This is a genomic window from Comamonas sp. E6, from assembly GCF_001010305.1.
Lineage (GTDB): Bacteria > Pseudomonadota > Gammaproteobacteria > Burkholderiales > Burkholderiaceae_C > Comamonas > Comamonas thiooxydans.
Window position 1 is genome coordinate 172,362 of record NZ_BBXH01000005.1, and the last position, 54,989, is coordinate 227,350.

A 54,989-nucleotide genomic window follows, 5' to 3' on the forward strand; every position below is an offset into this window, starting at 1 on the left:
CCCATGCCCACGAGTTCATCCTGCGCCTGCCCCACGGCTATGACTCCCTGGTCGGCGAGCGCGGCCAGGGCCTGTCGGGTGGCGAGCGCCAGCGTATCTCCATCGCGCGTGCGCTGCTGATCGATCCGCGCATCCTGATCCTCGACGAAGCCACCTCGGCCGTGGATACCGAGACCGAAAAGGAGATCCAGAAGGCGCTGGACAATCTGGTGCAGGGGCGCACCACGATCGCCATTGCCCACCGCCTGTCCACCTTGCGCAAGGCCGACCGTCTGGTGGTCATGGATCGTGGTGAGATCGTCGAAGTCGGCCCGCACGACGAGCTGATGGATCTCAAGGGCCATTACTTCCGCCTGTACGACGCGCAGGCACGTCGTGCCGAAGAGGATGCGCAAGCGGCCGGCCTCAAGCTGCAGACCAAGGAAACACAATGATCGAAGCTCCCCAATCCAATTTGAGCGGCATGCAGCTGGAGCGCAACGCCCATGGCCGTCTGGTGCTGACCCTGGGCAACGGCCTGGTCTACGAAGCCGTCGTTCCCGTGCGCGCATTTCCGATTGCCGCGCCTGCCGAAGGGCTGTCGCTGATCGCCTCCGATGGCAAGGAAGCGCTGTGGGTGGCCCGCATGGCAGACCTGCAGCCCGAGCATCGTCAGCTGATCGAGCAGGACCTGGCAGTGCGGGAGTTCGTGCCGACCATAGAGCGCATTCTCAAGGTCTCGAGTTTCTCCACCCCCAGCACCTGGGAGCTGCAGACGGATCGCGGTCTGACGCAGATGGTGCTCAAGGCCGAGGAAGACATCCGCAAGCTGTCAGGGCGCACCCGACTGCAAATCACGGGCCAGGATGGCGTGCAATATCGGATTCCCGACAGCAGCAAGCTGGACCGGCATTCGCGCAAGCTGCTGGAGCGCTTTCTGTAAGCTGCGCAGCGCGACTATTTCAAGGGCTTCGCATAATCGCGAGGCCCTTTTTTGTATCAAATTGCGCAGTGGTGCTTGATATATATAGACTAATAGCTATTAAAATAGGATTGAAAATAATCCTACAGTTTTCTCAAGCGTGGCCGATAACAGGGCGAGATAGCTGATTTTCCGCCTGCACCTTTTTACTGCCGAGGGCCAAGCCATGCAAATTCCACCTCTAGACCGGACACAGACGCCCTGGCGTACCCAGGGTGCGGATTTGTATTCCACAGGCGCCTCTGGCGCCGCGCCGGTGCGCCCCGTGAATGCGGTGAATGCGACGGAGTCGGTGGACAAGATCGGCGAGGGCCGCACGGTGCGCGAGCCCGAGAAGCCCTCGGCTCCCGATACCGAGAACCGAGACTGGACGCTGGCCGAGGAGGTCAAGCAAAAGGAGGAGGTCGAGGAGCCACCCAAGGAGCCGATCTCCAAGCAGCTGATCGAGTTCATCCAGTCCATGTGGCGCGCCAGCGCCCAGGCGGTGGAGCAGGCGCAGGAAACCAGCAAGTCGGAAGATCTGCTGCAGAGCAAGCAGACGGCGCGCAATGAGCCGCTGACTTATTCCGAGCCCCGGATAAAGCGCAGCGGCAACGCCAAGTAAGCGATTGCTTTTATTTTGAGAGCTGATTGCGCTTGATATTCAAGCGCTTCAGCTATTTTTATATCTTATTTGCTTTCAGGATCAGCGCTGTCAGCTTCTGATTTGTGAGCATCGTCCTTGGCTGATGCAGCTGCCACGGCTTCCGCGGCCTTGGCCTTTTCACGCGCTGCACGGTATTTGACGGCAAAGGCGCGCACTTCCTCATAGGTGACGAAGCCGTCTTTGTTGGTGTCGGTTTCGTCAAAGGCGGCGGCCAGCTTGGGGATGATGGCCACTTCCTTGCGGCTGAGCTTGCCATCCTGGTTGAAGTCCAGCATCTTGAACTGCTGCTGGGCCTTGATCTCGCCCTTGGAGAGCTGGGTTCCCTGTCTTTCCGCCATCTTGTCGCCGGCAGTTTCCTCGGCGCGCACCGTGGGCAGCAGCAGCACGGCGCTGGTCAGCAGCACGCCCATGGCGGTCTTCATGACCGAGCTGCTGCGCGCGACGATGGGGTGGTTCTTGGCTTTTGACATAGCGGTACAGATGAGGGCCATGACGGCATTCTCAAGCACTGTCCCGCCGCACTTTCAAAGTTTTGCATTCGCTTGCCGGACTTTGCCAAGCTTTACGTAGGCAGCGCCGCCTTGTCATGGGCAATGCCGCTGCGCACATGGCCCGAGGGAACATGTCCGGCCGCATTGCGTACATGGCCGGTCTGGTCGTCGAAGAAGAAATCGGGCTCGAACTCGCGCAGAAACCCGCCCTTGGCCAGTCCGCCGAGGAACATGGCTTCATCGACATCGATCTTCCAGTCCATCAGCGTATTGAGCGCGCGTTCATGGGCCGGGGCGCTGCGCGCCGTGACCAGGGCCGTGCGCACGCGCATGCCGGCTACATCGGCCTGCTGCAGCCGGTGCAGGGCGGCCAGCAGGGGCTTGAAAGGGCCTTCAGGCAGCGGCTGGGCGGCTTTCTCCAGCTCATGCTGCTGGAAAGCCTCCAGGCCCTGGGCCTGGAAGATGCGCTCGGCCTCGTCGGAAAACAGCACGGCATCGCCGTCGAAAGCGATGCGCACTTCACGCGGATGGCTGCTGCTGGCGCGCATGGAGTCGGTGAACACATGGGCGGCCGGGTAGCCCAGCTGCAGTGCCTGGGTCACGTCATCGGCATTCGCCGAGAGAAACAGCTGGGCTCCCAGCGGGCGCAGATAGCCGAAGGGGTCGCGCCCCTGGGTGAATACGCCGCGCTGTATGGAGTGCAGGCCGTGGGCCTGGGCCGAGCGGAAGACGCGCATGCCGCTGACGGGGTCGTTGCGCGAGAGCAGCACCACTTCCACATGCTGCTGTGCCTCGGTGTTGAAGGCCAGCAGCTTCTTGACCAGCGAGAAGGCCACGCCGGGCGCGGCAGGCACGTTCAGCCGCTCGCGCTGCAAGCGCAGATAGGTCGCCGGGTCGCTGTCCTCGAAGAGGCGGTTTTCCTCCTCGAAATCGAACAGGGCTCGCGAGGAGATGGCGACGACGAGCTTGTCGTTCAGGGTCATGGCCATGGCGGTACGGCTTTGAGCGGATGTGCAGACAAGCTCCGATGATACGCAGGCCGCCGCGCCCTCACCAGTTGGCTTCGCGCTCTGGCGTGGCACTGATATGGTGTATGGACAGATCGGCGCCGTCGAATTCCTGTTCCTGGCTCAGGCGCAGCCCCATGGTTTTCTTGAGCAGACCGTAGACCAGCAGGCCGCCGAGCGCTGCCCAGGCCACGCCCATCAGCGTGCCTATGAGCTGGGCCAGCGGATGTACGCCGCCAAGCCCGCCCAGTGCCTGCGTGCCGAAGATGCCGGCTGCAATGCCGCCCCAGGCGCCGCACAGACCGTGCAGCGGCCACACGCCCAGCACATCGTCGATCTTCCATTTGTTCTGCGTCAGCGTGAACATGAAGACAAAGATGGCGCCGGCGGCAGCCCCCACGACCAGTGCCCCCAGAGGGTGCATCAGATCCGAGCCCGCGCAGACGGCAACCAGACCGGCCAGCGGGCCGTTGTGCACAAAGCCCGGGTCGTTTTTGCCCACGGCCAGGGCAGCCAGCGTGCCGCCCACCATGGCCATCAGCGAATTCACGGCGACCAGACCGGAGATCTTGTCCAGGCTCTGGGCACTCATCACATTGAAGCCGAACCAGCCCACGATCAGAATCCAGGCTCCCAGCGCCAGGAAGGGAATGCTGGAGGGGGGCGTGGCGGCGATCGCTCCGCCCTGGCGGTAGCGATTGCTGCGCGGACCCAGCAGCAGCACGGCGCCAAGAGCGATCCAGCCGCCCACGGCGTGGACCACCACGCTGCCGGCAAAGTCGTGGAACTCGGCGCCGGTCAGCGCCTTGATCCAGGCCTGCACGCCGAAATGCTGGTTCCAGGCAATGCCCTCGAAGAAGGGGTAGATCAGGCCCACGATCATGGCCGTGGCGATCAGCTGGGGCCAGAACTTGGCGCGTTCGGCAATGCCGCCCGAGATGATGGCGGGAATGGCGGCCGCGAAGGTCAGCAGAAAGAAGAACTTGACCAGGCCGTAGCCGTTGAGTGCCGTCAGCTGCTCGGCACCCACGAAAAAGTGCGTGCCGTAGGCCACGCCATAGCCGAGCGCGAAATAGACCACGGTGGAGACCGAGAAGTCGACCAGGATCTTGACCAGGGCATTGACCTGGTTCTTGCGGCGCACGGTGCCCAGCTCCAGGAAGGCGAAACCGGCGTGCATGGCAAGAACCATGACGGCGCCCATCAGAATGAACAGGGCATCCGCGCCCTGTTTTAGTGCTTGCATGAAAACGCTCCAGCTGAAATTTGCTATTTATTGGTGCGAAATTGCGGAAAAAACCCGCAATGCACTAAAAGAAAGCAAGAATTGCGCCAGGCTGGAGTGGGCGCTTCCGCACCGTTGCGGGCGCGGCCGGCCTATTTGACGAACTGGTTGAGCTGGATGATGGGCATGAGCACGGCCAGCACGATGAGCATGACCACCAGCCCCATGACGACGATGAGCAGCGGCTCGAGGATCGTGGCCAGGTGCATGGCACGGCGCTGGACCTCGGTGGACAGCTGGGTGGCGGCACGCTGCAGCATCAGCGGCAGCTGGCCCGTCTGCTCGCCCAGCCGGGCGAACATGGCGACCAGGCCCGGAAAGCGCTTCTTCTGAGCCAGGGCCGAGGCCAGTGGCGCGCCTTCGCGCACCAGCACCAGCGCATCCATGGCATCGGCGCGCAGCGCGCGGTTGTTGAGCGTCTCGGCCGCAGCCTGCAAGGCCTTGAGAATGGGCACGCCCGCTCCGGCCAGCATGGCCAGCGTGCCGGCAAAGCGCGCCGCGTTATAGCTGCGCGAGAGTCGGCCTATGAGCGGCAGGCGCAGCCACTGGGCATCGAAGCGCTCGCGAAACGCCTCGTTCCTGAGCGCCAGCCGAAAGCCCACGGCAGCCAGCAGCAGCACGGCCAGCATGAGCCAGCCGTAGTGGCGCACAAAGTCGCTGATGCCGAGCATGACCACGGTGAGAAACGGCAGCGCACGCTTGGTGCCGGCAAACACGCCGGCCACCTGCGGCACCACATAGCTGACCAGAAAGATCACGATGACGATGGCCACCAGCGTCACGATGGCTGGATACAGCGAGGCGCCGATGAGCTTGGACTGCAAGGCCTGGCGCGCCTCCAGGTCGTCGGCCAGGTTTTCCAGCACCGGACCCAGGCTGCCGCTGGATTCGCCGGCGCCGATCACGGCGCAAAAGATATCGGAAAACTCGCGTGGATGCTGTTCCAGCGCCCTGGCAAAGCTGGAGCCGGCATTGACCTCGGCCCTCAGCGCTGCGACCAGCTGATGCTGGCGTTCGTCCTCGGCTTCCTCGGACAGCGCAGCCAGTGCGCGTTCTATGGGCAGGCCGGAGCTGACCAGGCCCGATAGCTGGCGGGTCCATACCGCGAGGCTGGTGGAGTTGAAGACCGGGCGCGTGAACCATCCGGAAGCGCCGGTGCGGCCCTGACCCTTGCCTGCGGCGACGGGCTCGACCTGCAGCGGCACCAGGGCCTGGCTGCGCAGCTGGCTGCGCGCGGCACGGGCGTTGTCGGCTTCCAGGGTGCCCTTGCGGGTCTGGCCCTGGGCATCCAGGGCTTCAAAGGTAAAGGCGGGCATGCGCGAATCGATCTGACGGGTGAGGAGTTAGTGCAGATAGTAGCGACTAATGATGTCAGCACTTCGGCGTTTGAGAGAGCGAACCCGGCTTGACGCAGGTCAGGACTGCCGCGGCTGAGGTCGGCACAATGGTCTGCCGATTCAAGAATGCGAGGTTTCGATGCTCAAGGACAAGGTTGCATTGGTGACGGGGGCTGCATCCGGCATAGGCCGTTGTGTGGCGCTGACATGGGCCAGGGAAGGCGCGCGGGTGGTGCTGGCCGACCTCAACGAGGAGCAGGGCCAGGAGAGCGCGGCCCTGGTGCGCGAGCTGGGTGCAGAGGCACTGTATCTGCGCGCCGACGCCGGCAGCCCGGCGGATCATGAAGCGCTGGTGGCCCTGACCATGCGCCACTTCGGCAGGCTGGACGTGGCCTGCAACAACGCCGGCATCGGCGGAGCCAGCGCGCCAACCGCCGACTATCCACTCGATGCCTGGGAGCAGGTGCTGCGCGTCAATCTCTCGGGTGTCTTCTATGCCTGCAAATACCAGATTGCCGCCATGCTGCAAGGCGGTGGCGGCTCCATCATCAATATGGCGTCCATACTCGGCGCCGTGGGCTTTGCCAACTCTGCGGCCTATACGGCGGCCAAGCATGGCGTGCTGGGCCTGACCAAGGCGGCAGCGCTCGAATATTCGGCCCGGGGCGTGCGAATCAATGCCGTGGGGCCGGGCTTTGTCCAGACCCCCATGATCAGCGGTCTGGAGCAGGACCCGGCCACGCATGCGGCGCTGGTGGCGGCCCACCCCATGGGACGGCTGGGCCAGCCCGAGGAGATCGCCGAGCTGGTGGCCTGGCTGGCCAGTGACCGCGCGTCGTTTGTGACGGGCGCTTATTACCCGGTCGACGGCGGTTACTTGGCGCGCTGAGTGGTCTGCAGCGGTTTGCTATAGGTTTTGATGGCCCTGCGCTTGACTGGCAAGCGCTGCGGGCCAAAACCTTAAACGACTGGCGCCATGGCGGCGGCTTGCATATCGCCGTCGATCTCGTCGGCGCGCACCGAGGCTGCACGCTGCAGCAGCGGCGTGGCATAGGCCTCGAATTCGGGCCGCCTGGGCAAGCTGCCGTCCATCATGCTCCAGCCGATATAGCTGGCCAGATACAGATCGGCGGCCGTGAAGTGGTCGCCGCAGACATAGCGTTTGCCGGCCACCGCATGCAGCAATGTGTTCAGCACATCGTCAAAGCGACCAAAGCCCGCGCTTATGGCCTGCTGATGAGTTTGCGATTGCAGCCAGCCTTCGTTGCGGGCGGTTGTGACGGCCTCCACCGGCCCGGCGACAAAGAACAGCCAGCGAAAGTAGCTGGCCCGTTCCGGGCTGCCCATTGCCGGGGCCAGTCGTTTCTCGGGAAAAAGCTCGGCCAGATAGGCGAGGATGGCTCCGGTCTCGGTGACCACGGCATCGCCATGCTGCAGCGCCGGGACCTTGCCCATGGGGTTGATGGACAGGTACTCGGGCGACTTCATCTCGGGTCCGAATTCCAGGTCAACGGTTTCATAGTCGGCGCCGCATTCCTCCAGCATCCAGCGCACCATGCGGGCGCGTGATCTGGGGTTGCTGAAAAAGCGCAGCTTGGGTTGCTGAGGTGTGGACATTGCGGCTCTCCTTGGCGGGCTGTTGTGACATGGCAAAAACGCCATGCAGCCAATGTAGGAGCGGGGGCTGACAGTTTCTGTCAGCAGCGCCGCTCAATCCAGCGTGTAGCCGGTTTCGTCCAGCCAGCGCTGTATCAGTGCCTGACGTCGCTGCGGATAGCGTTCTCCGAGATCCTCCAGCGCGTCCACGCGGTCGGCGCGAAAGTGACGAAAGGCCTGGCGCAACTCGCACCATGCCGAGACCACGCGGCTGCGCTCGAAGTAGGCCATGGCAAACGGCCAGACCCGGCGCTGGCTCGGCACGCCATGCTGGTCCCGGTAATGCAGCACGACCTTGTGTTCGGCGCGGATGGCGCGGCGCAGCGCGGCCTGCCAGGGCTCGGCCGGCGGATCTGTCTGCATATTGGGAACCAGCAGGCCGCTGGTATCGACGGCGATGCGCAGCTCCAGCGGCAGTGCTGTGCGTATGCGGTCCATGGCGGCGGTGGCAGCCTGGGCCAGTTGCGGATCGGCCTGCAGGCTGGCCCAGCGAGCGCCCAGCAGCAGGGCCTCCAGCTCGTCGGCGTTGAACATCAGCGGCGGCAGCAGAAAGCCGGGCCGCATCTCGAAGCCTATGCCGGGGTCGCCCAGGATGTCGGCGCCCTGGGTGCGCAAGGTGGCAATATCGCGATACAGCGTGCGCAGGCTGATGCCCAGCGCCTGGGCCAGCTCGGGCCCGGTCTGCGGCTGACGGGCGCGGCGCAGCGTATCCAGCAATTGCAGCAGACGGGCGGAACGGCTCATGGGCGAAATCTGAGAGGTGAACGACGCAGGAGTTTGGCATGCTCTCATGCCGGGACGCTGGTTTGTCGTTCTCTCTGCACTCCCTCCTACCGCGCAGCGTGAGAGGAGGGAGCTGCCAGGTCCGCTCAGGAGGCAGTGTTCATTGCGCCAGCCGTGATCTCCAGGCTGCGCAGGCGCAGCTCGGCGTCATAGACATCGCTGACGATCATGAATTCATCGGCCTGGGTCTCGTCGGCCAGCTTTTGCAGCCCCTGGCGCACGGTATCGGGGCCGCCGATGACGCCCACTGCCAGGAAATCGGCAATCGCCGCCTGGGCGCGCCCATCCAGCTGCTCCCAGAAGTCCGGTACCGGGGGCATGAGGCGGGTGCGGTTGCCGGTCAGAATGCCGAGCACGCGCTGATAGGTGCTGCTGGCCAGAAACCGCGCCTCTTCATCGCTGGGGGCTGCAATCACGGGCACGCCGACAATCGCGTAAGGCTTGGCCAGCGTGGCACTGGGCTTGAACATCTGGCGATACAGGGCCAGGGCCTGGTGCAGCATGCGCGGCGCAAAGTGCGAGGCAAAGGCGTAGGGCAGGCCCATGTGTGCAGCCAGCTGGGCCGAGAACAGACTGGAGCCCAGCAGCCAGATCGGGACATGCGTGCCCGCGCCCGGCATGGCGATGATGCGGGCGCCGTCCTGGTGATCGCCCAGCAGACGCTGCAGCTCCTGTACGTCGCGCGGGAAGTCCTCCTCGGTCTCCACGCGGTCGCGGCGCAGGGCGCGCATGGTCGCACCGTCGGTGCCCGGCGCGCGGCCCAGGCCCAGGTCGATGCGGCCCGGGTAGAGCTCGGCCAGTGTGCCGAAGGCCTCGGCCACCACCAGCGGTGCATGGTTGGGCAGCATGATGCCCCCCGAGCCCACACGAATCCTCTGCGTGGCGCCTGCGATGTGGCCGATCAGCACGGCCGTGGCCGAACTAGCAATGCCCGGCATATTGTGGTGCTCGGCCAGCCAGTAGCGGGTGAAGCCCAGCTTTTCAGCCTGCTGCGCGGTGCGCACGGCAATCTGCAGAGCATCGGCCACCGTTCCGCCTTCGCGCACGGCGACCAGGTCCAGCATGGACAGCTTGACGTTGTTCAGGGATTTCATGGCGATTGATCTATATGGTTTTGATAGCTTGCAGCGTTTTCTGGGTCAGCGTTTGCGGCCGATCTCACGTCCAAGCACAATGCCGACCAGCACACCCCAGGCCAGCAGCACGGCGGCCATGGCGTAATAGCTGCTGCCGGCCTGCATGGCGAATACCGAGCCCAGCAAGGCCACCAGCGCCGCCATGCGGATTACGCGGCGCAACTGGTCCACGGGAAGACGGCCCTTGATGTTGAACAGCACGGCGAGGCTGATGACAGCCAGGGCGATCAGCAGCAGAAACAGATCGCCGCCATAGGGCTGGACGGAAGTGCGAAGGTTTTCAAGCATGGCAACGATTCTGGCAAAGCTCAATGACCGCTGCTGGCTGAGGCCATGCATGAAAAAGCCCACCGAGAGGTGGGCTGTGCTGCGCTAGGGCGGGGAGTCAGTTCAGGCCGAGGGCGCCAAGCAGCGCATCGGCGGCAGTGCCATTGAGCCGCTGCTGATTGCTGACCATCTGCTTGTCCCGATAGCCGACATAGGTGATGCCGCCCCGTTCGACGAACAGGCGATAGTTCTGGAAGTTGCTGACATTGAGCTGGGTGGGCTCCTGTGCGAAGCGCAGCACCTTGGCATCTGCCTGGGTGGCGATGCTGTAATTGCTGACCAGAATCGTCTTGCAGGTGGACACGCCGTTGATGAACAGGGTCCGGTTGTTGGGCAAGGTGCTCATATCGCCCTCGCATTCATAAAAGCGTGCGCGCTGTTCGCCGCCGTTCTCGAAACCCACCATATAGCGCTTGTAGGCGGCGCTGCCATCGGGCTTGAGATAGTCGCGGCGGCTGACCAGCACGCGCGAGTTGTTGCCATGCACATCGGCGGCCGAGACATTGGGCGCAAAGTCGCCGGCATTCCAGGCGATGAATTCCGCAAGCGTGGCGCTGCGCCAGGTGCTGGTGTCAGGGTTGTTCGGTGCGTCGGCACGGGCAATGGTGGCGCGGTTGGCGTTGTTGCTCAGGTAGTAGTCGCTGCCGCCCAGGTCGGTGACGGTGCGATAGCTGAGCGTGGAGCCGCTGGGGAAGGTCGTTTCGGCCGGAAGCTGATCGGGTCTCGGGCCCCAGTTGGCAAAGCTGCCGTCGGCAGAGTCCTGCCACGGGGCGGAGCGGATCTCGGTGACGATGTCACGCATCTTCAGGCCTGCGATATTGCGCACACTCTGCTTGGCTCTGCTGACCAGGCTCTTGCAGTACAGGGATTCGCTCTCTCCGCTCGCGAGGCTGGTGACCTGCTGCACGAAGTCCGTGGGGCAGGCAAACCATTCGCTGCCGGTCCAATAGATCTGAGGCCTTGCCCAGGGCTGCTCCTGGCCGCTGACCACGCGCTCGCGGAACTCCGTGAAATAGCGTTTGCCGTTCGCATCGGGAGTGTTCTGCTCGGCCGTGGCTTCGAAGGCCCGGATGTAGTAGTTGCTGGTGTCGGTAAAGCTGAGCCAGCGCAGCTGCGTGCTCGCCGTGGGGCCGCCGGCCTCGGGGATGCTGGTTTGCGACTGCATGGCTGCGATCAGGCCCACATTGCCGGCCGTGACGCCCGAAGCGCTGGCCACCTGCTGGGCGGCGGTTTCCATGGCGGATTGCTTGTCCTTCATGGAGCTGCTGGTGTCGCTGAGGGCGGGATTGTCCAGCACGGCCGTGGCCAGGGTTTGCAGCTGCTGCAGCAGCACGCTGTTGACGGCGGCGTTGAGCTGTACCGAAGTCAGCGGCGCGCCGTCGACGCCTGTGGCGCCTGCCGTGTTGCTGAGCTGGGTCTGGGTGGTCACCACGATCAGGCGCGCTATGGTGGCGGCCAGCTTGCCGGCGTTGCTGTCGTCCTGGGTGAAATCCGCCAGCACCGAAGTGCCCAGGCCCAGCTGGCTCTGGATGGCTGCTGCCGCATCGGCGGTGCTGCTGCCCGTGGCCTGGCTGTGCGCCTGGACCAGGGTGCTCAGCGGGCTGACGACACCAGGCTGATCGGCGGGTGCTCGCAATATGAAAGCCACGGGAACGGCGCCGGTGTCGGCATCGACAGAGTCCTTGGTGACCAGGGCCAGAATCGGGAATTTGCCCACATCGGCCTCTGGCACTTCCAGGCTGGCCTGACCGGCGGCATTGGTGACGGCACTGGGCTCCCCTGCGTCGCAGCTGCCGTTGTCGTTTCTGTCCATGCAGACCCTGACGTTTTGCAAGGCGCCGTCGATCACGGTGGTGGAGATCGATTTTGTGGCCGGAGCCGGGGCGGGCGACGGAGCAGGAGAAGCGCTGTCGCTGCCGCCGCCGCAGCCGGCAATGGAGGCAATCAGGACCAGGGTGCCCAGGGACACCGAGCGGCGGATGAATGGAGTTGTGGTGAGTGCTTGTGACATGGCAGCCTTTGGTTGATAGAGTGGCTGCCGTTGTTTGTAAGCACTTGTTGTCGCGAAAACATCACCAAATTGGGTGAAGGGTTTGCAGCTATTTCAAAGTGTGAGTAAATGAAATGAATCCCCAGCGAAGCTCCATGAGGTGCTTGCTGTGGCGAGCCTTGGAAGGAGGCTCTATGGCGGTAGCGCATCTGCCTTTGATGTTGCAGGAACGGTTGCCCGCATTGATTGCGGCCATCTACGAGTCGGCACTGGAGCCGGCGCGCTGGCAGGGCTTTCTGGCCTTGTTCGGCGCGGCCCTGCGTTCACCGGCCAGCGTCATCTGGGCCAACGACTTTGCGCAGCGGACGGTGGATCTGGACGGGGGTTTTGGCACTTTCGGCGCCAGTCAGGGCTTTGCCGCCGCCGAACTGGAAAGCTTTGCCACGCACTACTGTCAGTGCAATGTCTGGCTGCAGGACCAGAGTCTGCATAGACCGGGCACGGTGGTGAATTCCTCCACACTGTTTCCCGACCGGAACCTGCCGGGTACCGAGTGGTATGGCGACTGGCTGCGACCTCAGGACCTGTTCTATTCCTGCGCGGCCGTGGTCGACAATCAGCATGACCGATCGTTCAACATCACCGTTGTCAGGCCGCATGCCGTGGGTGCCTACAGCGCCGAAGAGCTGGGCCTTGTGCAGCAGCTCATGCCGCACCTGCAGAGCGCATTTGCAATTCACCGACGCCTGTACCGTACCCAGGCATTGCTGAATGCATCGCTGGCCGTACTGGAGGATCTGCCGGTAGGCGTGGTTCTTCTGGACGAACGTGCGGCCGTGATGCATGCCAGCAGCCGAGCCTTGCGCCTGATGGAGCAAAGCCAGCTGATGTATCGCGCGGCCGACGAGAGCCTGCAGGCCACCAATGCCGCAGACCAGCGCTGGCTGCAGAAAGCCATGCGGGACTGTGTTGCCACGGGGCTGGGCAAGGCGTTGCACCACGGGCGGGCCAGCCGCTTCACAGGGCTGGCCGGACAGCAGTTGCAGGTCATGGTGTCGCCCTTGCCCATACATAGCAGCCCTTATGGCGAGCGCAGTGCTGCCATGCTGCTGATCAGCGATCCGGCGCTGCGCATTCCTTGGCTGCAGGATTTGCTGCGCAATCTCTATCGGCTCACGCTGGCAGAGGCTCAACTGGCCCAGGCGCTGATCAATGGCTGGACCCTGCAGGAGTTCGCCGAGAGACAGGGCCTGTCCATCCATACCGCGCGTTCGCAATTCAAATCGGCGGCGCTCAAGGTCGGTGTGGGGCGGCAGGCCGATTTCGTGCGCGTGCTGCTCACGGGGCCTGCCATGCTGCGCTGGCGCGAGTGAGTCTCGGGTCCTCAGTCGCGCGTGACGCGCATCACCTCGGCTTGCGTGGTGATGCCTTCGCGAACCAGGCGTTCGCCATCCTCGCGCATGAGCTGCATGCCTGCAGCCATGGCAGTCTCGCGGATCTCGGCCTCGCTGGCACCGCGATGGATCTGGGCGCGAATCGCATCGTCCACGGCCAGCAGCTCGAAGATGCCGGTGCGGCCACGGTAGCCACTGGGCTCGCTCAGGTCGACCTTGCGTACCAGGCGCTGTGCCAGCACTCCCAGCAGCGATGAGGACAGCAAAAAGGGCTCGACCCCCATGTCGATCAGGCGGGTGACGGCGCTGGGTGCGTCGTTGGTGTGCAGCGTGGCCAGTACCAGGTGGCCGGTGAGCGAAGCCTGGATGGCGATCTGCGCGGTTTCGAAGTCGCGGATTTCGCCGATCATGATCACGTCAGGGTCCTGGCGCAGCAGGGCGCGCAAGGCCTTGGCAAAGGTAAGCTCGATTTTGGCGTTGACCTGGGTCTGGCCCACGCCGGCCAGCTCATATTCGATGGGGTCTTCCACCGTCATGATGTTGCTGTGGCTGGCATCCATGCGCTGCAGCGCGGCGTAGAGCGTGGTGGTCTTGCCCGAGCCCGTGGGGCCGGTGACCAGCACGATGCCGTGCGGCTGCGCCGTGAGATGGGTAAAGCGCCTGAGCGTCTCGCCGCCCATGCCCACGGCTTCCAGGCTGAGCTTGCTCTCGCTCTTGTCCAGCAGGCGCAGCACGGCACGCTCGCCGTGGGCGCTGGGCAGGGTGGAGACGCGCACGTCAATGGCTCGCGTGCCCAGGCGCAGGCTGATGCGCCCGTCCTGGGGCAGACGTTTCTCGGCAATGTCCAGATCGGCCATGATCTTCAGGCGGCTGATCAGAGCGGCGTGCAGGGCGCGATTGGGCTGAACCACCTCGCGCAGATCGCCGTCCACGCGAAAGCGCACGCTGGAATGGCGTTCGTAGGGCTCGATGTGGATGTCCGAAGCACCGTCGCGCGCAGCCTGCGTGAGCAGGGCGTTGAGCATGCGGATAATGGGGGCGTCGTCGGCGGTTTCCAGCAAGTCCTCCACGGCTGGCAGGTCCTGCATCATGCGCGTCAGATCGGCGTCGGACTCGACCTCGCTGACCACCATGGCGGCGCTGGAGTCGCTTTGCGCATAGGCCGCGCTGATGCGATGGGCCAGCGCGCCGCTGTCCAGCAACTGCCAGCGTTGCACCGCGTGCTTGCGCTGCACTTCGGAGATGGCCGACCAGTCGGGTTGCGGACCATGCCAGAGCACGGGCTCCTGGCCGTCATCCTCGATCAGCAGCTGGCTGCTGCGGGCAAAGCCATAGGGCAGGGGGTAGCGCATGCGTGGCCTTCGCTTACAGGGTGCCCGGGGGCAGGGTGGCGGGCGTCACAGGCGTCACGGTCACAGGCTGGCCGTTCACCGTGGGCTGACCCGGGCGCGTGAAGTCCACGATCTCGGGCTTGGCCCCGGGAACGATGGCCACATTGGGCACGCTCGCCGGTGCAGCACCGCTGGATGCGGGCAGCAAGGGCGCGGCATTGACATTGCGCATCAGCAGATTGGGGTCGGGCTGCACGGTTTGCTGCATGCCGCGAATGGACTCATAGCGGTCCTGCGAGAGCTGGCTGGTGGAGTTGGCGTCACGCAGCACGGTGGGGCGCAGAAACACCATCAGATTGGTTTTCTTGCGCTCGCGGCTGGTGTTGCGAAACAGATTGCCCAGCAAGGGAATGTCGCCCAGCAGCGGCACGCGCTCCTGGCTCTGGCTGTATTCGTCGGCAATCAGGCCGCCCAGCACCACGATGGCGCCGTCCTCGACCAGTACATTCGACTCGATGGAGCGCTTGGTGGTGGTGGCACCGGACTGTGCATTCGCCGTCCCCTGCTTGACCGCCGAGTTCTCCTGGTAGACGGCCATCTTGATGGTGCCGTTCTCGTTGATCTGCGGACGAATCTTGAGCAGCGTACCCACGTCCTTGCGCTCATAGGTGGTGAAGGGATTGACCGAGCCCGAGGTGCCGGCGGTGTTGGTATAGGAGCCTGTGGGGAAGGGCACGTTCTCGCCCACCATGATGCTGGCCTCCTCGTTGTCCAGCGTCATCAGATTGGGCGTGGAGAGAATGTTGGTGTCGCCGTCGCCCTGCATCAGGTTGACCAGAGCGCCCAGGCTGGTGTTGCCGTTGACGTTCTGGGTGAAGCCCAGGTTCATGCCCTTCATGCCGCCGATCGCCGAGGCCTGGCTGTCGGTGAGAGGCGTGCCGTTGACCAGATTGCCCACGGCCCCTGACAGGCCGAAGATGTTCGAGATACCGCTGATGGAAGTGCCGTTGCCGAGCACGCCCAGCACGCGGCCGTTGTTGCGGATCACCGAGCTCCATTGCACGCCGAGCTGGGCCGCTTTGTCGGCGGAGACTTCGACAATCAGGGCTTCGATCAGTACCTGGGCGCGGCGGCCGTCGAGCTTGTCGATGACGGTGCGCAATTGACGGTACAGCGGGCCGGGGGCGGTGATGATCAGCGAGTTGGTCGTGGGGTCGGCCTGGATCATGCCGCCCGTGGAGGGTTGCTGAGCCGTGCCGAAGCGCGAGCTGGGGCCGCTGTTGCCGCCGCCCAGGCCTACGGTGGCGCTGCCGTCCGTGCCGCGCGAGATCACGGGCTGGGAGCTTGCTGCATTCGTGGTCGAGCCGGCGGCTGCCGTCATGCCCGGCTGGCCACCCAGGGCGGTGCTGGCGCTGGTCTGGGCGTTGATGGCGGCACGCAGCGTGGCGGCCAGGGACACCGCGTCGGCGTTCTTGAGATACACCACATGGATGTTGCCGTCGTCACCGTTGCCCGTCATGGCCGGCTGGTCCAGACGCGCGATCAGCGAGCGGATCTGCGACAGCTTGGCCGGGTTGGCCGCACGGATCAGCACCGAGTTGCTGCGCGGCTCGGCCAGTATGGAGGTGCGGAAGCTGGTGTCCGCCTGGCCTGCTGCCGCGCCGGCTCCGGCCTGGACCACGCCGCCTGCGGTGGCAGAGCCGCCTTCCATCAGACGGTTGACCAGGGCCACCATATCGGCGGCCACGGCATGGCGCAGCGCGATGACTTCCACATCGGTGGCGTTGGATACATCGGTGCTGGTGATGATGCGCGAGATGCGCTGCAGATTGTCCGCGTAGTCGGTGATGATCAGCGAGTTGTTGCCGGGGTTGACGTTGATGGTGTTGTTGGGGCTGATCAGCGGCCGCAGCACGGGCACCAGATTGTTGGCGTTCTCGTAGTTGAGCTTGAAGATCTGCGTGACGATCTGTCCGCCGCCAGCCTGACTGCCGCGTCCGCCCTGGCCGACGGAGACCTCGCTGGACTGCAGCTTGGCATCGGCTTCGGGAATCACCTTGAACAGACCTGCCGACTCCGTCACCGTGAAGCCCTGCATGCGCAGTGCCGCCAGGTATTGCTGATAGGCAGTGGCAGGCGAGACGGCCTTGTCGGTCAGCAGCGTGATCTGGCCCTTGACGCGCGGATCCACCACCACATTGCGATTGGTGATGGCTGCCATGGCGCGCGACACGGCCTCGATATCGGCATTGGTGAAGTTCAGCGTGACCGGCTCGCCAGGTCGCAAACTGGGAGTGGCATTCGCTTGTCCGCTCTGGGTTTGAGCATGAATAGGTGCTGAAATGCAGACGGCAAGCGAGGCAACAGCTATCGAATGCAGTGTGTTTTGCCAGGCGGTGCGTGAATGCTGAGTCATGTGTCAACCAAAGGTGATGATGGAGCGCGCACCCTGGCGGCGCCCCAAGATATTGAGCAAATTCGACAGAGCGGCTTCGCGCTCGGGGCTGGCAGAGGCTTCGCCACTGAAATGCAGGCGCGAGCCCACCCATTGGCCCTGGCCGCTGAGCTGCAGGTCGCCGCCCAGCGTGGTCAGATTCAGCTGGGCATTGTCTCCGCCCTGTATATCGAGGCGGTAGCTGCCCAGGGGCTTGAGCGACGATAGCCTGGACGATACGGCCAGCGCTTCCAGCCGCGTCAGGCCCTGGCTGGTAGCCCGGCCGGCGCGATATTGCATCGTCAGCCCGACGGTGGACAGGCGCAACTGGCCCTGCAGGGCCACGGTGTTCCAGGGCGTGCCCAGGCCGGCCAGCATGTCGGCGGGCAGTTGCAGCACGCTGTCCTTGAAGCGCACCGTCATGGCGTTCCAGCCCGGCTGCAGCTGCGCCAGCATCGGGGTGCTGGTGCAGCAATCGCTTTGCAGGCTGATGCTGGCGCCGCTCAGGCCGGGTCGCAGTGTCCAGTTCAGGCGCGTGGGCAGGCTGCTCTGGTCCTGGCTGTCCTTGCCGCCCGTGAGCACCAGCCTGGCCGAGCCGCGCCAGAGCGTGCCGCGCGGCTCCTGCAGCTGTACCTGGTCGGCTGTGATCGATTGCACGCCTGCGGCCAGCCAGGCCGCCGGAGCCTGGACCAGCACCGTCAGCAGAGCACCCAGCAAGGTACCGCCCACTGCCCAGCGGCGCGGCGAACGCGGATCGCCCGGCTCACGCGGTCTGCGCGAGGCTTTGCTGGTGGTGCGTGAGGTGCTCAGGCTCATGGTCGCGGCTAATTCTGTACACCTGCGTTGTCGGGCAAATCGAGCAGCAGATTGCCGCTCCAACGTGTGACGGCAGCGCCGTCGACGCTTTCGCCGAGATTGCGGTTGAGCTTCATCTCGGCCACCGAGGCATGGTTGTTGTCACGCACCTGTGCCAGCCAGCGGGCCAGGGCGGGAGCGGCGGCATTGCTCAGGCTGACCTGGGCACGGTTGCCCAGCCACTGCAACTGTGCGCTGCTGCCGAGTTCGGTCTTGAGCGACTGCTCCAGCTGCGTGCGCGCATCAGCGCTATTGCCCTGCGGCTGCTGGCGCAGCAGCTCGGCCTGGGCCTGCATCTGCAGCATGTTCTGCAGCTCGCGCTCCGCTGCCGCATGGCGTGCGGGGGCCGTGCGCAGGCTGTGCAGGGCCGGTGCCAGCGCCACCCACCAGAGCAGGGCCAGCAGCACGACGCTGGCGGCGATCAGCAACAGATTCTGTTCGCGCTGGGCCAGGATGCTCCAGCGCTGGCGCAGCGGAGCCAATGCGGTTTTCAAGGCGTTCTTCTGCTTCATGGCCTAGCCTTTGCACTGAGCACCAGATCTGTTCCTTCGCGTTGCAGCATATAGCCATTGGCCTGCAGGCTTTGCTGTGCGTCGCCCACTGCTTCGGGACTCAGGTCCAGACCCGAGATACGCAGCTGCTTGTCCTGGTATTGCAGGCTCTTGGCATTCTGCACGCCCTGAATGCCGGCGCTAGCGGCCAGCAGGGCTTCAAGGTCGCTGGCGGACAGTGCGCCGGAGCTGCTGCGCAGCAGATCCAGTTCGCGTTGCATCTGTACCGGAGCATCGATGATGACGGGCACGTGAGGGAAGGTGGTCTGAAGTACCTGCTTGGCCTGCTGCTGGCGCAGTTCGATGGCACGGTTTTCCCTGAAGGCCCAGGCGTTGAGTCCGACCAGCTGGGCGACGACGGCAATGCCTGCAGCCCAGCGCGCAGCACGCCATTGCGGAGCCTTGGCAAAACCATGCCAGGCATCGAGCAGGCGGCGCTTGGCGCGGGTGCTGCCGCCCAGGTCCAGATCGAACTGGGCCAGGTCGCCCGCGTAGCCATGGCTTTGCAGCAGCCGCTGGGCGGCGGTGAAGATGCTGACCGGGCGCTGCAGTGTCTCAGCGCTGCGTGCCAGATGGGGTTCGGCCAGCACCGGCAGATCCTCGGGCAGGCGAGCCAGCAGTGGCTGCAACAGGCCGGCATCGGCATGCTGGGGCAGGACGACGAGGCAGGCCTGTGCATCCAGTCCGGTGGCACTCAGCTGGGGCTGGGTGCTGTCGCCCGACAGAAGCAGCTGGGCCTTGCTGCTTGGCCATTGTTCGGGCACCAGACGGCTGGCGGCATGACCATGCTGTTCCAGGGCCTGCAAATGGGATTGCAGCCAGCCCTTGTCGCAGGCAGCCACCCAGCAGGTCTGACCCGCCGCCGAGCCAGCGTCCAGTGCCAGGTGCATGGCGGACGGCTCATCGAGCAGCTTTTCTTCCAGCAAACCCTCAAGCACGGCGCGCAGACGCTGCTGGCGCCGGCTTTGCACATTCAGTCCCGGAGGCAGGGTGACGGCATGCCAGGACAGCTGAGCGACCGGGATGACGGCGGTGATCTGGGCCGCGCGGCCCGTGGCCGGCAGCAGGGACGCCGCAGCCTGGCCGCTGCGCTGAATGCTTTGGCCATCGTCGCTGAGGACGTAGAGATATTCCGTGGCGGAGTTGGCGTGCTTCGCCGACAGCTGTATTAGCAATGTGCTCATGAGGGAAGATGCAGCATTCTATGGGGGCAGTGTGACATCAGGGTGTCAGGGTCTGGCAACTGCGGGCATACCCCAGTCGGCGTGCTCCTGCCACAGGGTAGTCACGTTCATGTCCTTGCGCTGAATCAGTGAACGCTGGCTCAAGACGTTGTCCCCGAGGCGCAGGCGACCGCGGGCTTCGAAATAGCTGGTGGTCACGGAGTGCATGGCACTGTTGAAGACGCCGGTCAGCCCTATGGCCGCAGCCGCTGCATTCAGGGACTTGAAAGGCGAGGCGTCGCGCAACTGCACCAGCTGGTTGGCGCGGGCCCAGTCCAGGTCCTCGGTGCTGGCCCAGATGACCTCGGCGCTGGCCGTATTGAGATTGACCATGGTGCGCTCGGGCAACAGCGAGACATGGGGCTCGATGCGCGCGATGATGCGCGGATCGACGCCCAGCCAGCCCAGTTGCCCGACGGTGCGCGGCATCAGCGCCGCAGTCTGGCTCTTGCCGCGCATGGCTTGCTGCAAGGCCGTGGCGATCTGCATGACGGAGCTGCCGGGCAGACCCAGGCGCTCGAACAGGCGCAGAAAAGGCTTGAGGTTCTCCTCTTTCACGCTCGAGTCGGCCCCGCTGAGCAGATTGCGCAGATTCAGGCGCGACTGCAGATCCACGATCTCGCCCGAGAGAAAAGCGTCCTGCATGTCGGCAAGACCGTCATCGACCTGGCTGACATTGTTCTTGGCTGCCAGAAATGTGGACAGGCGAGCCTCCTTCAGCGGCACCGCCCAGGGCTCGCCCAGATGATCGACCGGGTTGCTGCGGTTGGCGCGCGAGTCCTCCTGCAGCACCACGCGCGACCAGTCCAGCGCGCCCAGCAGCAACCAGTTGGCCTGCACACGATTGCGTTCGGCGGTCTCGATTTCCACATCGCGCCATTGCTGCCAGAGCGCGGCCGAGGCCAGGGTGGCAACCAGCACCACCGTCAGCATGGCTGCCAGCAGTGCTGCACCGCGCTGGCGCGCGTGTCTGAAACTGGCGCGCCCCAAGCCGGAAACACCGAGCATGGGCCGCCCCGCAGCGATGGCGTTGTCCCTCTGGAGGGAAGGCGCGAAGCGACTCAGGGGGGATTTCATGATCTGGAGTTCGAGCGCAGCGGGTTGACCCAGTCCACCGTCATCACTCCATTGAGCGCGCGGCCTGGGGGCAGTGTCAGTTCTATGCGTATGCCGTCGGGCACGACGGGCAGCACGGGGTTGCCGTCGCTGCCGACGCTGCTGCCGTCATCGCTGCCCTGATCGCTGGACTGCGGGTTGGTCCAGGCGTTGCTGCGGTAGTAGTAGACGCGCCACAGATCAAGCGGGATCAGCACGGTCTCGCGGCGCATCTGGTCGCTGGAAGGATTGCGGCCCCATTGGGCCGCCTGGTTCCAGGCATCGTTCCATTCGCTGACCGTGCGCGCGGGCAGCGATTGCCAGCGCACCCATTGGAAGCGGCCATCGACATTGCGACGGCTCCAGGCCACGATGAGCGCCCCGTTGTCGACGGCTGCACTGGTCTTGCGCGTCAGGCGCAACACCTGGCCGTCCCAGTCCAGCACCTGGCGACCCTGCAGCGGCATCAGCGCGTTGAGGTCGGCATTCCACTGGGCCAGCACGGTCTGCATGACGGCGTGTTGCTCACCTTGCTCGCGTGTCACTTCCTGCGCCCTCAGCATGCCGTCGATGCCGCGCCAGCTCATGATGGACAGCAGGGCCATGGCAGCCAGGGCGACCAGCAGCTCGATCAGCGTGAAACCTTGGTTTCTGTTGCGCATGCTGCTCATGATTCAGTAGCGACCGACGATGGTGGAGACGCGCAGCACCGCAGCAGCCTCGGAAAACACCTGGGCATCCACGCGTCTGAAGCTGGGGTTGGGCGTAGGGCGCACGCTGAGCTGTACCTGCATCTGTCTGCCGGCCTGCTGGCACTGGATGGTGGTGTCGCCGACGGCAGGCATCTGATTGAACAGGCGCAGTCGCACCAGTTCGTTCTGTGCGCAGAGCTGGGCCAGGATGACGTCGGACTGGCGCTGGGCATTGCGCGTCAGGGCGCTGCTGGCCTGAAGTCCAGCCAGCAGGGTGACGCCGACGATACCGACCGCGACCAGTACCTCGATCAGCGTGAAGCCGCGCTGCAGCAGGGCGGGCTTCATGGCGTCACCTGCAGATTTTGAATGCTGAACGGGCGCAGCCCGTCGGTGGCCAGCCGCAGTGGCGCCGAGTTGCTGCCGGGCAGCGACAAGGTAATGCTCTGTCTTGGAATCAGCGGCTCCGGTCCCAGCACCACGGGTGTATTGGGCTGCACCAGCACAGGAGTCTGCAGCCATTGAGTGGGCATCTTGACGTTGGGTGGCAGGCCTTCAAACCGGAAGCCCTGCGGCATCGGGCGCCAGACCACCAGGGCGCCATTGGTACGGGCCTGGGCGCGTGCCGATTCGAGCAAGGTGGCCAGACGCTGGGCCTCGCGTTCGAGCTGCTGCTCGCCGCTGTCGCGTATGGCCAGGCTCACACCCGCCGTCGCCAGCGCCATGATGGAAATCACCACCAGCAACTCCAAGAGTGTGAATCCCCCCTGAAGCGCTGCGCGCCTTCCCCCCCGGGGGACGACAGCCTGTGCTGCGGGGCGGCCCTTGCTGGCTGTCCCTGTGGCTGAGCGCGCCGGCTTTACAGGCATTTGATGCATGCGGGGTTGCCGCCGGGCCGCCCCAAGGCAAACCCCGGCACCAGCCGGTCAGGGCCCCCTCTGGGGGCAGCGACCACACGCTGTGAGGGAGCGTGGGGGCTCATTGCTATTGCCAGGAGCCAATATCCGCATCCTTGCCTTCGCCGCCGGCCTTGCCGTCAGCGCCAAAGGACATGATGTCGATGGGGCCCTTCACGCCTGGATTCAGGTATTGATAAGGATTGCCCCAGGGGTCATTGGGCAACTTTTCCAGGTAGGGCTTCCAGTTCTGCGGAGCGGGGCCGGTGGTTGGTTTGGTTACCAGCGCCTGCAGGCCCTGTTCGGCCGTTGGATAGCGCTGGTTGTCGAGGCGGTAGAGCTTGAGCGCCTGGTTGATATTAGCGATATCGGTCTTGGCTGCGGTCACGCGCGCATCGTCGGCGCGGTCCAGCACATTGGGCACGATAAGCGCTGCCAGCACGCCAATGATGACCAGCACCACCATCAATTCGATCAGGGTAAAGCCGCGCGATGCGGCGTGGCGAATAGCAGACATCGGATGACGGCAGTTGGTGCTCATTGGAAACTGTAGGAAAAATGCAGTATTGCACCATCATAATCGTCGAATGCGACTGCAATCTTTCAATACCGGTCAGGGCCTTTCCATGCCGGTCAAACTCACGACCCTGCTGCTGTGGGCGATTGCCGCTGCGGTGGTGGTGTTCTGGACACTCCGGTTCGTCGGCAGTGGCAGTGAGCAGTTACATGTCGTCCCGCCTGCGCAGCCGGTACAGGCCAATGTCCAGGCCATGGCCAAGGCTTTGGGGGCGGTCGCCGCGCCTGTTGCCGCCGTGGCCGCGCCAGTGGCCAGCCGCTATGCGCTGCTGGGGGTGCTGGCAGGGCACGAAACAGGTGGCGGTGCCGCGGTGATCGCCGTGGAAGGCAAGGGCAGCAAGGCCGTGCGTGTAGGTGAAGCCGTGGAGGATGGCGTGATTCTGCAATCTCTGGCGGCGCGCGAAGCGCGACTGGGCCCTGCCAACGGGCCGGCCAGCACGGTGCTGCAATTGCCCAGGCCGCCCATGGCCAGCTTCAACTGAGTTCGAGCTGCAGCCACTGTCCATAGGCGGGCGCCGGCAAGGTCCATTCATGGCTTTGCGGCAGCCGGCGGCTATGTTGCAGCAGCCACTGCGCACAGCGTGCCACACCGGCATGGCAGATCCACACCATATGCTCGCTGTCGCTGCTGAGCGCGTCCTGCAGCGCCTCGTGGACGCGCTGCAGCATCTGTGCCAGTGATTCGCCCTCGCCGGGTGCGTGCCGCGCCAGATCCTGCGCCCAGGCACCGATGGCAGCTTCGCCGATGTCATTCCAGCGCAAGCCTTCCCAATGGCCGAAGTCCATCTCCAGCAGTCTGCCGTCGGGGGTGGAGACGAAATCCGGCTCCAGTACCTGCAGATCCAACGCCAACTGCCTGCATCTTTGTAGCGGCGAGTGCCGGATCTGCAGCTTGCCATGCAGGTGCTGCAGAGATTGCTGCAGGGTCTGAGCAGCTTGCCGGGTGGCTTGTGCATCGGCGGCGATATCGAGGCGGCCATAACAGCGCTCGGTATCGATCAAGGGACGTGCGTGGCGCACCAGCCATAGTGTCTTCATGGCCGTTCTATAGCAGCTGGCGCAGATAGATGCAGCTGGCCAGCAGCAGCGCCAGCTCATTGAGCTGCTGGCAGGCGCCCAGACAGTCGCCCGTCATGCCGCCAAGGCGCTGCAGCAACCAGCGCTTCATCAGCCAGGTGGTGACCAGCATGGCAGCCAGCAGGCTGGGCACAAAGCTCCAGACGCCGAGCCAGCCCAACAGACCCAGTGCCGGCAGACACCAGAGGCCGCCGGTCAGCATGCCTTGCCAGCCCAGTTGCCTGCCCGCGATATGCAGGGTCTTGCTGCTCGCGGCCAGGCCGACGTGGGGCAGGCCGCGCATCAGCACCAGCGGCGCAAAGCGCGACAGCACATGAATGCAGCACACGAGGATGAGTACCGGCGCCGGTCCCCAGAACGGCTGCATGACGGACAGCAGCAGGGCGATCAGCACGACCTTGGTGAGCAGTGCCATAAGCAGAGCCATCACGCCATAGGCGCCTATGCGCGAGTCCTTCATGATCTCCAGCGCGCGCTCGGGCGGGACCAGGCCGCCCAGCCCGTCGGCGACGTCGGCCAGGCCGTCCTCATGAAAACCGCCGGTCAGCCACAAGGTGCCGGCGGTGCTGATGAGCGCCGCCGCCAGCGGCGACCAGGGGCTTGCCGGCAGCAGCCAGAGCAGGGCTGCCAGCAGCAGCGCGGCCCACAGGCCCACCAGCCAGCCCACGCCCGGCAGATGTGCGGCGCTGGCACGCTGCATCTCGGGGCTCCAGCCCACCCAGGCCGCCAGACGTCCGGCCACGGGGATGCGGCTGAAGAACTGGACGGCCAGCAGATAGTGGCGCAGGGCTTGCATGGTGTTGTGAATAAAAAAGGAGCTGGTTTCGCTTGATATTCCTATGTTTCAGATTCTTTTCTATCTGAAATCATTGTGGGTAATGCGGTGGCAGCTTCTTTTTTTGTTTTACTTCAGGAACAACTGGTACGCAGGATTGCTGGTTTCCTCCACCCAGGGATAGCCGAGGTTTTTGAGGAAACTGTCGAACTTCTTGTGGTCCTTGGCAGGCACCTGCATGCCGACCAGGATGCGGCCGTAGTCGGCGCCCTGGTTGCGGTAGTGGAACAGGGAGATATTCCAGGTCGGCGCCATCAGGCTCAGGAACTTGAACAGCGCGCCGGGGCGCTCGGGGAAGACAAAGCGCAGCAGGCGCTCGTCCTGTGCCAGCGGCGAGTGGCCGCCCACCATATGGCGCAGATGTTCCTTGGCCATCTCGTCAAAGGTCAGGTCGAGTGCCTCAAAGCCGTTCTTCTGGAAGTTCTTGCAGATCTTCTCGGACTCGCCCTTTGTCGGCGTGGTCAGACCCACGAACACATGGGCCTTGCTGTCGTGGCTGATGCGGTAGTTGAACTCGGTCACGTTGCGCGGGCCGCCGGGCAGCTTGCCCACCACCTCGCAAAAGTGCTTGAAGCTGCCGCGCTCTTCGGGGATGGTGACGGCGAACAGGGCTTCGCGCTCCTCGCCGACTTCGGCGCGCTCGGCCACAAAGCGCAGGCGGTCGAAGTTCATATTGGCGCCGCTCAGTATGGCGGCGTAGGTTTCGCCCTTGGTCTTGTGCTTGGCCACATACTGCTTGATGGCCGCCACGCCCAGGGCGCCCGAGGGCTCGACGATGGAGCGGGTGTCGGTGAAGATGTCCTTGATGGCGGCGCAGACGGCATCGGTGTCCACGGTCACATAGTCATCCACCAGGCCCTGGGTGACACGGAAGGTTTCCGCTCCCACCAGCTTCACGGCGGTGCCGTCGGCGAACAGGCCCACATCGGCCAGTTCCACGCGCTCGCCCGCCTGCACGGACTGCATCATGGCGTTCGAGTCCTTGGTGTGCACGCCGATCACCTTCACCTCGGGGCGCACGGCCTTGATGTAGTTGGCAACGCCGGCAATCAGGCCGCCGCCGCCGATGGGCACGAAGATGGCATCCAGACGCTGGCTGCCCAGCTTTTGCAGCTGGCGCAGCAGCTCCATGGCGATGGTGCCCTGGCCGGCAATCACATCGGGGTCGTCAAAGGGGTGGACAAAGGTCAGGCCCTCGGACTTCTGCAGCTTGACGGCGTGTTTGTAGGCGTCCGAGTAACTTTCCCCGGCCAGCACCGCCTCGCCGCCCAGGGCGATCACGGCATCGATCTTCACCTGGGGCGTGGTGGTGGGCATCACGATCACGGCGCGGCAACCCAGCTTCTTGGCGCTCATGGCCGTACCCTGGGCATGGTTGCCCGCGCTCGCGCAGATCACGCCCTTTTGCAGCTGCTCGGCCGTCAGATTGGCCATCTTGTTATAGGCGCCGCGCAACTTGAAGCTGAACACGGGCTGCTGGTCCTCGCGCTTCAGAAGCACTTTGTTGTGCAGGCGGCGGCTGAGGTTCTTGGCAATGTCCAGATCCGACTCCACGGCCACGTCATAGACGCGTGCATTGAGGATGCGAGTCAGATAATCGGCAGGGGTCAGGGCTTGAGTCATGGTGCAAATCGAAAGCAGAGCACCAGAGCCAGGGTAATCAGCCTGCCGGGTGCATGGAAGCCGACCATGATAGGCGCTTGCTTGCTGCGCTGCAGTACTCGCTCAAGAGGTGCATGCTGCTGCTCTGAGAAGCAGGATGAGTAGGCACGAAAAAAAGCCCCTAGCTCAGGAGCTAGGGGCTGAATCCACCATTAGAGGAGGTGGAGGAGACAAATGGTGCGATACAGATTGGTGTTAACCAGTAATCTGCAGTCTGCCTGCGGGTTTGACCTCACAGGTAACGCTTGGGTTGTATTGTATGAGGCTTGTGTTTTCTGTGCATCAAAAGATTCGGGTTTTTATGTATTTGATGCAAAATTGCAACAGTTTTGAGAGGAAAAACAATGGAATGCACGGTTAGTTGGACAGGCGCGGCCACCGGAACGCGCTCGGGCATGGGCTTTGTGGCAGAGACCGGCAGCGGCCATGTGGTCAATATGGACGGCGCACCGGACGAGAAGAACCCGGCCAATGGCGGTCGCAATCAGGCTCCTCGCCCCATGGAGATGCTGCTGGCCGGCGCCGGCGGCTGCACGGCCTACGACGTGGTGCTCATCCTCAAGCGTGGCCGTCACGATGTGAAGGGCTGCAGCGTGCAGCTGACTTCCGAGCGCGCCGAGACCGACCCCAAGGTGTTCACCAAGATCCACATGCAGTTCACGGTCAGCGGCAAGAACCTGCCTGCCGGAGCCGTCGAACGCGCCATCGCCATGAGCCACGACAAATACTGCTCGGCCACCATCATGCTGGGCAAGACGGCCGAAATCACGACGGGTTTTGACATCGTCGAAGCCTGAACTGGACGTTCGATCGAAAAAACGGGCCTCAACGGCCCGTTTTTGTTGAACAGGCGCTAATCAGATGCGATGCGCTGTAATCGTCATGACTTTGGCCGCCACACGCATCAGCCCCTGGGCAATCGGGGGCAGTTGCATTGCACCTTCGTCGATCGCTGCTGCGGCATGACGCTCTTCGTCATCCTTCATGCGCTCGACTACGGCACGCGAAGCCTCGTCCTCCTCGGGCAGGCGACCCAGATGGCTTGCCAGGTGGGCAGAAACCTGATTTTCTGTCTCGACCACAAAGCCCAGACTGGCGGCATCGCTGAATTTGGCGGCAATCGTGCCAATGGCAAAAGCGCCAGCAAACCACAGCGGGTTCAGCAACGAGGGTCTGTCACCCAGGGCATGCAGGCGTTCGCGGGTCCAGGCCAGATGGTCCATTTCCTCGCGAGCGGCATGCAGCAGATGCTCGCGCAACTCCATGTCCTTGGTCACCATGGCCTGAGCGTTGTATAGCGCCTGAGCGCAGACCTCGCCCACATGATTGACGCGCATCAAGGCTGCGGAGAGCTTGCGCTGTTCATCGCTCAGATCGGCTTCGGCGATCCCTGCGGCAGGCGAGCGCTCTGCGGCCACCGGGTCGGCAAACAGAGTGCGAAGAGCTGCGTCGGCAGCGGTCAGTAACTTGTCCATGGCTAAAAAGAACTCAGTGCGGCGCCTGTCTGGCGTCAATGCACATAAGGTACACCAGAGTGGCTCATCCGCAACTTGCGCTGGGGCAATCCTAGGCAGGAACCCCTAAGGGTGTGCCCGCTAGTGCGGCTTGGTGTTTGTTGCGGTAGTGCAACGAAAACGCGCCGAATCGAGCAGTTTTGGGTGAATTCCTTTGCGCTGGGCTCGGTGGTCTGGTGCAATAGACCCAACTTCCCCACCAGGAGGTTGGCGCGGGAAACCGGTGGAGCTCGAGGCTCAAGTCTCTCTCCCATAGAACCGGCGCCCTTCTAAACCTTGGAGTAACTCGTAATGAAAAAATCTCTGATCGCCCTGGCAGTGCTGGCCGCTTCCGGCGCCGCAATGGCTCAATCTTCCGTGACCCTGTTTGGTATCGTTGACACTGGCGTTTCCTATGTGGACAACGCTGACGGCAAGGATGCAAAGTACGGTGTTGGTACAAGCGGTAACGCTACCAGCCGTCTGGGCCTGCGCGGCACTGAAGACCTGGGTGGCGGTCTGAAGGCTGGCTTCTGGCTGGAAGGCGAAATCTTCGGCGACACTGGCAATGCTTCGGGCTTCGACTTCAAGCGCGAATCCACCGTGCGTCTGTCGGGCAACTTCGGTGAAGTTCGCCTGGGTCGTGAAACCACCCCCACTTTCCGTGCTGGTCTGAAGTATGACCTGTTCGGCGCTACCGGTATCGGCCAAAACATGGGCTACAGCCGTTGGTCTACCGTTGGTGGTTTCGCCGCTTCTGGCGACACAAACACCATCCGTGCTAACAACATGGTGTCCTACTCTCTGCCTAACTTCAGCGGCTTCACAGCTAATGTGAGCTACGCTTTCGACGAGAAGGCTGTTGCTGGTACTAAGTCTGGCCGCTACGCTGGTGGTAACGTTGGCTACGACAACGGCCCCCTGAGCGTGACTGCTGCATACGGCAACCTGAAGGGTTCTGCTGGCGACCGTGATGAAATGTCCATCGGCGCTTCTTACAACTTCGGCGTGGCCAAGGTGACAGGTCTGGCACAGCAGATCAAGTACAAGCCCGATGCTGGTTCCAGCGCCAAGTTCCGTAACTACCTGCTGGGCGTGTCCGCTCCCGTGGGTGGCGTGGGCGAAGTGAAGGCTCAGTACGCTTACTACGACCAACAAGGTCCTGCCAAGGCTCACCAACTGTCGCTGGGCTATGTGCACAACCTGTCCAAGCGCACTGCTCTGTACGGTACTGTTGCTTACCTGAAGAACCAAGACGGTTCCTCCATGGCTCTGGCTGCCAAGGGTGTGAGCGACACCGTTGGCATGAAGGCTAATGGCACTGGCATGAACCAAGCTGGTGTGCAAGTTGGTATCCGCCACGCTTTCTAATCAATTGCTGGCGTAAGCCAGTAACTGCTTAAAAGCCAAAAGGCCTGTCGAAAGACAGGCCTTTTTTATTTCTGGGGTTAAACCTGAAAGGGTGTTTGCTGAGAGGTTTGCCCCCAGAGGGAAAGGCCTGTGTTGCGCTTGTGCCAATGCTCGCGCGGTTGAGGAAAGCATTTCTAGAATGAATTTTCCACCAACTGTTTGCGAATTGAATTAAGAGAGAGGCAACACAATGACATCTTCATTTGTGAAAAAAACATTGGCTTTGGCTGTGCTGGGTTCGCTGGGGACGATTGCTTATGCACAAAGCAGCGTGCAACTGTATGGCATTGTGGATGCAGCGATTCGTCACACGACTAATGAGGGTCCGAATAAAAGTGGTCTGACCAAAATGATCGGTGGCGGCATGTCGGAGAGCCGCTGGGGTATCAATATCAAGGAAGATCTGGGTGGAGGCTTGTCGGCTATTGCCAATCTGGAAAATCGTTTCTGGACGGATTCGGGCACGCCCAGCACCGCTCAACCTTACTTTGCGCAGTCCTGGGTGGGCTTGCGCAGCACCAGTTTTGGTCAGGTGACCATGGGGCGCCAATACAACGTGCTGTTTGATCTGGTGACTTCTACCTATGCATCGTTCCCATATTCGCCTTATATGGATGCCTACAAGCCTGAAATCGGCATGTCTCTCGGCGCGCGTGCAAACAATATGCTGAAGTACGTTGCCGAGTTCGGGCCGGTTCGTGCAGGGCTGCAGTATTCTTTTGACGAAGGAAATACCTTTGCCAAGAAGGGTGGCAGTATTGATATGACGCCAGGTGGTCTGGCATTGAAAACCGCAGGCGGCTATCTGCGCTATTCTGCCAATGGCATTTCTGTGGGTGGTGCTTTCCAGCGCTCCACCTTGCCGGCCGGCACCGATGTGGATGCCTGGACACTGGGCGGCTCCTATCGCACCGGGCCTCTGTATCTGATGGCTGGTTACGGCCAGAACAAGGTCAAGGATAGTCTCGGTGCTGCGGGGGCTGGTGCCATTTTTGACGCCGGCCTGCTCAATGCATATTGGACAGGCTCTTCCAATGGTGGCTTTATCGCAGGTAATGCGCCCGGAAATTTTGCCAACAAGCGTGAGATGTTCAAGGTCGGTTTTGGCTACCAGGTCACGCCGCAGCTCAATGCAGGTCTGCATTACTACCATGCCAAGCAATCGGGATCGGCGACTGGCGCCTTCAATGGCAAGGCCGACTTTATCGTTGCCGTGGCTGACTATGCCTTCTCCAAGCGCACGGATGCCTATTTCGCGGTGGATCACACCAAGACCAAAGGCGGTGCGGGCGTGATGCTTGATGCCAATGGCGCGAAAAAGCGTACCGGTATCACCATCGGTCTGCGTCATCGTTTCTAAGGCGAATCTCTGGATAAAAAAGCCAGCCCGGTATCGGCTGGCTTTTTTATGCTCGGAGCAGCTCGTGAAGCTCGGTGCAAAAGAAAAAGGCCGCAAATGCGGCCTTTTTGTTGTGGGCAAACCAGGTGGAGCAAACCACCAGGTCAGCAGCAGAGCAATTACATGCCCATGCCGCCCATGCCGCCCATGCCGCCCATATCGGGCATGGCAGGAGCTGCGTCAGCCTTGGGGGCTTCGGCGATCATGCACTCGGTGGTCAGCAGCAGGGAAGCCACGGAAGCGGCGTTCTGCAGAGCAGTGCGAGTCACCTTGGTGGGATCCAGGATACCCATTTCCAGCATGTCGCCGTAGGTGTCGTTGGCAGCGTTGAAGCCGTAGTTGCCGGAACCGTTCAGCACGGCGTTCACGACCACCGAGGGCTCGCCACCGGCGTTGGCCACGATTTCGCGCAGAGGTGCTTCGATAGCCTTGAGCACCAGCTTGATGCCGGCGTCTTGTTCGGCATTGCCGGTAGCCAGGGCGCCAACGGCTTGCTTGGCGCGCAGCAGGGCCACGCCACCGCCGGCCACGATGCCTTCTTCCACAGCAGCGCGGGTAGCGTGCAGGGCGTCTTCCACGCGGGCCTTCTTTTCCTTCATTTCGACTTCGGTGGCAGCGCCAACCTTGATCACGGCAACACCGCCGGCCAGCTTGGCCACGCGCTCTTGCAGCTTTTCACGGTCGTAGTCGGAAGTGGCTTCTTCGATCTGGATGCGGATTTGCTTCACGCGGGCTTCGATTTCGTCAGCAGCGCCAGCACCGTCGATGATGGTGGTGTTTTCCTTGCCGATTTCGACGCGAGCAGCCTGGCCCAGATCTTCCAGAGTCACCTTGTCCAGCGACAGGCCCACTTCTTCAGCGATGACCTTGCCGCCAGTCAGGATGGCGATGTCTTCCAGCATGGCCTTGCGACGGTCGCCGAAGCCGGGAGCCTTCACAGCCACAACCTTCAGGATGCCGCGGATGGTGTTCACCACCAGAGTCGCCAGGGCTTCGCCTTCGACGTCTTCGGCAATGATCAGCAGGGGACGGCCGGCCTTGGCCACAGCTTCCAGCGTGGGCAGCAGGTCGCGGATGTTGCTGATCTTCTTGTCGAACAGCAGCACGAAGGGGTTGTCCAGAATCGCGGCTTGCTTTTCGGGGTTGTTGATGAAGTAGGGCGACAGGTAGCCGCGGTCGAATTGCATGCCTTCGACGACATCCAGTTCGTTGGCCAGGCTCTTGCCTTCTTCAACGGTGATCACGCCTTCCTTGCCGACCTTGTCCATGGCTTGAGCGATGATTTCGCCCACGTCGGAGTCGGAGTTGGCGGAGATCGTGCCCACTTGAGCGATTTCCTTGGAAGTGGTGGTGGCCTTGGATTGCTTCTTCAGCTCTTCCACCAGGGCGGCGACAGCCTTGTCGATGCCGCGCTTCAGGTCCATGGGGTTCAGACCGGCGGCCACGTACTTGGAGCCTTCGCGCACGATGGCTTGGGCCAGCACGGTAGCGGTGGTCGTGCCGTCACCAGCGATGTCGTTGGTCTTGGAGGCCACTTCCTTCACGAGCTGGGCGCCCATGTTCTGCAGCTTGTCCTTGAGTTCGATTTCCTTGGCCACGGACACGCCGTCCTTGGTCACGGTGGGGGCGCCGAAGGAGCGCTCCAGCACCACATTGCGACCCTTGGGGCCCAGGGTAACCTTGACTGCGTTAGCCAGGATGTTCACGCCTTCAACCATGCGTGCACGTGCTTCACCGCCGAAAACTACGTCTTTTGCTGCCATTTTTGGCTCCTAAAGAATGAGGTTCAATTGGGCTGCCAGCACTTGTCAATCAGTCGCCGACAGCCATGAAGAGGGGGAGGTGTTCGGGAAGGATTACTTCTCGACGACTGCGAACAGGTCGTCTTCCTTCATGACCAGCAGCTCGTCGCCGTGGATCTTCACGGTTTGGCCAGAGTACTTGCCGAACAGAACGCGGTCGCCGACCTTCACGTTCAGAGCGATCAGCTCGCCCTTGTCATTGCGCTTGCCGGGACCCACAGCCAGCACTTCGCCCTGGTCAGGCTTCTCGGTGGCAGCATCAGGGAGCACGATGCCCGAGGCTGTCTTGGTTTCGTTTTCGAGGCGCTTGACGATCACGCGATCGTGCAGGGGACGCAGGTTCATACCAACTCCTAAATACATCAACAAAGTTGAAACAAGACTTGCCAGCCATCCTGGCCGACATTCGGAATATCTAGGGTCAAGCTGTTAGCACTCAACCCCATTGAGTGCTAATAATAAGGCAATTTCTCGCGCTTTCAAGACCTCTCCCCAGCCGTTCGCAGGACAAATCTGCGAGGAAACAGGGTTTGTTCTTAGTCATGTGTAACGTGTTTTTACAAATAGGCCTGGCTTTTGCTCTGGCAGAACATGCCTCTAGAAACCATGACTGCCCCGGCGCAGCGCGCCCAGGATCTGCTGCAGACAGACGTCTTCATTCCTCATATGCGCCAGGTCGGGCGCTGCGAGAGTTCGCTCAGGGAGCTGAATCTGATGTGGCGGCTCATAGAGTCCTCAGCCAAGATGAATTGCCCTCAGGAAGCGCAGGCCTTGTTGCCCATGATGGCCGCCACGCGTGGCGGCTTCGAGCGGCTGGAGCAGGAGCTGGTGCAGTCCATGGTGATGCAGGCGGTGACGGGGGTGACAGCGGGGCTGGCCAGTCAGGCACAGCATCTGATCGATACCCTGGTGCGCAATCTCTACGAGCGCACGGCCGACGTGGGGTTTCTGGCGACCGACGCCATGCTGTGCCAGTTCATGGCCGCAGCGGATGGCGACGAGGCGGCCATCACCCAGCGTCTGCGTGCCTACCGAAGCAAGTACACGGTCTACGCGGACATTCTGCTGCTGGATGCCGAAGGTCGGGTGCGAGCGAGTGCGCGCGAGAGGAGTCAGGCCGCAGATCAGCCATGCCGGGATACATTGATTGCCCGCGCTCTGCAAAGCCCGGGCTTTGTGCAGAGTTTCGGTGCCACCGACCTGCTGCCAGGGCACGGCAGCGCGTTGATCTATGCGCATCGCATGCTGCACGCCGGCAACCGCCAGCCTATTGGCGTGCTGTGCCTGTGTTTTGACTTTGATGGCGAGATGCAAGGCATCTGGAGCGGCCGAGACCGGACAGACGGTAGCGGCGCGCCCGAAGCTCAGACCAGCATCGCCCTGTTGCTCGATGATCGGGGACTGGTGCTGGCCAGCAGCGATCCGCACTGGATTGGTGTGGGTGCGAACGTGCGGCCTCACCGTGATGGTGCGGATTCGCTGTATGTACATGGAGGACGCACCTATCTGGTGCAATCGGCGGCCTCGGCAGGCTATCAAGGCTATATGGGCCCCCAGGGCTGGCGGGCGCAGATCATGACGCCGCTGGAGCTGGCCTTCGGTCTTCAATCGCAAGCAGGTCTGGATGGGCTGGATGCCGCGGTGGCCCAGGGCCTGCTGGCACATGCACATCGCTTCTGCCCACCCCTGCATGCCATACGCAGCGCAGCGGACACCATACGTCGTGTGGTCTGGAACGGCCGCGTCATGACAGCAGGCAAGCAGATGGACAACACGCGGCTGCAGGCCGTGCTGGAGCAGATTGGCGAGACGGGGGCGCGGACCAACGAGGTCTTCTCCCAGTCCATCGATGCGCTCTACGGCACGGTGCTCAACACCGCACTGAGAGACAACAGCCTGTTGACCAGTCTGCTGGTGGATCTGCTCGATCGCAATCTCTATGAGCGTGCCAACGACTGCCGCTGGTGGGCCTTGACGCCGCAGCTGTCCGAATTGCTCGAGGACCTGGCCTTGGGCGAGACGGCCCCGGATCAGGTGAGCGAGGCCTGTGCGCTGCTCACCGCCATTCACGACCTGTATACGGTCTACCAGCAAATCATGGTCTATGACGTTCGCGGCAGGGTCGTGGCCGTCAGTCAGCGAGGCCGCCCCGATGCCGAGATCCGTGGGCTGCTGGGCACCTATATAGAGACGGACAGCCTGCACCAGGTTCTGGCGCTGGGCGGGACCCAGGCCTATCACGTCTCGCCATGGCGCCCTTGTGTTCAGCACGAGGAGGACGGCCCGACCTATGTCTATCACGCGGCCATACGCAATGCCGATGGCGTGGTGCTGGGCGGAATCGGCCTGGTGTTCCATGCACAGCGTGAATTCAAGGCCATGCTTGAGGGCGTGACCGGTGTTCAGGCGGCAGGCGGCAGGCGGGTGGCCTATCTGAACCGCTCGGGCCTGGTCATGTCTTCCTCGGATGTGCAGCTGCAGCCGGGCATGCAGCTGGATCTGCCGCCGCAGATGCTGGCCCTGGCATCTGGACAGAGCATGGCCCGCGCCATGGTGTATCAGGGCCAGTATTGCGTGGTGGCGATCACGGCGGGCAGCGGTTACCGGGAGTTCAAGCGCAGCGACGGCTATAGCGAAGAGGTGCTGGCCTTGTCCGTGCAGGCGTTTGGTGCCGTGCAGGACGATGCGCTGGCGGCCGTCTCTCGCCGCAACACCAGGGTGCAAAGCCTGGCGGCGGCCAGCCAGGGCAGTGCCGCGGGCATGGAGATGGCGACCTTTTTTGTGGGGTGCAGCGTGCTCGCCGTGGATGCTGCCTGCGTGCTCGAGGCTCAGAGTGCCTCGGCCATCGCCCCCGTTTCAGCCGGTCGCTTGCCGCATTGCGTGGGCACGCTGGCGCGGCGCAGCCAAGGGGTTGTGGCTGGCTATGTCTGGGTATTCGATCTGGGGGAGCTGCTTTTTGGCAAGCCCGTGACCAGGACGGCGCAAAGCCAGGTGATCGTGCTGGAGCACAGGGGGCTCAAGCTGGGTGTGCTGGTCAGCGATCTCGAAGGGGTGGCGCGATTCGAGAGCGGGCAGCTGCGACTGGCCCCTGCAATGGCGGGTGCGGCGGATCAGCTGGTTGACCGCTTGATCCGGGCCAATGACGGCGATTTGCTCATCCAGTGCCTGAACGTGGCGGCCCTGGTGCGCATGCTCAAGGCACCGCAGCCGGCGGAGCAGGCTGCTGGCGGCTGAACGGCCGGGCTGCTTATTGAACCGGGAACGGGTTTTTTTCGTCGCGCGGCGCGCTGAAGTCCACGCTGGGCGTGGTCTTGATCTCGTACTGGCCGCGATCCTTGCCTTCGATCCACTTTGGGGGCTTGCCGCGGCCGGTCCAGGTCGCACCACTTTCGGGGTCGTAGTACCTGGCCTCGACCTTTTTCTTTTCTTCAGGCTTCCAGGGGAAAACCTGCTGAGAGGTAAAGCCGAAGGTGGCGATCAGTTGCTTGACGGTGGCCAGGGCTTCCTTGGCTTCGGTGCTGCGCGCTTCTTCGATGCGCTTGTCCAGCGCATTTTTCTGAGCGATGAGTTCTTGATAGCTTGGCATTCTGGATTCCAGAGATAGTGTGAAAGGTCAGCACTGATTGCCGCCTTTGTTATTGTTTTGCAAAACCATTCATTTTGGCGCAAGCGCGAACGCGCCGCATTGTTGATGTTGCGTACACTCAATCTGCAAAGGGGCGCGCATCACTTCGAAGGGCTGCACACATCACTCTGGATGATCCGGCCTGGGGCTCAAGCCTGTTTGTCACCCGTGGCCATGGCCTGCAGGGCCGAGCCCGTCATGCGATAGCGGATCCACTCGGTCTGTGGCAGGGCGCCCAGGCTGTCATAGAACTTGATGGAGGGCGTGTTCCAGTCCAGGCAACTCCATTCAAAGCGGCCGCAGTCCTTTTCCATGGCGATCCGGGCCAGATGCTGGAGCAGGGCCTTGCCGGCGCCGTGGCCGCGGGCGTCAGGCGTGATGTACAGATCTTCCAGATACAGGCCATGCAGGCCCTGCCAGGTGGAATAGTTGAAGAAATACACGGCAAAGCCCACGGCCTGGCCGTCAATCTCGCAGATCAGGCCGAAGACAGCCGGGTTGGCGCAGAACAGCGTGCGACGCACATGGTCGGGCGTGGCCTTGACTTCGTGCTCGGCCTTTTCATAGATGGCGAGTTCGCGTACGAAGTGCAGGATCAGGTCGATGTCTTGCTCGGTGGCGGGGCGGATATGGAGCTGGCTCATTAAATATTAGGAAAAAGTGGCTCAAGCGCTTGATGGTAAAGCGCTCGCAGCTATGGTTTTGTTGTATCAGGCGACCTGGCGCTCGGGCTCGCTCTGAGCCAGAGTCACGGGCAGGAACTGGCACAAGATCTGGAAATGGTCCTCGAAGAACTCGGCCTCCATGCGGGGCAGATCGGCAATCGGCACCCAGCGGGCCAGGGCGGCGTCGTCCGCACCCTGTACCGGAGGCAGGCTGGGCTGCACGCCCAGATCCAGATAGTGCACATGGGTAATGGTACGCCCGCGCAGGCTGCGGTCCGGGTGATCGAAGACCTGCACGGCCTGCAGGGCCGCCAGCAAATCGGCCTCGCTGATGGAGGAGCAGGTTTCTTCACGCAGCTCGCGCATGCAGGATTGCCAGAGGCTGTCGCGCTGCTCGAGAAAGCCGCCGGGCAGCGCCCAGAGGCCCTGGCCCGGCGCATGGCCGCGCTGGATCAGCAACACCTGGTCCTGGCCCTTGGCACGGCAGCGCAGCAGCGCATCCACGGTGACGAACACCGGTGCATAAGGCGCCTTGGCCCAGGCCCGCTTGTAGTCCTGCAGCATATGCCATTCCTTTTGCAGGCGCAGATACAGCGGTGTCTGGGCCCAGCGGCGCAGAAAGTCCAGCGTGCTCTCGGGCATCTGGGAGGAAAGCCTGGCCAGGGCGGCATCCATGGTTTCGGGCGAGGCGCCGCCTTCACCGAAGAAGATTTCGCGAAGCGGAGTGGCGTCGAACTGGCCCAGGCGCGGCAGGCTGATCAGCTCCCAGCCCGGAAAGCGGGCCAGATAGCTGCTGCTGGAGTCCTTGAAATGCCCGACCAGGGCCACGCTCGCGCCCTCGGGCACATGGGCTTGCACGGCTTCGCGTACGGCATGCACCCACAGCGGCTCGTTGTAATAGTCGCGCACGGGCACGCAGCGCACGCGCTCGGCATCCTCTTTCGATAACGCATTGCGCAACATCTGCGCGCGCTCCTGCCAGCTGAACGGGTTTTTGGGATTGGGGGCCTGCCAGGCGCTGCCCAGTACCACCACGACCTGGCGAGCTCGCTCCAGTGCGGCATGCAGCAAGGCCATATGGCCGTTGTGCAGTGGCTGAAAGCGGCCGATCAGCACGGCAGTATGCAGGGGCACGGAGGTGGGCAGGGTCTCGGGTGCGGCGGCGATGACACGCTTGCTGGAGGTGTTGGGACTGGCTTGAGGCATGAGAGCGAAACCCGTACAGAAATCGGCGCCCACAAGGGCAAATATGGATAAAAACGCGCTAAACGTTTACTGGGTAAGCGAAATTAGCTCACTTTTTAATGTTTAACCAGGCCCGGTACGGCCAAAGTCGGCATTCGAGACAGGCTGCCAGGTGCTCGGCCGCACCTAAGGTGCTGCAAGGCTTTGCCAGCTAGTCTCAAGCAGGTGCCGGGCATTGCTACTCGTAGTGTGCCGCAATCGGCATCTGCCGGCCCGTGCCAAAGGCCCGTGGGCGTACTCTGAGCATGGGCGGAGCCTGGCGGCGCTTGTATTCGCTGCGAAACACCAGCTTTTGCACCCGGGCAATGGTCTCGGGCCCGCCGGCCTGGGTGTGCAGCCTGGCCACAAAGGCAGCGGCATGCGCATATTCCTTGCTGGACAGATGCTGGCCCTCGATATGCCATTTGAGAATCTCGTCGAGCACGGCATAGGGCGGCAGGCTGTCCTCGTCCTTCTGGCCGGGAGCCAGCTCGGCCGAGGGCGGCTTGTCGATGATGGTCTGCGGGATCAGCTCGCGGCCAGCATGGCGGTTGATATGGCGCGACAGCTCGAAGACCTCGGTCTTGTACAGATCTCCGAGCAGGCCCAGACCGCCGTTGGTGTCGCCATACAGGGTGCAGTAGCCCACCGAGACTTCGGACTTGTTGCCCGTGGTCAGCAGCAGATGGCCGAAGGCATTGGAAAACTCCATCAGCGTGGTGCCGCGTGCGCGGGCCTGCAGATTCTCCAGCGCCAGGCCCTTGAGCGGCTCGCCAAAGCTGGCCTCGAACTGGCGTGCATAGGTGGTGACCAGCTCCTTGATTGGATGCTCGTAGAGTCTGATGCCCAGATTGCGGCACAGCAGCACGGAGTCGTCGACCGAGCCCGCCGAGGAGTAGCTCGACGGCATGGTGATGCCGACCACGTTGTCCGCTCCCAGGGCATCGACGGCCAGAGCCAGCGTCAAGGCCGAATCGATGCCGCCCGAGCTGCCCACCACCACCTGCTTGAAGCCGCAGCGGCGCGCATAGTCGCGCAGGCCCAGCACGATCTGCTGACGGTAGAACTCCATGGTGGCCAGGCCTTGCGTCGGCACGGCAAGCAAGGCAGTGCCGTCGCAGGCCTGAAACCGGCCCTGCGCATTCAGCTCCAGCGTGCAGACATCTTCCTCGAAGCGCCTGGCTTCAAAAACCAGTCCTGCCTCGGGCTCGACGGCAAACGATGCGCCGTCGAACACGATCTGGTCCTGGCCGCCGATCTGGTTGATGTAGAGGATGGCCAGCTTGTGGCGTGCCGCCGCCTGGGTGAAGATCTCGTGACGCTGCTCGCGCTTGCCCAGGTGGCTGGGGCTGGCGTTGATGCTGATGACCAGGTCGGGGGCCGCATCGCCCATGCGCACGAACGGGTTGGTGGCGTAGTCGGCGCCCTGGTCGTTCCAGCCGTCCTCGCAGACCAGAAAGCCCACCTGGCAGTTGCCCACGCGCAGCACCTTGGCCGTGTCGGCTCCGGGCTCGAAGTGGCGGCGCTCGTCAAAGATGTTGTAGGTGGGCAGCAGTTGCTTGTCGTACTGCAGGCGGATCTGTCCGTTCTTGAGCACCAGCAGGCTGTTGTGCAGCGGTTTGCCGGGGCCATCGTGTCGAGTCGGCGCGCCCACGACCCAGTGCAGATCGGGGAACTGGCACGTGGCCTGCAGCAACTCCTGCAGACCTGCATCCAGTCTTTGCAGAAAGCTGGGCTCGTCCAGCAGGTCGCCGGGGTAGTAGCCGCACAGCGACAGCTCGGAAAACACCACCAGGTCGGCCTGTTCGGCCGCGGCCCTGGTTGCGGCTTCTCTCATGCGGCGGATATTGCCGCTGATGTCGCCCACCATGTAGTTGAGCTGGGCGAGGGTGACTTTCAGCATGGTTTTCTCCAGGGAATCAGGCGGCCTTGGCAGCAGGCTCAGGGATGTTGAAGACCTGGCGCAGATAGGCCAGATAGGTCTCGTCGTTGCACAGCGTCTTGCCGGGCGAGTCCGAAATCTTGGCTACGGGCTGGCCATTGGCATGGGTCAGCTTCATCACGATATTGATCGTGGTCAGTCCCATGTCATTGGTCAATCGCGTGCCTATGCCGAAGCCGCACTGGATGCGATCTGCAAAGCGGTGGTAGAGCGCCAGGGCCGTGTCCAGGTCCAGTCCGTCCGAGAACACCAGGCGCTTGCTCTGCGGCGCAATGCGCAGCTTTTCATAGTGGGCAATGGCCTTCTCGCCCCACTCGAAGGGATCGCCGGAGTCATGGCGCAGGCCGTCGAAGAGCTTGGCAAAGTACATGTCGAAGTCGGCCAGAAAGGCGTCCATGCCCACGGTATCGGTCAGGGCGATACCCAGGTCGCCGCGGTATTCCTGCACCCAGTCCTCGAGGGCGGCCACCTGGAAGTCGCGCAGGCGCACGCCCAGGGCCTGATAGGTCTGCAGATACTCATGGGCCATGGTGCCAATGGGCACCAGGTTCAGGTCGCGAGCCAGCAGCACGTTGGACGTGCCCTTGAACCACTGCGCGGTCTCCTGGGCAAAGGCCTGTACCACCTCGCGCTGCCAGGCTCCCGAGAAGCGGCGGCGCACGCCGAAGTCAAACAGCTCGAAGGGGTTGTGCAGCCTGGCCTCGACAGCCAGATGCTTGAGCTGGGCCAGCTTGACCTGCAGGCGCTTGCGGCCTTCGATCAGGGCGGCCTCGGCATCGAAGCGGCGGAAGTACAGCTCGTTGACGATGGCCAGCACATAGATCTCGAAGCCCATCACATGAACTTGCGGGCCCTTGGCGACGATATGGAGCCGGTCGCCCTCGGCCCAGGCGCGGATGAAGGCACGCTGGAACTGGAAGATGCGCAGAAAGTCGATGAAGTCGCTCTTCATGAAGCGCAGGCCGGCCAGATAGTCCAGCTCGCCCTGGTCAAAGCGCAGACTGCACAGGGCGTCCAGCTCGCGCTCCACCTCGGGCAGCAGCTCGGCCAGAGGGAAGGCGGTGGGCGTGCGGCAGACAAATTCGTACTCGGCCTCGGTCTGGGGGTGGCGGTGCAGCATGGCCTGCCACATCGTGAATTTGTAGAGGTCGGTGTCCAGCAGGCTGGTGATGATGGGCTTCATGCCGTTCTTCTTTTCAAAAATATGAGCTGCTAGCGCTTTATCCATGGGCACTAGAGGCTGATTTGTCTCATAAGCCAAAGCTAGCGCTGGTTTCGCAGCGTACACCGGTTGCACGCATGCGTTGCAGGAAGTCGAGGTGTGCGCCCTCGAATCCGGCGACCGGGCTCATGCAGTCCGTCAGCAGCACGATGCGCGAGTAGTCGTTGCTTTCCCAGTGCTCCACGATGTGCTCGGTGGTGGCGCGCACGCAGTGGCTGCTGGCTTCGCCCGCGATCACCAGGGTGCTGCTCTGGCGCAACTGGGCCAGCAGGGCAGTGTTGAGTCCGGTTTCGCCATCCTGCGGATCGGGAACCTCGGCGCGAATGGCGCTGTAATGCTCGGTCCAGGGGTTCATGCCCTTGAAGACATGGCGGGTGGCTCGGTGCTGCAACTGCTGCCACTGGCGGCAGGCCGCGAGCACGCTGGCATGCATGCCATGGCCCCAGCTGCCGATCTCGCAGTGCAGCGGCCAGACCATCAGGGTGTAGCTGCCCTGGGCCTCCAGCTGATCCAGGTATTGCAGAGTGCGTTCGCGTTCGGCAGCGTTGCGCGGTGCATAGTCGCCAGCACGGACCTGCGCTGCCGTGATCGAGGTGAATGGCAGGACGGCATGCCCATCGCGCTGCTGCCAGAAGGCGGGGTGGGCAATGTCATAAGCCTGATGCGAGTCCAGAGTGATGGTGATCTGGCCCAGCTTGTCTCCCTGGGCTGCCATCCAGCTGCTCAGGCGCTGCATATCGGCATGAGCGCCCGTCACCGGAAGGCTGGGTGCTATCAGCTGATGAGTGTCTGGTGAGCGGGGGCACCAGTCTGCAGGCAGATCGCAGAAGTCGTTTTGCGGGTCAATGATGAGCAGCTGGGTTTGTGGATGACTCATGGTGTTCAGCTTTCATGCGAGATGCAATGTCTGCAGTCTAAAACACTTAAAATATTTTTGCAACTAAGTATTTTTGGATTGATATGAAATAATCAGGCAAGAAAAACGAAGTTGGTAAAAAAATGAATCAAAGCGATGAGCGCAGGGAAGCGGTGCAGGTGAGTGTGGATGTGGTGCTGCTGACCCTGGTGGAGCAGCAGCTGCATGCCGTGCTGCTGCGTCGTCAGGCTGCGCCTTTTGCCGGGGTGTGGGCCTTGCCCGGCGGCTTCATTCATACCGATGAGGATGCGGACGCCAAGGCCAGTGCGGCGCGCGTGCTCAGAACCAAGGTGGGCATAGAAGGTGCGTATCTGGAGCAGTTGGCCACTTTCAGCGGCCCGGCGCGTGATCCGCGCGGCTGGTCGGTGGCAATCGCCTATTGCGCTCTGCTGCCCGTGCAGAACCTGCCCCCCGATCGCTCCGATATCAGCGTGGTGCCGCTCTCGGCTCTGCCGCAACTGCCGTTCGATCACCGTGCCATCCTGGACGCCGCCCTGGAGCGCGTGCGCAGCAAAAGCCTGTATTCCTCCTTGCCCGTGCATCTGTGCGGCGAAACCTTCACGCTGCCGCAGCTGCAGCAGGTCTATGAAAACATTCTGGGCGAGCCGCTGAACAAGGTCAGCTTCAGGCGCAAGATGGACGAGATGGACTGGCTGGAGGTTGTGCCTGGGGCCATGCTGGGTGGCGGGGCGCACCGGCCCGCCCAGCTTTACCGGGCCAAGCCCGGCTTCAGCCAGACGCTGGCGCTGACTGCCCGAGGGCTTTGAGGCCGGTCTGCATGAAAAATGCCTGCACAAGGCAGGCATTTGGGCGGGTGTGCAGCGGAGGGCGGTTAGCTGACTGCGCCAATGCCCAGTAGGGCCAGAATGACGAAGATCACGGCAACGGCAATGAAAATAAAGAACAGGATCTTGGCTATGCCGGCTGCGCCCGCGGCTACGCCGGTAAAGCCGAAAACACCGGCCACCAGGGAGATGATGGCAAAAATAATGGCCCACTTGAGCATCGGAACTCCTTTGTCTGAAGCGATGTTTCAAGCCTAAGTCGCCGGGCGCAGGCTTGCGGTGCTCATTCGGGGGAAATCCTTGTCGGTTTGATCCGACAACAAAAAAGCCACCGCAATGGTTCGCGATGGCTTCTTGATGAGGCTTGAAGGCTCAAGCCCTTGGATTCTCAGGCCCAGTGGGTGTCCGAGTCACTTCAGACCTGCGGCGGCGCGCAGCAGGGCTGCCTTGTCGGTGCGTTCCCAGGTGAACTCGGGCTCTTCGCGGCCGAAGTGACCGTAAGCTGCAGTCTTGCTGTAGATGGGGCGCAGCAGATCCAGCATCTGGATGATGCCCTTGGGGCGCAGGTCGAAATGCGCAGCCACCAGCTTGGCGATTTCCGCATCGGGAATCACGCCCGTGCCTTCGGTGTACACGGTGATGTTCATGGGGCGGGCCACGCCGATGGCGTAAGCGACCTGGACCTGGCACTGGCGCGCCAGACCGGCGGCTACCACGTTCTTGGCCACATAGCGGGCGGCGTAGGCGGCCGAGCGGTCCACCTTGGTTGGATCCTTGCCGGAGAAGGCACCGCCGCCATGGGGGCAGGCACCGCCGTAGGTGTCCACGATGATCTTGCGGCCGGTCAGGCCGCAGTCACCCTGAGGGCCACCCACGACGAAGCGGCCCGTGGGGTTGATCAGGTACTTGGTCTCTTGCAGCCAGGCCGAAGGCAGCACGGGCTTGATGATTTCCTCAATGATGGCTTCGGTGAAAGATGCCTTCATCTTGGTTGCCGTTTCCGACTGATCGGGGCTGTGCTGGGTGGACAGCACCACGGTGTCGATGCTGTGGGGCTTGCCATCCACATAGCGCAGGGTCACCTGGCTCTTGGCGTCGGGGCGCAGGAAAGGCAGACGGCCATCCTTGCGCAGCTGGGCCTGGCGTTCCATCAGGCGGTGCGCGTAATAGATGGGCGCCGGCATCAGCTCGGGTGTTTCGTCGCAGGCGTAGCCGAACATCAGGCCCTGGTCGCCAGCGCCGGTATTCAGCTCGTCATCGCTGGCCTTGTCCACGCCCTGGGCGATGTCCTGGCTTTGCTTGTCGTAGGCGACGAGTACCGAGCAACCCTTGTAGTCGATGCCGTATTCGGTGTTGTCGTAGCCGATGCGCTTGATGGTGTCGCGTGCGACCTGGATGTAGTCCACATTCGCACCGGTGGTGATTTCACCGGCCAATACCACCAGACCGGTGTTGGTCAGTGTCTCGGCAGCCACGCGGCTGTGCGGGTCTTGGGTGAAAATAGCGTCCAGAATCGCGTCAGAGATCTGGTCGGCAACCTTGTCGGGGTGGCCTTCAGAAACCGATTCCGAGGTAAACAGAAAATCGCTGTTCGCCATTGATATAACTCCTTGTAGCTTGGGCAATTGCGTTGCCCGAGCTTCGAAGTCTGGCGAACGCTTTAGCAGTTTTGTTTTTACGTCGCCCTGCAAGTTGCTCTTTAACTCAGCGACCCCGCTATTCTAATGCCTTCCCTGTTTCGACTGTTTGCTGCACTGCCTTTATGGCTATTGCATGGCCTTGGCGCTGCCATGGGGTGGGTGACCTGGGCGCTATCTCCCACCTATCGGCGCCGATTTGCGGCCAACGCCGCCCAGGCTGGCTATGCATTTGCCCAGGTCAGGGCTGCGGTGGGACATGCGGGTCGCATGGTGTTCGAGATGCCGCGTATCTGGCTGGGCCAGTTGCCGGATTGCGATATCGTCAATGGAGCCGTGGCCGAGCAGGCCTATGCGCGTGGCAAGGGCATTGTGTTTCTTACGCCACATCTGGGTTGCTTCGAGATGTCCGTGCAGGCCGCGGCGCGGCGCTGGTCGGATCGGCATGGCGCAATCACCGTGCTTTACCGCCCCGCACGCCAGGGCTGGCTGGCCGAAATTCTGGAAACCGCGCGCAATCGTCCTGGCGTTCAGGCCGTTCCCACCACCCTCGCGGGTGTGCGTCAGATGATCAAGGCGCTGCGCCAGGGGGCGGCTGTGGGGCTGCTGCCTGATCAGGTGCCGCCCAACGGTCTGGGCATCTGGTCGCCTTTTTTCGGCCGTGATGCGTATACGATGACATTGGCGGCACGTCTGGTGCTGCAAACCGGGGCCACGGTCATCGTGGCGCGGTGCGAGCGCAAGTCCTGGGGGCGGGGCTACACGCTGTATCTAGAGGAATTGCCTGTGCCCGAATCTCAATCGCTGGAAGCCACCGTGGCGCTGATCAATCACGCCATGGAAACCACCATTCGTCAGTCTCCGCAGCAATACCTGTGGGGCTATGGCCGCTACAAGCAGCCGCGTGAAGACAAGCAACTCTCGGGGGAGAAGGCATGAGCGCCAGCAAGATCGCCATCGGCTTCATGCATGTGCTGGCCAAGCTGCCCCTACCCGTGCTACGTGGCCTGGGCAAGTTTGTGGGGCGTGTGCTGTTTGTGGTGGCGGGCCAGCGCCGGCGCATCGCGCTGCGCAATTTCGAGCTGTGCTTTCCCGATGTGCCTGAGGCGCAGCGCAAAGCCTGGGCGAAAGAGTCTTTTGAGGTCTTTTGCCAGACTTTTCTCGACAGAAGCTGGTTGTGGTTCGGCTCCGAGGAGCTGGTGCGCAGCCGCGTCAAGCTGGTCGGGGCCACGCATGAACTGGAGGGCGATACGCCCACCATCGTCTTCGCACCGCATTTCTACAGCATGGATGCCGGTGGCCTGGCCCTGCCGCTCAATACCGAGCGCGAGTTCACCTCCATCTTTGCCACCAATCCCGATCCGGACCTGGATGCCTGGTTCATGAATGGCCGTCAGCGCTTCGGCAATGTGAAGATGCTCAATCGTGCCGATGGCGTCAAGCCCATCATCCAGTGCCTGCGCAAGGGCGGGCTGCTGTATCTGCTGCCCGATATGGACTATGGCAAGAACGATTCGGTGTTCGTGCCCTTTTTTGCGGTGGAAAACACGGCCACGATTCCCTCGCTTTCGCGCTTTGCGCGTCTGGGCAAGGCCAAGGTGGTGGCGCTCTACAACCGCATGACGCCTGAAGGCTATGTGGCCGAGCTGACGCCGGCCTGGGAGAACTTCCCGACTGACGACCATGTGGCCGACACCGCCCGCATGAACCGCGAGCTGCAGGCCGCCATCATGACCATGGTGCCGCAGTATTACTGGGTGCACAAACGCTTCAAGACGCGCCCCGATGGCGAGCCATCGCTGTACTCCGGGAAATAGACGTTAAATCGTTTCCATGCCTGATGGCATGGGCGCCAGAGGCTTCCTTTTCAGGAGCGAGCTGGCGCTGTAAGAAACTCCGCCAGAGCGCGCTGCACGGCCTCCGGCCTCTCGTGGACCACCCAGTGGCTGCAGCCCCGGAGATGCTCTATCTCCAGCTGAGGCACCCATCGCTCCAGCCCATGCAGCAGGGCGGGCTGCAGTGCCAGGTCGCTATCGCCCCAGAGAATGCGCACCGGCACAGGGATGTGCAGCATTTCATCGGGCAGGCTGAGCTCGCGAATGTCCTGCAGCTCATCGGCGCTGCCGCCGGGTCGGGGCGGCACCAGCGGGCTGGCCGCGTAGAACATGCAGGCGCCGTGCACGCCCAGATCCCAATGCTCGCGGTATTGCTGCTGACGCTCGGGCGTCAGCCATGCGGGCATGCTGCCGTCGGGGTTCTGAAAGAATCCCAGCATGCGCTGCCAGCCGTTTTCGGCCAGCAGCTCGGGGGCGTCGGGCCGGCGCAGAAAATGCATGTACTGGCTGGCGGACTGCTGCACGGGATTGGACTGCAGCTCCCGCAAGAAGCTGCCGGGATGCGGGGAGTTGAGTATGAGCAGCCGCTCAAGCTGCTGGGGATAGCGGTTGGCCAGGCCCCAGGCCACGGCACCGCCCCAATCATGGGCAATCACGCAGGCAGCGCGCTTGTCACGACTCTCCAGCGCAATCAGGGCGGCAAGGTCCTCCACCAGGTATTTGGCACGGTAGTCGCTGATGGACGTGGGTTGGCTGGAGCGGCCATAGCCGCGCAGATTGGGTGCCACGCAGCGGTAGCGGCTGCCGAATTGCTCAAGCAGCCCATCCCAGATGAAAGCGCCTTCGGGGAAACCGTGCAGAAACAGCAACAGGGGCTGACCCGGCTCGCCGCTGGTGCGGCATTCCAGTTCAACCCCTGTGGACAGGGTATGCATGCAAGTCGTGACCATGAAGCTCTCCTTTTTGTAGCTTCTGGCGCTTGCAAGATAAGCGCCTATGGCTGATTTTGCGCAGGTGTCTCGTCTGCGGGCGTCGCTTGGGTGACGGGAGCCGCCTGGGGCAACCCCTCGGGGTGGCACCAGTGCCACAGCAACTGGGCCACATCGTCCACGCCCTGCTTTTTGAGGGCAGAGAACAGACGCACCTCGCCACCGCCCGCATTGAGCTTGGTGATGGACAGGATCTTGGCCTGCTCGGCGCGGGTCAGCTTGTCGGCCTTGGTCAGCACGATGAGGAACTTCAGGCCTTGCTCCACGCGTGGGCGGATGGCATCCAGCAGGGCTTCGTCGAGTTCGGTCAGGCCCAGGCGCGGGTCGCACAGCAGCACCACGGCGGAGAGGCTTTCGCGGCTCATCAGATAGTTGAGCATGACGCGCTGCCAGCGCTCCTTGTCGGTGCGGGAGACGGCAGCGTAGCCATAGCCGGGCAGGTCGGCCAGCACGGCGTCGGTCACGCCCTGCTTGCCCAGCGCAAACAGGTTGATGTGCTGGGTACGGCCGGGCTTCTTGGAAGCGAAAGCCAGCTGCTTTTGCTGGGTCAGCGTATTGATGGCGGTGGACTTGCCGGCGTTGGAGCGGCCAACGAAGGCAATCTCGGGAACGTCGACCTTGGGCAGCTGGTTGAGCTGGGCCGCGGTCGTGAAAAAGCGCGCGGTGTGCATCCAGCCCATCGCAAGCTTGCTGTCGATCAAAGAAAGTGTTTTTCCGGCAGTGGTATCCGGGGAAGCATGGGTCATGACGGTAACTATTTCAGGGAGGCCCATTGTAGAATTTGACGGATTCGCGCTCTCAACAATAGACCCAGCCCCTTGATATGAAGTTGCTTGCCTCTTTGCTGACTGCTGCCATTTTCGCAGCACCTGCCTTCCCCGCATTTTCGGCGGGAGAAACACCTGTGAAGGCGGATGCTGCCAAAGGGCAAGCCAGTTATGGGGCGGTTTGCGCCGCCTGTCACGCCGCAGACGGCAATTCCACCATTCCCCTGCAGCCCAAGCTGGCCGGCCAGCACCCCGAGTATCTGGTCAAGCAGCTGCGCGAGTTCAAGGATGGCAAGCGCAACGACCCGGTGATGAAGGGCTTCGCTGCCACGCTCAGCGATGGCGATATGCAGAACATTGCGGCCTGGCTGCATACCCAGGCACCCAAGAACGGTTTCTCCAAGGACAAGGACTCCATCGCCCTGGGTGAACGCATTTACCGCGGTGGCATTCAGGAGCGCCAGATTGCCGCCTGTGCGAGCTGCCACAGCCCCAACGGCTCCGGCATTCCGGCCCAGTACCCGCGTCTGTCGGGTCAGCATGCGGAATACACCGTGAAGTCGTTGACGGACTTCCGCGACGGCAAGCGCAGCAATAGCATTCCCATGGCCCAGGTTGCTGCCAAGCTTAATGATCGCGAAATCAAGGCCGTGGCAGACTATATAGCTGGCTTGCGTTAAAAATCCTTTTCATCAGATGCGCGGGTGACTCCGGGAACTTTCAGGCATCTGGCACCCCCCAAGTCAGGCGGGCCCATCGGCTAGTTCAGCAGATGGCCCGCCTTTTTGCGTTCGGCTCTATCTCATCCTCATGTCAGACCTTCCACTTCGCGATCGTGACTCCTCTCGCTCACAGGCAGTGCGCGCGACTCTGGAGTTGCTGGCCTCCATGCGCTTTGCGATTTCACTGCTCACAGTGATCTGCATCGCATCGGTCATCGGCACGGTGCTCAAGCAACATGAACCGCTGGTCAACTATGTCAACCAGTTCGGTCCCTTCTGGGCGCAGCTGTTTCTGGCGCTGAAGCTCAATGCGGTCTACAGCGCCTGGTGGTTTCTGCTGATTCTGGCCTTCCTGGTCATCAGCACCTCGCTGTGCGTGAGCCGCCATGCTCCCAAATATCTGGCCGACATCCGCAACTACAAGGAGAACCTCCGCGAGCAAAGCCTCAAGGCCTTCCACCATCGCGCCGAGGCGGATGTGGCTGGCAGCACCGAAGAGGCGGCCAAGCGCATCGGCCAGCAACTGGTGTCTGGCGGCTGGAAGGTCAAGATGCAGCAGCGCGACACGGCGGCCGGGCCCGGTACCGGCTGGATGCTGGCAGCCAAGGCAGGTGCGGCCAACAAGCTGGGCTATATCGCCGCGCATTGCGCCATCGTGCTGATCTGCATTGGCGGGCTGTTTGACGGCGATCTCATCGTGCGGGCCCAGATGCTGCTGGGCGGCAAAACGCCTTATACCGGCGGCGGCATGATCTCGGACGTGGCGCCCGAGCATCGTCTGTCGATCAAGAATCCGACCTTCCGCGGCAACCTCATGGTGTCCGAAGGCACGCAGTCCGGTACTGCGATCCTGAATCAATCGGATGGCATCTTGCTGCAAGATCTGCCATTTTCGGTGGAACTCAAGAAATTCATCGTGGAGTACTACTCCACCGGCATGCCCAAGCTGTTCGCCAGCGATATCGTCATCCACGACCGAGCCACCGGCGAGAAGCTGGAAAAGCGCGTGGAAGTGAACCATCCGGCCAGCTACAAAGGCATAGAGATCTACCAGAGCAGCTTCGATGACGGCGGCTCCAGCGTCAAGCTGCATGCCGTGCCCATGGACGGCGTCTCCCAGCCTTTCGACGTGGAGGGCGTGATCGGCAACTCCACCGAGTTCGTGCGCAAGCTGGCCGATGGCCAGCAGGACAAGGTGACGCTGGAGTACACGGCGCTGCGCACCATCAATGTGGAGAACTTCGGCGGCCAGGACAAGGGCGGTGCCGGCACCGATGTGCGCAAGGTCGATCTGAAGCAGGCCATCGACGAGCGTCTGGGCGCTGCCCACAAGACCACGGACAAAAAGGATTTGCGCAATATCGGCCCCAGCGTGGGCTACAAGCTGCGCGATGCCTCGGGTCAGGCGCGCGAGTTCCAGAACTATATGCTGCCCGTTGACACGGGCGAGGGCCAGCCCGTCTTCCTGCTTGGCGTGCGTGAGAATCAGGCCGACCAGATGCGCTATCTGCGCGTGCCTGCCGATCCTGAAGGCACGATGAACACCTTCATGCAGCTGCGTCAGGCCATGCAGAACAAGGCCCAGGCCGAGAAGGCGGCGCGCGCCTATGTGCAGCGGGCGGTCGATGTCTCCAAACCCGAGCTGGCCGAGCCGCTGACGCAGTCCGCTCTCAAGGCGCTGGAGCTGTTTGCCGGTCAGGACGTCAAGCTCAAGGCTCCCGATGGCCGTCAGCTCGGTGGCCTGCAGGCGATATCGGACTTCATGGACAGCAATGTGCCCGAGGCCGAGCGCGAGCGCGCCGGCGAGGTGCTGGTGCGGATTCTCAACGGCGTGCTGTTCGAGCTGGCCCAGCAGGTGCGCCAGCAGGCAGGGCTCAAGCCTTTCGAGAACGACGAGAAGACCCAGGCCTTCATGACGCAATCGGTGTTCTCGCTCAGCGACGCGCAGTTCTACCCGGCGCCCGTGGTCTTCATGCTGCAGGACTTCAAGCAGGTCCAGGCCAGCGTGTTTCAGGTGGCGCGTGCCCCTGGTAAAAACATTGTTTACCTGGGTTGCCTCTTCCTGATCATCGGCGTTTTTGCCATGCTGTACGTGCGTGACCGCCGCATCTGGATCTGGCTGACCCCTGCGAATGATGGCAGCCATGCGAACATGGCCTTGTCCACCAACCGCAAGACCATGGATGGCGACCGCGAGTTCGTCATGCTGGCCGACAAGCTGATCGGGGCCAAGCCCTTACAAAAGAAGACTCCCGGAGGTTCTGTATGAACACCGCAACCACGACATTGACTCTGAACGAAGGCTATTTCGCCCGCCGCAACTGGTTTGACTGGTTGTTCGCGGTCGTGGTGGCCGTGGGCCTGGGCTATGCGCTGCAGCGCTACGCCGCCTATATGGATGTGTATGAGAAGGGCATTTTGCTGGCGACCATCCCGGCCATGATCTGGATGGGCTGGTTCTGGCGCCCGCTGGCGGTGCTGATGCTGACCGTGGCCGGCTTCTCGCTGATGGCCATCGGTCTGTACCAGGGAGGAGATGGCGGCGAACTGGCACGGTCGGAGACCGTCTTCGGCCTGAAGTACTTCCTCTCCAGCCAGTCCGCCATCCTGTGGATGAGCATGGTGTTCTTCATCAGCACGGCGTTCTACTGGATAGGCGTGTTTGCCAAGGGCGAGCGCTCGGTCATGTCGCTGCTGGGCTCGCGCCTGGCCTGGCTGGCTGTCGCCATGGCACTGATCGGCACCATGGTGCGCTGGTACGAGAGCTATCTGCTGGGCCCGGACATCGGTCATATCCCCGTCAGCAATCTCTATGAAGTGTTCGTCATGTTCTGCTGGATGACGGCCATCTTCTATCTGTACTACGAGCAGCATTACGACACGCGTGCCCTGGGCGGCTTTGTGATGCTGGTGGTCAGCGCGGCCGTGGGCTTTCTGCTCTGGTACACGCTGGTGCGCCAGGCCCATGAGATTCAGCCCCTGGTGCCGGCTCTCAAGAGCTGGTGGATGAAGCTGCATGTGCCCGCCAACTTCATAGGCTACGGCACGTTTGCGCTGTCTGCCATGGTGGCGTTTGCCTATCTGATCAAGCAGCAGGCCACCGAGACCAAGTGGTACAAGCTTGCGCCGCTGTGGCTGCTGGGCGTGGTGCTGTGCTTCGAGCCCATCGTCTTTCGCAAGGGTGCGACCGAGAACGGCGGCAGCTACTGGATGGTGTACTTCGGCATCTCGGCCCTGATCGTGGCCGGCATCCTGCTCTCGCGCAAGCGCATTGCGGCCCGTCTGCCCTCGTTCGAGATTCTGGACGACGTGATGTACAAGGCCATCGCCGTGGGCTTTGCCTTCTTCACCATCGCCACCGTGCTCGGCGCTCTGTGGGCGGCCGAGGCCTGGGGCGGCTACTGGAGCTGGGACCCCAAGGAAACCTGGGCGCTGATCGTCTGGCTCAACTATGCAGCCTGGCTGCATATGCGCCTGATGAAGGGCCTGCGCGGCACGGTGTCTGCCTGGTGGGCACTGGCGGGTCTGGCCGTCACCACCTTTGCCTTCCTGGGCGTGAACATGTTTCTGTCGGGCCTGCACAGCTACGGCGAGCTGTAGGCCGCGTAACAAGCACTCCAAAAAACAGGAGCTGCTTGCGCTGATTGAATAAGGATTTCAGGTTGAAAGCAATCTGAAACCATTGATCATCAAGCGCAAGAAGCTCCTTTTTTATTAAGCACTTCGGGGGAACTTTGCTGACGCTGAGGGCTTCCAAATCGCACTACTCTTGATTGTCGTTTGGGAGCATTCCTATGCTGATTCGTCACAGCAACCAAGGCTTCGAGCATCCACTAGGCAGCGAGATCACGCCTCGGATCCAATACCTGCAGCGCCGGGACTTTCTGCAGACCCTGGCCATGGGGGCGGCGGGCGCCACCTTGGCCGGCTGGGCCGGCCGCAATGCATGGGCGGCGACCGAGCGAAGCAGCCTGCCGCCTCTCAAGGGCCAGCCCAGCAAGCTTGCCGGGGCCATGACGGTAGAGGCCGCCACGGCCTACAAGGACGCCACGGGCTACAACAATTTCTACGAGTTCGGGCTCGACAAGGACGACCCGGCGCGTCATGCCGGCACGCTCAAGACCCGGCCCTGGACGGTGCGCATCGAAGGCCTGGTGCAGAAGCCGCAGACCCTGGACATCGACAGCCTGCTCAAGCTCGCGCCCATGGAAGAGCGCATCTACCGCCTGCGCTGCGTGGAGGGCTGGTCCATGGTCATCCCCTGGGTGGGCTACTCGCTGTCCGAACTGCTCAGGAAAGTGCAGCCGCTCTCCAGTGCCAAGTATGTGGAATTCGTCACCCTGGCCGACAAGGCCCAGATGCCCGGGCTCAGAAGCGGCGTGCTGGACTGGCCCTATACCGAAGGCTTGCGGCTGGATGAGGCCATGCACCCGCTGACGCTGCTGGCCTTCGGCATGTACGGCGAGGTCCTGCCCAACCAGAATGGTGCGCCGTTGCGCCTGGTCGTGCCCTGGAAATATGGATTCAAGAGCGCCAAGTCGCTGGTGGCAATCCGCCTGACCGACAAGGAGCCCGGCACAGCCTGGAACAAGGCGGCACGCAACGAGTACGGCTTTTATTCGAATGTGAATCCCGAGGTCGATCATCCGCGCTGGAGCCAGGCCACCGAGCGGCGCATCGGTGAGGGCGGGCTGTTCGCCAAGCGCCGCAAGACTCTGCTGTTCAACGGCTATGGCGATCAGGTGGCGTCGCTGTATGCGGGCATGGACCTGAAGAAGTTCTACTGATGCAGGCCTGGTTGCTCAAGCCCTGGGCCAAGCCACTGGTCTTCATGCTGTGCCTGCTGCCTTGTGCATGGCTGTTATATGCGGCGTTCACCGACGGGCTGGGGGCCAATCCGGCCGAAGCCCTGCTGCGCAGCACGGGCGACTGGACCCTGCGTTTTCTCTGCATAGTGCTGGCGGTGACGCCGCTGCGCCAGATCAGCGGCTGGAATCTGCTGGTGCGTTACCGGCGCATGCTGGGCCTGTATGTGTTCTTCTACGCCTGTCTGCACCTGCTTTGCTATGCCTGGTTCGACATGGGGCTGGACTGGGGCGATATCGTGGCCGATATTCCCAAGCGCCCGTTCATCTTGGTGGGTTTCAGCACCTGGCTGCTGCTGCTGGTGCTGGCCGTCACCTCGCCAAAGTTCATGCTCAGGGCTCTGGGCGGCAAGCGCTGGCAATGGCTGCACCGAGCAGTCTATGTGGCGGTGCCGCTGGCCTTGCTGCATTTTTTCTGGATGCGCGCTGGCAAGAACAATTTTGGCGAGGTGGCCGTCTATGCAGCCATTCTCGGTAGCTTGCTTGGCTGGCGAGTGCTGCGTGCACTCAGAAGCAATCAACCTGCCACGGCGCGCAGCGGCGGACGTACCTGACGCGAGATCGGGTCGATCTCTGCCGAAGGAAGCTGGTAAGCGCGCTGGTCGAACAGGTCGATGCCGCATTGCAGGCCTTCGAGCCAGTTGAACAGGTCGCCAATCGCCTGTTTGCCCATGATGGGAGCGCCATGCTGGGGAACAATCATGTCTATGGGCAACTGCCGTGCCATCTGCACCCATAGTCTCAAAATCTTGTTGGAGACCATGTAGCGGCGGTGAAAGCCTTCCATGCGTGCAATATGCGGGGCGAGGTCGGTGACGGGCTTCTGCGCTTCTGCGCCGGTGGTCAGAGAGACGCCCAGGTCGCCCGTGAACAGAATCTTGCTGATCGGGTCGTAGAAGTGGAAGTTGCCCTCGGCATGGAGAAAATGCGCGGGCAGCAGCACCAGCTCGCTGTGGCCCAGAGGCAGGCGTCCGCCCGAGTCAGGTACGCCAATGACGCGGTTTTCCGTTTTGCCCACCTTGGTGAAGTGCGGTGCAAAGCGCTCCCAGATGCGCGAGATAACCAGTTGTGCGCGCGTGCTGCTCATCCAGCGATCCAGCGAGGCGATGATGTCCGGGTCGGCATGTGAGGCAATCAGATAGGCGAGCTTTTGCGGCGGGAAATGTCGCGACATGCCCATGAACAGCTCGTTGAAAGCCAGGTTGCCACCGGGATCAATGATGGCGCCCGTGCCGTTGTCCACGATCAGGAACTGGTTGGCCTGAATCGCCTGACCGTCCTCCTCGATGAGGTCGGTGAACATCAGACAGACGTGGTTTTTGTCGCGATAGAGCTCAATGGACATGGCAGTTTGTCAAAGGACAAGATGCCATCACTCTAGAGAGTAAGTCCGGGCGCCATGTTGATGTGCATCAAGCCTCAGGGCTTGGCATCGGTCTGGGGAATCTCGT

The 54,989-nt window shown here is 62.7% G+C and carries 55 protein-coding genes (2 of these 55 cut by a window edge); 18 read left to right on the forward strand and 37 right to left on the reverse strand.

Annotation, left to right across the window (positions count from 1 at the left end; all coding sequences use genetic code 11):
* From CSE6_RS01795 to CSE6_RS01805, 3 genes are all read left to right on the forward strand, one after another.
* Positions 1-434, forward strand: partial view of an ABC transporter ATP-binding protein gene (locus CSE6_RS01795; protein WP_034381451.1) — the 3' portion only. The gene continues 1,864 nt to the left of window position 1, outside the view; the window shows 434 of its 2,298 coding nt (coding positions 1,865-2,298); its start codon lies beyond the left edge, outside the window; the stop codon is at positions 432-434.
* Complete coding sequence (locus CSE6_RS01800) at positions 431-922, forward strand: DUF1854 domain-containing protein (RefSeq protein ID WP_034381453.1); 492 nt, start codon at positions 431-433, stop codon at positions 920-922. Before CSE6_RS01795 ends, CSE6_RS01800 begins: the two co-directional genes overlap by 4 nt.
* Before the next feature lie 205 nt (positions 923-1,127).
* Positions 1,128-1,565, forward strand: coding sequence for a hypothetical protein (locus CSE6_RS01805; protein WP_034357327.1), 438 nt, complete (start codon positions 1,128-1,130; stop codon positions 1,563-1,565).
* Between the two features lie 65 nt (positions 1,566-1,630).
* Here CSE6_RS01805 and CSE6_RS01810 read toward each other — a convergent pair whose 3' ends face one another.
* From CSE6_RS01810 to gspF, 4 genes are all read right to left on the reverse strand, one after another.
* Complete coding sequence (locus CSE6_RS01810; protein ID WP_034381455.1) at positions 1,631-2,098, reverse strand: EF-hand domain-containing protein; 468 nt, start codon at positions 2,096-2,098, stop codon at positions 1,631-1,633.
* A 71-nt stretch (positions 2,099-2,169) separates the two neighbouring features.
* Entirely contained in the window at positions 2,170-3,087 is a 918-nt protein-coding gene (locus CSE6_RS01815; RefSeq protein ID WP_003061895.1) for a 5'-nucleotidase, read from the reverse strand.
* 61 nt (positions 3,088-3,148) lie between these two features.
* A complete protein-coding gene (locus tag CSE6_RS01820) occupies positions 3,149-4,351 on the reverse strand; it encodes an ammonium transporter (RefSeq protein WP_034381457.1) in 1,203 nt (400 codons plus the stop codon).
* A gap of 131 nt (positions 4,352-4,482) precedes the next feature.
* Complete coding sequence (gene gspF, locus CSE6_RS01825; RefSeq protein WP_003061898.1) at positions 4,483-5,706, reverse strand: type II secretion system inner membrane protein GspF; 1,224 nt, start codon at positions 5,704-5,706, stop codon at positions 4,483-4,485.
* Positions 5,707-5,866: 160 nt separating this feature from the next.
* Here gspF and CSE6_RS01830 point away from each other — a divergent pair, with 160 nt between their 5' ends.
* Positions 5,867-6,616: an SDR family NAD(P)-dependent oxidoreductase gene (locus tag CSE6_RS01830; protein WP_012836997.1), complete on the forward strand. Its 750-nt coding sequence runs from the start codon at positions 5,867-5,869 to the stop codon at positions 6,614-6,616.
* 71 nt (positions 6,617-6,687) lie between these two features.
* On the opposite strand, the gene CSE6_RS01835 is transcribed toward CSE6_RS01830, so the two are convergent.
* The 5 genes from CSE6_RS01835 to CSE6_RS01855 form a co-directional block, all read right to left on the reverse strand.
* Positions 6,688-7,344, reverse strand: coding sequence for a glutathione S-transferase family protein (locus CSE6_RS01835; RefSeq protein WP_034357334.1), 657 nt, complete (start codon positions 7,342-7,344; stop codon positions 6,688-6,690).
* A gap of 93 nt (positions 7,345-7,437) precedes the next feature.
* Complete coding sequence (locus CSE6_RS01840; protein WP_034381465.1) at positions 7,438-8,127, reverse strand: YafY family protein; 690 nt, start codon at positions 8,125-8,127, stop codon at positions 7,438-7,440.
* Between the two features lie 125 nt (positions 8,128-8,252).
* A complete protein-coding gene (locus tag CSE6_RS01845; protein WP_059439772.1) occupies positions 8,253-9,260 on the reverse strand; it encodes an LLM class flavin-dependent oxidoreductase in 1,008 nt (335 codons plus the stop codon).
* Positions 9,261-9,305: 45 nt separating this feature from the next.
* Positions 9,306-9,590 (reverse strand): hypothetical protein, encoded by a 285-nt coding sequence (locus CSE6_RS01850; protein ID WP_059439880.1) that lies wholly within the window; start codon positions 9,588-9,590, stop codon positions 9,306-9,308.
* Between the two features lie 97 nt (positions 9,591-9,687).
* Positions 9,688-11,640 carry a hypothetical protein gene (locus tag CSE6_RS01855; protein WP_059439773.1) on the reverse strand — a complete coding sequence of 651 codons (1,953 nt, stop codon included), beginning with the start codon at positions 11,638-11,640 and terminating at the stop codon, positions 9,688-9,690.
* 173 nt (positions 11,641-11,813) lie between these two features.
* Between CSE6_RS01855 and CSE6_RS01860 the strand changes: the two genes are divergently transcribed.
* On the forward strand, positions 11,814-12,992 hold the full coding sequence (locus CSE6_RS01860; protein WP_059439774.1) for a helix-turn-helix transcriptional regulator: 1,179 nt from the start codon (positions 11,814-11,816) through the stop codon (positions 12,990-12,992).
* Between the two features lie 11 nt (positions 12,993-13,003).
* Here the strand turns inward: CSE6_RS01860 and CSE6_RS01865 are convergent, their stop codons facing one another.
* The 10 genes from CSE6_RS01865 to gspG all read right to left on the reverse strand — a co-directional run bounded on the left by CSE6_RS01865 (position 13,004) and on the right by gspG (position 22,607).
* Positions 13,004-14,365: a GspE/PulE family protein gene (locus CSE6_RS01865; protein ID WP_034357344.1), complete on the reverse strand. Its 1,362-nt coding sequence runs from the start codon at positions 14,363-14,365 to the stop codon at positions 13,004-13,006.
* Positions 14,366-14,378: 13 nt separating this feature from the next.
* Positions 14,379-16,760, reverse strand: coding sequence for a type II secretion system secretin GspD (gene gspD, locus CSE6_RS01870; RefSeq protein WP_059439775.1), 2,382 nt, complete (start codon positions 16,758-16,760; stop codon positions 14,379-14,381).
* A 3-nt stretch (positions 16,761-16,763) separates the two neighbouring features.
* Positions 16,764-17,594 (reverse strand): type II secretion system protein N, encoded by an 831-nt coding sequence (gene gspN / locus CSE6_RS01875; RefSeq protein ID WP_059439776.1) that lies wholly within the window; start codon positions 17,592-17,594, stop codon positions 16,764-16,766.
* Positions 17,595-17,602: 8 nt separating this feature from the next.
* The gene (gene gspM / locus CSE6_RS01880; RefSeq protein WP_059439777.1) at positions 17,603-18,145 is read right to left on the reverse strand and encodes a type II secretion system protein GspM; all 543 of its coding nucleotides are present in this window, start codon (positions 18,143-18,145) and stop codon (positions 17,603-17,605) included.
* Positions 18,142-19,368 (reverse strand): type II secretion system protein GspL, encoded by a 1,227-nt coding sequence (gene gspL, locus CSE6_RS01885; protein WP_059439778.1) that lies wholly within the window; start codon positions 19,366-19,368, stop codon positions 18,142-18,144. Before gspL ends, gspM begins: the two co-directional genes overlap by 4 nt.
* Before the next feature lie 45 nt (positions 19,369-19,413).
* Positions 19,414-20,415 (reverse strand): type II secretion system minor pseudopilin GspK, encoded by a 1,002-nt coding sequence (gene gspK / locus CSE6_RS01890; protein ID WP_059439779.1) that lies wholly within the window; start codon positions 20,413-20,415, stop codon positions 19,414-19,416.
* A gap of 65 nt (positions 20,416-20,480) precedes the next feature.
* Positions 20,481-21,173, reverse strand: a complete 693-nt coding sequence (locus CSE6_RS01895) for a type II secretion system protein J (protein WP_080746943.1) — start codon at positions 21,171-21,173, stop codon at positions 20,481-20,483.
* 3 nt (positions 21,174-21,176) lie between these two features.
* Positions 21,177-21,542: a type II secretion system minor pseudopilin GspI gene (gene gspI, locus CSE6_RS01900; protein ID WP_034357356.1), complete on the reverse strand. Its 366-nt coding sequence runs from the start codon at positions 21,540-21,542 to the stop codon at positions 21,177-21,179.
* Complete coding sequence (locus tag CSE6_RS01905) at positions 21,539-21,946, reverse strand: type II secretion system protein GspH (RefSeq protein WP_054074450.1); 408 nt, start codon at positions 21,944-21,946, stop codon at positions 21,539-21,541. Before CSE6_RS01905 ends, gspI begins: the two co-directional genes overlap by 4 nt.
* 232 nt (positions 21,947-22,178) lie before the next feature.
* Complete coding sequence (gene gspG / locus CSE6_RS01910) at positions 22,179-22,607, reverse strand: type II secretion system major pseudopilin GspG (RefSeq protein WP_083994671.1); 429 nt, start codon at positions 22,605-22,607, stop codon at positions 22,179-22,181.
* 70 nt (positions 22,608-22,677) lie between these two features.
* Here gspG and CSE6_RS01915 point away from each other — a divergent pair, with 70 nt between their 5' ends.
* A complete protein-coding gene (locus tag CSE6_RS01915; RefSeq protein WP_034357363.1) occupies positions 22,678-23,148 on the forward strand; it encodes a general secretion pathway protein GspC in 471 nt (156 codons plus the stop codon).
* On the opposite strand, the gene CSE6_RS01920 is transcribed toward CSE6_RS01915, so the two are convergent.
* From CSE6_RS01920 to ilvA, 3 genes are all read right to left on the reverse strand, one after another.
* Positions 23,141-23,704, reverse strand: a complete 564-nt coding sequence (locus CSE6_RS01920) for a histidine phosphatase family protein (RefSeq protein WP_059439781.1) — start codon at positions 23,702-23,704, stop codon at positions 23,141-23,143. The genes CSE6_RS01915 and CSE6_RS01920 overlap by 8 nt on opposite strands.
* Before the next feature lie 7 nt (positions 23,705-23,711).
* A complete protein-coding gene (locus CSE6_RS01925; RefSeq protein WP_059439782.1) occupies positions 23,712-24,539 on the reverse strand; it encodes an adenosylcobinamide-GDP ribazoletransferase in 828 nt (275 codons plus the stop codon).
* A gap of 108 nt (positions 24,540-24,647) precedes the next feature.
* On the reverse strand, positions 24,648-26,201 hold the full coding sequence (gene ilvA, locus CSE6_RS01930) for a threonine ammonia-lyase, biosynthetic (protein ID WP_034357371.1): 1,554 nt from the start codon (positions 26,199-26,201) through the stop codon (positions 24,648-24,650).
* A 383-nt stretch (positions 26,202-26,584) separates the two neighbouring features.
* On the opposite strand from ilvA, the gene CSE6_RS01935 reads away from it, so the two are divergent.
* Positions 26,585-27,037, forward strand: coding sequence for an OsmC family protein (locus tag CSE6_RS01935; RefSeq protein ID WP_012837016.1), 453 nt, complete (start codon positions 26,585-26,587; stop codon positions 27,035-27,037).
* 60 nt (positions 27,038-27,097) lie between these two features.
* Here the strand turns inward: CSE6_RS01935 and coq7 are convergent, their stop codons facing one another.
* Positions 27,098-27,715 carry a 2-polyprenyl-3-methyl-6-methoxy-1,4-benzoquinone monooxygenase gene (coq7, locus tag CSE6_RS01940; RefSeq protein WP_034357373.1) on the reverse strand — a complete coding sequence of 206 codons (618 nt, stop codon included), beginning with the start codon at positions 27,713-27,715 and terminating at the stop codon, positions 27,098-27,100.
* A gap of 330 nt (positions 27,716-28,045) precedes the next feature.
* On the opposite strand from coq7, the gene CSE6_RS01945 reads away from it, so the two are divergent.
* Both CSE6_RS01945 and CSE6_RS01950 read left to right on the forward strand, forming a co-directional pair.
* Positions 28,046-29,104 (forward strand): porin, encoded by a 1,059-nt coding sequence (locus CSE6_RS01945; RefSeq protein WP_034357376.1) that lies wholly within the window; start codon positions 28,046-28,048, stop codon positions 29,102-29,104.
* A 229-nt stretch (positions 29,105-29,333) separates the two neighbouring features.
* Positions 29,334-30,503 carry a porin gene (locus tag CSE6_RS01950; protein WP_034357378.1) on the forward strand — a complete coding sequence of 390 codons (1,170 nt, stop codon included), beginning with the start codon at positions 29,334-29,336 and terminating at the stop codon, positions 30,501-30,503.
* Positions 30,504-30,661: 158 nt separating this feature from the next.
* Here CSE6_RS01950 and groL read toward each other — a convergent pair whose 3' ends face one another.
* Together groL and groES are read right to left on the reverse strand one after the other, a co-directional pair.
* Complete coding sequence (groL, locus tag CSE6_RS01955) at positions 30,662-32,305, reverse strand: chaperonin GroEL (RefSeq protein ID WP_003061955.1); 1,644 nt, start codon at positions 32,303-32,305, stop codon at positions 30,662-30,664.
* Positions 32,306-32,398: 93 nt separating this feature from the next.
* A complete protein-coding gene (gene groES, locus CSE6_RS01960; RefSeq protein WP_003058782.1) occupies positions 32,399-32,689 on the reverse strand; it encodes a co-chaperone GroES in 291 nt (96 codons plus the stop codon).
* A gap of 246 nt (positions 32,690-32,935) precedes the next feature.
* Between groES and CSE6_RS01965 the strand changes: the two genes are divergently transcribed.
* Positions 32,936-35,578 (forward strand): chemotaxis protein CheW, encoded by a 2,643-nt coding sequence (locus tag CSE6_RS01965; RefSeq protein ID WP_233425100.1) that lies wholly within the window; start codon positions 32,936-32,938, stop codon positions 35,576-35,578.
* A gap of 13 nt (positions 35,579-35,591) precedes the next feature.
* Here CSE6_RS01965 and CSE6_RS01970 read toward each other — a convergent pair whose 3' ends face one another.
* From CSE6_RS01970 to CSE6_RS01995, 6 genes are all read right to left on the reverse strand, one after another.
* On the reverse strand, positions 35,592-35,930 hold the full coding sequence (locus CSE6_RS01970; protein ID WP_034357382.1) for an H-NS family nucleoid-associated regulatory protein: 339 nt from the start codon (positions 35,928-35,930) through the stop codon (positions 35,592-35,594).
* A 188-nt stretch (positions 35,931-36,118) separates the two neighbouring features.
* Positions 36,119-36,613 carry a GNAT family N-acetyltransferase gene (locus CSE6_RS01975; protein ID WP_059439783.1) on the reverse strand — a complete coding sequence of 165 codons (495 nt, stop codon included), beginning with the start codon at positions 36,611-36,613 and terminating at the stop codon, positions 36,119-36,121.
* 66 nt (positions 36,614-36,679) lie between these two features.
* Positions 36,680-37,840, reverse strand: a complete 1,161-nt coding sequence (locus CSE6_RS01980; RefSeq protein WP_052052681.1) for a bifunctional nicotinamide-nucleotide adenylyltransferase/Nudix hydroxylase — start codon at positions 37,838-37,840, stop codon at positions 36,680-36,682.
* A 217-nt stretch (positions 37,841-38,057) separates the two neighbouring features.
* Positions 38,058-39,761, reverse strand: a complete 1,704-nt coding sequence (locus CSE6_RS01985; protein ID WP_059439784.1) for an NAD+ synthase — start codon at positions 39,759-39,761, stop codon at positions 38,058-38,060.
* 16 nt (positions 39,762-39,777) lie between these two features.
* Positions 39,778-40,983 carry a nicotinate phosphoribosyltransferase gene (gene pncB / locus CSE6_RS01990; RefSeq protein ID WP_034409050.1) on the reverse strand — a complete coding sequence of 402 codons (1,206 nt, stop codon included), beginning with the start codon at positions 40,981-40,983 and terminating at the stop codon, positions 39,778-39,780.
* A gap of 67 nt (positions 40,984-41,050) precedes the next feature.
* Positions 41,051-41,899, reverse strand: a complete 849-nt coding sequence (locus CSE6_RS01995) for a cysteine hydrolase (protein ID WP_059439785.1) — start codon at positions 41,897-41,899, stop codon at positions 41,051-41,053.
* Between the two features lie 122 nt (positions 41,900-42,021).
* On the opposite strand from CSE6_RS01995, the gene CSE6_RS02000 reads away from it, so the two are divergent.
* The gene (locus CSE6_RS02000; RefSeq protein WP_034357388.1) at positions 42,022-42,705 is read left to right on the forward strand and encodes an NUDIX domain-containing protein; all 684 of its coding nucleotides are present in this window, start codon (positions 42,022-42,024) and stop codon (positions 42,703-42,705) included.
* A 65-nt stretch (positions 42,706-42,770) separates the two neighbouring features.
* Here the strand turns inward: CSE6_RS02000 and CSE6_RS02005 are convergent, their stop codons facing one another.
* Positions 42,771-42,944 carry a DUF1328 domain-containing protein gene (locus CSE6_RS02005; RefSeq protein WP_034357389.1) on the reverse strand — a complete coding sequence of 58 codons (174 nt, stop codon included), beginning with the start codon at positions 42,942-42,944 and terminating at the stop codon, positions 42,771-42,773.
* Between the two features lie 189 nt (positions 42,945-43,133).
* Positions 43,134-44,321 (reverse strand): methionine adenosyltransferase, encoded by a 1,188-nt coding sequence (metK, locus tag CSE6_RS02010; protein ID WP_034357390.1) that lies wholly within the window; start codon positions 44,319-44,321, stop codon positions 43,134-43,136.
* 126 nt (positions 44,322-44,447) lie between these two features.
* On the opposite strand from metK, the gene CSE6_RS02015 reads away from it, so the two are divergent.
* Both CSE6_RS02015 and CSE6_RS02020 read left to right on the forward strand, forming a co-directional pair.
* Positions 44,448-45,299, forward strand: coding sequence for a lysophospholipid acyltransferase family protein (locus CSE6_RS02015; protein WP_034357391.1), 852 nt, complete (start codon positions 44,448-44,450; stop codon positions 45,297-45,299).
* Positions 45,296-46,177 carry a lysophospholipid acyltransferase family protein gene (locus tag CSE6_RS02020; RefSeq protein ID WP_034357393.1) on the forward strand — a complete coding sequence of 294 codons (882 nt, stop codon included), beginning with the start codon at positions 45,296-45,298 and terminating at the stop codon, positions 46,175-46,177. Before CSE6_RS02015 ends, CSE6_RS02020 begins: the two co-directional genes overlap by 4 nt.
* A 50-nt stretch (positions 46,178-46,227) precedes the next feature.
* Here CSE6_RS02020 and CSE6_RS02025 read toward each other — a convergent pair whose 3' ends face one another.
* Both CSE6_RS02025 and yihA read right to left on the reverse strand, forming a co-directional pair.
* A complete protein-coding gene (locus tag CSE6_RS02025; protein WP_059439786.1) occupies positions 46,228-47,145 on the reverse strand; it encodes an alpha/beta fold hydrolase in 918 nt (305 codons plus the stop codon).
* 44 nt (positions 47,146-47,189) lie between these two features.
* Positions 47,190-47,930: a ribosome biogenesis GTP-binding protein YihA/YsxC gene (gene yihA / locus CSE6_RS02030; protein ID WP_034357397.1), complete on the reverse strand. Its 741-nt coding sequence runs from the start codon at positions 47,928-47,930 to the stop codon at positions 47,190-47,192.
* A gap of 77 nt (positions 47,931-48,007) precedes the next feature.
* On the opposite strand from yihA, the gene CSE6_RS02035 reads away from it, so the two are divergent.
* The 5 genes from CSE6_RS02035 (at position 48,008) to CSE6_RS02055 (ending at position 54,092) form a co-directional block, all read left to right on the forward strand.
* The gene (locus tag CSE6_RS02035) at positions 48,008-48,631 is read left to right on the forward strand and encodes a c-type cytochrome (RefSeq protein WP_034357400.1); all 624 of its coding nucleotides are present in this window, start codon (positions 48,008-48,010) and stop codon (positions 48,629-48,631) included.
* Positions 48,632-48,761: 130 nt separating this feature from the next.
* Positions 48,762-50,942: a cytochrome c biogenesis protein ResB gene (locus tag CSE6_RS02040; protein WP_034390597.1), complete on the forward strand. Its 2,181-nt coding sequence runs from the start codon at positions 48,762-48,764 to the stop codon at positions 50,940-50,942.
* Positions 50,939-52,273, forward strand: coding sequence for a c-type cytochrome biogenesis protein CcsB (gene ccsB / locus CSE6_RS02045; protein ID WP_003058739.1), 1,335 nt, complete (start codon positions 50,939-50,941; stop codon positions 52,271-52,273). Before CSE6_RS02040 ends, ccsB begins: the two co-directional genes overlap by 4 nt.
* Positions 52,274-52,467: 194 nt before the next feature.
* Positions 52,468-53,460, forward strand: coding sequence for a protein-methionine-sulfoxide reductase catalytic subunit MsrP (gene msrP, locus CSE6_RS02050; RefSeq protein WP_059439787.1), 993 nt, complete (start codon positions 52,468-52,470; stop codon positions 53,458-53,460).
* Entirely contained in the window at positions 53,460-54,092 is a 633-nt protein-coding gene (locus CSE6_RS02055; RefSeq protein WP_034390601.1) for a sulfite oxidase heme-binding subunit YedZ, read from the forward strand. The genes msrP and CSE6_RS02055 overlap by 1 nt, the downstream gene beginning before the upstream one ends.
* Here CSE6_RS02055 and CSE6_RS02060 read toward each other — a convergent pair.
* Both CSE6_RS02060 and CSE6_RS02065 read right to left on the reverse strand, forming a co-directional pair.
* The gene (locus CSE6_RS02060; RefSeq protein WP_059439788.1) at positions 54,056-54,883 is read right to left on the reverse strand and encodes an MBL fold metallo-hydrolase; all 828 of its coding nucleotides are present in this window, start codon (positions 54,881-54,883) and stop codon (positions 54,056-54,058) included. The genes CSE6_RS02055 and CSE6_RS02060 overlap by 37 nt on opposite strands.
* 74 nt (positions 54,884-54,957) lie before the next feature.
* On the reverse strand, positions 54,958-54,989 hold the final stretch of the coding sequence (locus CSE6_RS02065) for a lipoprotein (protein WP_059439789.1). 217 nt of this gene lie beyond the right edge of the window; 32 of the gene's 249 nt are visible here — the last part of the coding sequence; its start codon lies off the right edge, out of view; its stop codon occupies positions 54,958-54,960.

Bases quoted from the DNA above. Each gene is read 5' to 3' on its own strand.
- CSE6_RS01800 (WP_034381453.1), top strand. From the start codon at position 431: ATGATCGAAGCTCCCCAATCCAATTTGAGCGGCATGCAGCTGGAGCGC.
- CSE6_RS01805 (WP_034357327.1), top strand. From the start codon at position 1,128: ATGCAAATTCCACCTCTAGACCGGACACAGACGCCCTGGCGTACCCAG.
- CSE6_RS01810 (WP_034381455.1), bottom strand. From the start codon at position 2,098: ATGGCCCTCATCTGTACCGCTATGTCAAAAGCCAAGAACCACCCCATC.
- CSE6_RS01815 (WP_003061895.1), bottom strand. From the start codon at position 3,087: ATGGCCATGACCCTGAACGACAAGCTCGTCGTCGCCATCTCCTCGCGA.
- CSE6_RS01820 (WP_034381457.1), bottom strand. From the start codon at position 4,351: ATGCAAGCACTAAAACAGGGCGCGGATGCCCTGTTCATTCTGATGGGC.
- gspF (WP_003061898.1), bottom strand. From the start codon at position 5,706: ATGCCCGCCTTTACCTTTGAAGCCCTGGATGCCCAGGGCCAGACCCGC.
- CSE6_RS01830 (WP_012836997.1), top strand. From the start codon at position 5,867: ATGCTCAAGGACAAGGTTGCATTGGTGACGGGGGCTGCATCCGGCATA.
- CSE6_RS01835 (WP_034357334.1), bottom strand. From the start codon at position 7,344: ATGTCCACACCTCAGCAACCCAAGCTGCGCTTTTTCAGCAACCCCAGA.
- CSE6_RS01840 (WP_034381465.1), bottom strand. From the start codon at position 8,127: ATGAGCCGTTCCGCCCGTCTGCTGCAATTGCTGGATACGCTGCGCCGC.
- CSE6_RS01845 (WP_059439772.1), bottom strand. From the start codon at position 9,260: ATGAAATCCCTGAACAACGTCAAGCTGTCCATGCTGGACCTGGTCGCC.
- CSE6_RS01850 (WP_059439880.1), bottom strand. From the start codon at position 9,590: ATGCTTGAAAACCTTCGCACTTCCGTCCAGCCCTATGGCGGCGATCTG.
- CSE6_RS01855 (WP_059439773.1), bottom strand. From the start codon at position 11,640: ATGTCACAAGCACTCACCACAACTCCATTCATCCGCCGCTCGGTGTCC.
- CSE6_RS01860 (WP_059439774.1), top strand. From the start codon at position 11,814: ATGGCGGTAGCGCATCTGCCTTTGATGTTGCAGGAACGGTTGCCCGCA.
- CSE6_RS01865 (WP_034357344.1), bottom strand. From the start codon at position 14,365: ATGCGCTACCCCCTGCCCTATGGCTTTGCCCGCAGCAGCCAGCTGCTG.
- gspD (WP_059439775.1), bottom strand. From the start codon at position 16,760: ATGACTCAGCATTCACGCACCGCCTGGCAAAACACACTGCATTCGATA.
- gspN (WP_059439776.1), bottom strand. From the start codon at position 17,594: ATGAGCCTGAGCACCTCACGCACCACCAGCAAAGCCTCGCGCAGACCG.
- gspM (WP_059439777.1), bottom strand. From the start codon at position 18,145: ATGAAGCAGAAGAACGCCTTGAAAACCGCATTGGCTCCGCTGCGCCAG.
- gspL (WP_059439778.1), bottom strand. From the start codon at position 19,368: ATGAGCACATTGCTAATACAGCTGTCGGCGAAGCACGCCAACTCCGCC.
- gspK (WP_059439779.1), bottom strand. From the start codon at position 20,415: ATGCTCGGTGTTTCCGGCTTGGGGCGCGCCAGTTTCAGACACGCGCGC.
- CSE6_RS01895 (WP_080746943.1), bottom strand. From the start codon at position 21,173: ATGAGCAGCATGCGCAACAGAAACCAAGGTTTCACGCTGATCGAGCTG.
- gspI (WP_034357356.1), bottom strand. From the start codon at position 21,542: ATGAAGCCCGCCCTGCTGCAGCGCGGCTTCACGCTGATCGAGGTACTG.
- gspG (WP_083994671.1), bottom strand. From the start codon at position 22,607: ATGTCTGCTATTCGCCACGCCGCATCGCGCGGCTTTACCCTGATCGAA.
- CSE6_RS01915 (WP_034357363.1), top strand. From the start codon at position 22,678: ATGCGACTGCAATCTTTCAATACCGGTCAGGGCCTTTCCATGCCGGTC.
- CSE6_RS01920 (WP_059439781.1), bottom strand. From the start codon at position 23,704: ATGAAGACACTATGGCTGGTGCGCCACGCACGTCCCTTGATCGATACC.
- CSE6_RS01925 (WP_059439782.1), bottom strand. From the start codon at position 24,539: ATGCAAGCCCTGCGCCACTATCTGCTGGCCGTCCAGTTCTTCAGCCGC.
- ilvA (WP_034357371.1), bottom strand. From the start codon at position 26,201: ATGACTCAAGCCCTGACCCCTGCCGATTATCTGACTCGCATCCTCAAT.
- CSE6_RS01935 (WP_012837016.1), top strand. From the start codon at position 26,585: ATGGAATGCACGGTTAGTTGGACAGGCGCGGCCACCGGAACGCGCTCG.
- coq7 (WP_034357373.1), bottom strand. From the start codon at position 27,715: ATGGACAAGTTACTGACCGCTGCCGACGCAGCTCTTCGCACTCTGTTT.
- CSE6_RS01945 (WP_034357376.1), top strand. From the start codon at position 28,046: ATGAAAAAATCTCTGATCGCCCTGGCAGTGCTGGCCGCTTCCGGCGCC.
- CSE6_RS01950 (WP_034357378.1), top strand. From the start codon at position 29,334: ATGACATCTTCATTTGTGAAAAAAACATTGGCTTTGGCTGTGCTGGGT.
- groL (WP_003061955.1), bottom strand. From the start codon at position 32,305: ATGGCAGCAAAAGACGTAGTTTTCGGCGGTGAAGCACGTGCACGCATG.
- groES (WP_003058782.1), bottom strand. From the start codon at position 32,689: ATGAACCTGCGTCCCCTGCACGATCGCGTGATCGTCAAGCGCCTCGAA.
- CSE6_RS01965 (WP_233425100.1), top strand. From the start codon at position 32,936: ATGCCTCTAGAAACCATGACTGCCCCGGCGCAGCGCGCCCAGGATCTG.
- CSE6_RS01970 (WP_034357382.1), bottom strand. From the start codon at position 35,930: ATGCCAAGCTATCAAGAACTCATCGCTCAGAAAAATGCGCTGGACAAG.
- CSE6_RS01975 (WP_059439783.1), bottom strand. From the start codon at position 36,613: ATGAGCCAGCTCCATATCCGCCCCGCCACCGAGCAAGACATCGACCTG.
- CSE6_RS01980 (WP_052052681.1), bottom strand. From the start codon at position 37,840: ATGCCTCAAGCCAGTCCCAACACCTCCAGCAAGCGTGTCATCGCCGCC.
- CSE6_RS01985 (WP_059439784.1), bottom strand. From the start codon at position 39,761: ATGCTGAAAGTCACCCTCGCCCAGCTCAACTACATGGTGGGCGACATC.
- pncB (WP_034409050.1), bottom strand. From the start codon at position 40,983: ATGAAGCCCATCATCACCAGCCTGCTGGACACCGACCTCTACAAATTC.
- CSE6_RS01995 (WP_059439785.1), bottom strand. From the start codon at position 41,899: ATGAGTCATCCACAAACCCAGCTGCTCATCATTGACCCGCAAAACGAC.
- CSE6_RS02000 (WP_034357388.1), top strand. From the start codon at position 42,022: ATGAATCAAAGCGATGAGCGCAGGGAAGCGGTGCAGGTGAGTGTGGAT.
- CSE6_RS02005 (WP_034357389.1), bottom strand. From the start codon at position 42,944: ATGCTCAAGTGGGCCATTATTTTTGCCATCATCTCCCTGGTGGCCGGT.
- metK (WP_034357390.1), bottom strand. From the start codon at position 44,321: ATGGCGAACAGCGATTTTCTGTTTACCTCGGAATCGGTTTCTGAAGGC.
- CSE6_RS02015 (WP_034357391.1), top strand. From the start codon at position 44,448: ATGCCTTCCCTGTTTCGACTGTTTGCTGCACTGCCTTTATGGCTATTG.
- CSE6_RS02020 (WP_034357393.1), top strand. From the start codon at position 45,296: ATGAGCGCCAGCAAGATCGCCATCGGCTTCATGCATGTGCTGGCCAAG.
- CSE6_RS02025 (WP_059439786.1), bottom strand. From the start codon at position 47,145: ATGGTCACGACTTGCATGCATACCCTGTCCACAGGGGTTGAACTGGAA.
- yihA (WP_034357397.1), bottom strand. From the start codon at position 47,930: ATGACCCATGCTTCCCCGGATACCACTGCCGGAAAAACACTTTCTTTG.
- CSE6_RS02035 (WP_034357400.1), top strand. From the start codon at position 48,008: ATGAAGTTGCTTGCCTCTTTGCTGACTGCTGCCATTTTCGCAGCACCT.
- CSE6_RS02040 (WP_034390597.1), top strand. From the start codon at position 48,762: ATGTCAGACCTTCCACTTCGCGATCGTGACTCCTCTCGCTCACAGGCA.
- ccsB (WP_003058739.1), top strand. From the start codon at position 50,939: ATGAACACCGCAACCACGACATTGACTCTGAACGAAGGCTATTTCGCC.
- msrP (WP_059439787.1), top strand. From the start codon at position 52,468: ATGCTGATTCGTCACAGCAACCAAGGCTTCGAGCATCCACTAGGCAGC.
- CSE6_RS02055 (WP_034390601.1), top strand. From the start codon at position 53,460: ATGCAGGCCTGGTTGCTCAAGCCCTGGGCCAAGCCACTGGTCTTCATG.
- CSE6_RS02060 (WP_059439788.1), bottom strand. From the start codon at position 54,883: ATGTCCATTGAGCTCTATCGCGACAAAAACCACGTCTGTCTGATGTTC.